Consider the following 54,326-nt stretch of genomic DNA (forward strand, 5'->3'; position numbering starts at 1 on the left):
CAGCTGTCCATTTTCTCCTTCCCATTGAAAACGACCCCTTTCTTCTTCCTTCATTATAACTTAAACTTTGTCTGGAAGATTATGGGGTCATTATACTCCTCATCATTCTCGATATCGTACTTTTTGAGAATATCCTGTCTTGTACCTTCATCTCTATATTTCACTCTATTATCTTTCAATGTATAATCCTTACAAATGTATGTAAATTGAATGCAATCATTTGGACTGTCATCAAAATCATTAATGATCATTACATAAATTTCATCGTCAAAACAGCTGTAATTCTATCCCATGTATACCACCAAGGTTGAGTAAATAACAATATAATACTCCTTTCTTCAATTGTTTTAACTTTTTTATTAATCATCTTCTCCTTCTATATTATCTTTCTCTAATATCTCATTAAGATGCTTTATCATATCTAAATGCTTCATAATAATACCAAGTGCAGGGAATATAAAATATGAAGCAGACTTTACATTATCCCAATAATAACTTATCTTACCGCTTCCTTTTACTATACCAACTGTTTCAGTAAACAAAAATTTTCCACTGGATTCTTTAAAACTAATATCAATTGTAGTAACTTTTTCATCTACAGGATTCAAAAAGTTACTATTTACTTTTTTATACTTTTCGGCTATAGCTTTGAATAATGAACTTTCCTTGAAATCAGATGGCAATTCAGGTAATCCCGATTTATAAAAAATATCATCTTCAGGTAGAGATCGCCAAATTTCCTCAATTAACTCCATTTCAAAAGGTGCCAGATTAATTTCAACTGTAACTTCCTCACCTGGAAGTAACGAATTTGGGATATTACTTTTCATATTATTTTCCAGACAACGAGATCGGTCTCTACTACGAAAATATACTTCTACAGAATTATGTTTATTAATTTCGTTTCTAATACCTCTAAATTCTAAATATTCAACATAAATATTCCAATAAGGTGAACCCTTTTCCTCAATGTTGCATTCTGTAATATATACTGGCACATTTCCTATATTTGTTGCTGTTACGATCAAAATTCGTTTCTTTTCTTCCTCAACCTCTTTTTCTTTTATAGCTATATGTATTGATATTTTCGGTTCTCGTTCCTCCTCTGAAATCTTCCTCTGTTCCTCAATCTGTTTAAGAATCAACTGTTTATTCTCCTCTGCTAACCGCTTATTCTCATTGATCTGCTCTTGTAACATCTCACGTGATAGCTTCTCATTCCTACGAACTTGCCAATAAACTGCACCAATTGCTGCAATCGAACCTAATCCACCTACCCATTGCCCAACTGCTGCAATTCCATCCCATGTGTACCACCAAGGCTGACTAAAAAGAAACATAACATTCCCCCTTTTCTAAATCATAGAGAAAGAAAATACTAAGTACAAGATCAAACAGGGGTGTTATCATGTTAATGGAACAGGGGTTTCAAGAGTTCCAACAATTATTCAAAAGATATATTCACTTAAAAGTCTCCATTCTCGCTTTGCAACAGGATTTAGAAAGAATCTGCTACTAAAGATGGGGTCTATCTATGCAGAGTGGTTAGGATTGGTAATCGACCGAATCAATTAGGATTTAGTTAAGATGAGAAGACAAATGAAATCGATAAATGGAAAGATTGTTGAAGTCAGACAGAAAGAAAAACACGATTGGTTAAGTATGAGCATCGAGATTATCAAAATAAGGGAGAATACTTGAATTCGATGATCAAAGTAGAGTGTAAGAAGTTTTTGAAGTAGTATTTGAAATATTCCTGGTAGACCCGGAGGGAAGCATCTGTCGATTTTAGTATCACCTTCCTAATAAATGAAAAAATGACTTGAGATGCCAAAAGGACTCAAGTCATTTCGTGTTTATGATAAGGTTTAAGATACATTTGAATACACAGGAGAAGGAATCCTTGGATACACTCGGAATACATGCCGAAACACTGCTTCTGCTTTTTCTTTTACATCTTCTTCATCATAGTGATCAACTGGTAGTCCTGTTTCGTCATTCCAAAGGAAATCAAAGATCGCCGTCCTTACTGCATCTCGAGTAGCCTTTTTCTCACTCCAATGATCTACTTTTAGCTTCTCTGCCTTGAGGGTTTCAAGTAGTTCGATGGCTACTTTTTTGATGCGTTTGATCTCTTTTTTAGTAAGATTCGGTTTTATAAGGAGATCAAAAATGGCCAAGCTTTCTTCATCTAAACCTTCTCGAATGGCTCTTTTCTCTTCTGCATCTAGTTCTTCCACAAAACGTATTAAAGATTCAAAGGTAGCTTCAATCGTTTGTCGATCCTTTTCACGGTTATATTCCGATATGATCTCTTCGTAACGTTTTTGAAGGTCAATGCGCAGAGGGTTTTGATTTAGCAGACGTTTGACTCGTTGTTCAATTGCATGTCTTAGGTTTTGAACGGTAGTGTTTTTTGTCTTGCTTTTTTCAAATTCTTTACGCAAACGTTCGAAGTCAATAGCTGAGATGTCGAAGGGAGTTGTTTGTTTGTACTCTTTGGGAACAGTTGTGATGGATTCGTCAACGACTTTGCGAAGTTCTTGGAGAATGTCGCTAATGTCCACTTTTTCCCGATCTTTTTGTAAACTGCGATAAATAATATTGATTGCGTCTACCTCTTTCCGATACTGATTGACTTCTTCGATGTTAAGGCATGCTTTGAATTTCTTAAATACCTCTCGGCACATGACTTCAAAACGTTTACGTGTCTCATCATTTTCGTTTGCTGCTTCTTTGGCAGTGACAATGGCGGCATTTCTTTGAAATCCAGTTTTCTCAATGATGTCATCCAAAGATGCTCCTCGCTTTTGTAAAAACGTATGGATCATTGAGATAGATTCAGCTAGATCGCTTAACAGATCTTCTTCTGGTTTAGTGGGATCTTTTTCACCTTTTTCGAGTTTACGTCCATGATCCCCTTGTCCGGCATAGGTAGCAAGTGCTTTTCGTAAGTTCTTTAGAATGCCACAGTAATCGACGATGAGACCATTGTTCTTTCCTTCATGAACTCGGTTAGCTCGTGCGATGGTTTGCATCAGGGTATGGGCTTTCAGAGGTTTGTCAAGATAGAGATTGGAGAGGGAAGGAACATCAAATCCCGTTAGCCACATCGCACAAACAATGACGATACGGAAAGGATGCGTATGATCTTTAAATGCAGTTTCCAGATCAACACGACGGTCACCGCCAATATCAAAGCCTTCTTTCATCAGTTTTCGGTGTGGAGTAATATCTAACCCATGCTTGCGAAACTTCTCGACCTCTCCTTGCTCTTCACTCACTACTACTGCCATTAAAGTTTCCTTCATCCAGGCAATTTGCCGAATAAGATCATCTTTTTCTTGCCAATCAGAGATTTTCGATACTTTTAATTCCAGCTCTTTGATTCTCTTTTGCCAATATTTCTGGATCAGGTTATACATCCGAACACAGGTGATTTTGTCAATACAAACAAACATTGCTTTACCCGTTTCCCAAGCCTTGGAATAATGATCCACGAAATCGTTGGCGATTTGTTTGAGACGTTTCTCAGCTGTGAGAATGTGGTATTCCCGTTTTAGTTCTTTTTGTAATTGCTGTTCTACATCGGAACCTTCAATTTCTAATTCTTCTAGCTTTTTGGCGATTTTCTCGTTGAGATCATTGGTTGAAATCCCCAGTTTATCGCCACGTGCATCGTAATAGAGTGGAACAGTGGCTTTATCTTCAACAGCTCGCTGAAAGTCATATGTGGAAACGTAGTCACCAAAGACTTGACGGGTGATTTCATCATCGGTGAAAAGAGGAGTTCCCGTAAAGCCGATTACGCTCGCATTTGGGAGAGCATTTTTCATGTTCAGTGCAAGCCGTCCATACTGGCTACGATGTGCTTCATCACTTATGATTACAATATCGTCTCGAAGAGAGTATCCTTCACGTGGATCAACATCTTGATTGAATTTCTGGATGAGTGTGAAAATATAAGCTTTGTGTTGCCCCAGAAGATCTTTCAAATGTTCACCACTTGTTGCTCGGCAGGAATCACGATCATTATCTACTAGACCACATCCAGCGAAGGTTTTATAGATTTGAGAATCTAAATCTTCCCGATCTGTAACAATGAGGAAGGTAAAATTACCCCCAATTTTCCGACGAACTTTGCGAGTGAAGAAAACCATAGAATAACTTTTTCCAGATCCTTGTGTGTGCCAAAAAACGCCTAGTTTCCCTTGGCGTTTTTTTCTTTCTTTAAATGCTTGAATTGCTCGGTTTACTCCTAGGAACTGATGGTTTCGAGCCAAGATTTTAACCGGTGTCCCTGATGATTCATCGAAGAGCAAGAAGTTTTCAAAGAGATCCATGAAGTTTTGCTTATTGCAAACTCCTTTTAGCAGTGTTTCTAGTTTAACCTCTCCCGGATCCTCCTCGTCTAACCGTTTCCATTCATGAAAATGTTCAAAACGACTAGAAATTGTTCCTATTCTCGCATCCACTCCATTGGTCAGTATGATGAAAGCATTGTGGTGGAACAAATGTGGAACGGTATCTTTGTAATCGGAAAGATTTTGTTCATAAGCCAGTCGGATGTTTTTGCTGACGTTTTTTAGCTCCATAAAAAGAAGAGGAATACCATTAACAAATCCTACGATATCTGCTCGGCGACGGTAAATGTCTCCACGAACCCAAAGTTCTCGGACACAGAGGAAATGGTTTTCTACTGGATTGTCAAAATCAAAGACACGAAGGCGTTCTTTTTTCATTTCTCCTTTTGCATTTCGATAGGAAACCAATATACTATCACGGAGCAAAGCATCTTTTTCACGATTGATCGAAAGGAGACTCTGAGTAGCACTTGCTTCCACAATCTGTTTGATTGCTTGCTCATAAGCAGTTTCAGGCAATCCAGGATTGAATTTTTTTAGGGCAAGTTTTAGATAACGTGTCAACACTACCTCACGGTCCGAAGACCGGCCCAGAGTTCCGTCTGGGCCAAACGTCTCGGAATTGTAAGCATAAACACATTCCCAACCAAGATCATCACGTAGACAATCGGCAACGGTTTGTTGAACCAAGGTGTCTTCATTCAGCCGACTCATACGGTAATTTCTCCTTTCATGAGACGTGGGAGTAGAAGATCACGGGCTTGTTTGAGCTTAATTACTTGTAGTTGTAGTGTTTTCATTTGAGCATATAGTGGACTAACAATACTAATAAAAGCATTCATAATATCAGTTGACGGCATGATCATTGGTAAATTACGAATTGTTTGTTGACTAATATTCGTTTGAGCAGAACCTTGTGCAATGTTTATTAAAGTATTTCTTATTTCTCTAAAATACAATTGTGCATAAAAAGGATTAGCATCTTTATGAGTTGGTAATAAAGCTACACAAGCTTGGTTGCTTGCAGATGGATAGGCAAGTATCCCTGTTCTCCCAATATTAGTTCCAGCATATATAGAAACTAGTAACGTGTTTTCAGGATAAATTTTTGCAGACGATTTTTGAATAGCTTCTTCACTAATCTTTTCTTCCGTATCAAAAATATAATCATCGTTTAGTTCTTGAGTTTTCACCCAATTTATCGTACCAGAGAAGAATTCGGGATTTTTCCGACTAGGAGTTCCACCAGAAGTAGTATTAAAAAAGTCGGCGACTTTTCCCTTAATCCATCCCTCTGGTACACCATCAACAATTTTTACTCGTTCATGTCCAGGGAAACGCAAATGAACAAACCACTCTTTGTATAGAAGCCGTGCTGATTGCTCAAGTAGTTCAATACGGCGTAGGTTGTTTTCGATTAGGTCGTCGTAGGTGGAGAGGATGTCAGCTATACGTTTTTGAGTAGTTATATTTGGTACAGGAAATTTAATTGAAAGTAATTTTTCCATACTTAAGTTGTCTTGTGCTGCACCTTGTGAAAAAGATTGGAAACGTTTCTGTAGTAATGCGTCAAAAAGATACTTAATAAATCGTACATCTGCTTTATCAGGATCTGGTATAAAACCTATTACACTGTCTGGAAAGCAAGCATCAAAAGCAAGAATTGCTGTATCAGCAATGTTTGCGGCAATTGTAATACAAAGAGTTCCAGCAGGCCAAAGCTTACTTTGAGCCAATCCCTCTTCGCTGTATGTTTGTTCATATTCTCGAATGTACAAGTTGGCATGCTTTACAACGCTTGTTTGAATAAAAGGATAAGGACCTCCATATAAATGAGGGGCATTCCGTGGACGATGACGTGAAATCCCTCTACTAACGTATCCTAGTTCATCAAGTGATTTTTCAGTCCACTTCATAAACCCAACTCCTTAAAATTCCTACGAATTGTCTCGGCTAGTTCTGCCGCTTCTGCATTCAATTCTTCTAATTCATCGTGGATTTGCCGCAGTTCTTCTTCAAAATCAAAATCCTCGTCTTTTTCCTCTGGTGCCACTCCGACATATCGTCCTGGTGTAAGACTCCAGTCATTTGCTTCCAGTTCAGATTTGTCCACTAATTTAACTAGACCCTCAACATCACGTAGACATGCTTCGGGGAAACGTTCTGTTAGCCACACAGCATGTTTGTGGAAGTAGCGCACTTGCTTCAGTTGCTCGACTAAGGCTTTACGGGTTTTTTCTACTTCCTTAAGTTTTTTCCGGTTTGCTCCATTGTTCAGAATGTTAAAGAGTTTATAAATCTGATCTGCCTGCTTTACCAACTGCTGACTTAGTTCTACCAGACTAACTAAGCTTTTTGCAACTTCTTTCAATGCTTCGATAGAACGATCTTGCTGTTTCCATTGGGCTAGCTCGGTTTCTACTCGATCACGGAATAAGGCTACATCCCCATTAAAAGCATACATTAAGTTGTTTAGTTCATTTAATTCTTCTGAATAGGAATCTTTGGATTCTGAGAACAGCTCTTTACTTTCTTTTAGATTTGTTAGTGCTTCTATGTAAGCAGATAGTCTGTCTATGGTTTGCTCGTTCTCATCTTTTGCTTCATAACAGAGTTTGGCTTCTTCTAGAGTTCTCTCCAAATATTGAGCTACTAAATTAAGGAAACGTTCTTGCTGTCCTCGGTAGAGCCAAACGATGGCCAAGATGTTTTGAAGTTGTTCAGGACTAAAATCGTTGATTTTACGAGTAACTTTGCGATAGATATTCCGTGCATCGATCATTAGCACTTTGTCCCGCATTTCTTCCGGTTTGGCACGGTTCAGAAACCATAGTTCACAAGGGACACTCCGGGTATAGAAAAAGTTGGAGCGAATGGCGATCATAATATCCACGGATCCAGTTTCAATCAACTTTTTGCGAACCTTCGCCTCATCCCGTCCCGCGCTGGAAGCCTGCGAAGACATAACAAAACCGGCACGTCCTTTTTCATTTAAATAGCTATAGAAGTAGCTGATCCAGAGATAGTTTGCGTTCGAAACTTTTCCATTTTTTTCTCCTGGTAGACCAAATGGGAGCCGTTTATCATCTTTAATTTTTGCTGCATCCACTTCATCGACATTAAATGGGGGATTGGCCATGACAAAATCGCATTTCCCTACTAATTCATGAGGATCTTCGTAGTATGTAATCGCTTTTTGAATGTCTCCTTCCAACCCGTGTACCGCCAGATTCATTTTTGCTAGGCGGATGGTAGTGGGGTTTTTTTCTAAACCATAGAAGGTCAGTCGCTCGGTAGGATTCTCTTTCATTTTCTCTACGAAGTGAGCGCTTTGAACAAACATCCCTCCTGAACCACAGGCAGGATCGAGAACAATTCCATGATCAGGTTCTAGCACGTTAGCAATCAATGTAACTAGCGAAACAGGGGTGAAGAATTCCCCGTTATCATGTGCGTTTTGGTTTGCAAATTGAGTGAGGAAGTATTCATAAATCCGTCCGAAGATGTCACCAGATGCTTTCTTTAGCTCTTCAGGATTGAGAATACGAAGAAGCTGTCCCAGTACTTCATTATCCAATTCCCGATATTCTTCCTTTGGAAGGACACCACGGAGTGTTTCATAGTCATTCTCAATTGATTCCATTGCATCGATGATCGCTTTCGCACGATCATCACTGTCTGTGAGTTCTACAAGATTATCGAATTGCGCCTCTTCCCGCAAAAAAATAGCTCCCTTTTGTGAAAAGTCTTCCTTGGTCAATTCACGGGACTTTCCACCACGTTTAGGAAGAGATTCAATAATTTCATCCTTCACGGCTAAATAGCGGCTATATGCATGACGCAAAAAAATAAGTCCCATGACAGGTAAGAAATATTCGTTACTGGCATAGTTGGAGTTGGCTCGAAGTGTATCTGCTGCTTTCCATAGCTGCTTTTCTATGGCTTCGATATGTTCTAGTTGTGCCACGGTATAAGATCCCTCCAATAGTATTTTTCAGTTGTTTTAGACTTGCATAATATATAATACAAAAAATTTATCGAAATGTAATGCGATCTAATTGATTTAAAGGTAGTTCTTCATTACATACATAACATTTACTTGGTAAATTTTATGATTTTTACTCCTTCGCTGATAGACTCAACAGGGCTTTTCTTAATACTTTCTCATATGAAATAGTATACCGTCTGGTTGTTTCTATTGATTCATTCCCAGCCAGAGCTACTATGGTTTGGATCGGTATCCATTGCTGGTAAGCATTGAGTAAATCAGTAACACCCTTTTGTATGGTTATCCTTCATATTGTCTTCTGTCATCTTAACTGCACGTTCAGATAATTCATTTGCCTTTTTTGCTGTTTCCTGTGTAATCTTTGTTTCAATGCTACAAGAACAGCAAGAATGGTAGCAACGGCTTCGAAATCTATCCAAGCTGTTTTTTGATTTATGCTGTCCATGATGAAGAAGGAAACTTACTCAAGTTCGAACAAGTATTTAGAAAAGATCAAGATGGCATTCCTAAAGGTGTGATTAAATTAATCAAAGGGTGATTGGATGAAAATCCTTACCGATGAGCAGTACCAACGGGAAAAGGCTAAATTGGAGAAAATGACTGAAGAAAGAGAAAAGATCAGACATGAGATGGAAAAAGAGGGAGCAAGCGAAGAAGAAATTAAAGTCGCTTTGTTTATGTCTTCTGCTTTCTATGATGATGTCAAATTCAATGTAGAAGAGTATGAAAAAGCGATTGCTGGTAACTTTGATAAAGAAAATGTCACCACGGATAAACTAGGTTCCTTTCTGATCAAGATGAGAATCTGGAAAGGCATCACGCAAGAAGAGCTTGTAGAGAAGCTCCATATACCACTCCATCAACTAGAAAAACTCGAACGGGATGAATATCAAGCTCTTCCGCTTGCACAGCTTCATCATCTCTTGTTTGTGTTGGGTGTAGAGAAATTAAATGTGATTCCAACTGATCCATATCCTCCACAATTCTATGAATGGATGGAGAAACGAAAAACAGATATTGAAACTGCTGCTACAAAAGAGAAGAAAAAGCAAGCGGGTTAATCCTCTCAATTTGAGAGGTTCAGCTTTTGACAAAGTCTCCTTTTAGGAGTGGGGCTCCTTTTCCGTTTCGCTTTCGTTGCTTATATTCGACCAAAAGTCGCTCAACTGGAAAAGGAGAAACTTTATTTGTCAACATCCTTAAGACGCTAAAAACCAGCTTTTTCTCTTTACATAAATTATTCATTATGTATATAATAAAAGTGCAGGAACGACCTGAGGTAACCGTATGGATTACACTCAGCAATCGTTCTTGCTTGTTTTATTTATAAAAGCATTTAATCACATCTACCGACTACCCCATAAATTTTATCTTTTTTGCATGCTTCATATTCAATTATTTTTTTAAAGTGGTCAAATGCTTTGTTTATTTTTCCTTTAATTGCCCATTTTGGTGGAGTTGGATCTTCGAGTTTAAGTAATGAGAAAGCAATAAAATCTACAGCCTGAATAAAATAATCATGGGAAGAGTCATGAAAAAAAGGATCAGCGATAATTTTATCAAGAGTAATGTTTTTTGTTGCTCTACCGTCTTCCCACATACCATATTTTGATGGAATAGGATTGTAAATCCGTAGTTTCCTATACAGTTTACGATGAAATGTTTCTAATCCTTTATCAAAAACAACTAACATATGATCATTTTTTTCTTTGACAAACCTATTTAGTCTGTTAAGTACTGCCTCAATTGCTTTCTCTTCTGCATTTCCTAAGGACATTTTATAGCAAGCATTAATTGTTTTGACCCCGTATCTGTCTAATTTTCCTATAACCCCTCGAGTGAAAAGTTTAAAAATACGCGCTCTATCCCTTTTATGAACATCTAAATGTCGAGTTTTACTTCCCTTACCATATGGACGTAACCAACCTCTCCCAGCTGCTAATTCTCTAGCGTGCAATTCTCTTGATAAGGGAATTTTATATTTCTCTTTTAAGTATTTTCTAAATTCCTTAAGAGCATCAAATACTTGATTCCATTGACTTTCATGAATAATTAATGCAGAAACTACATAATGATTTTTATCATGTGATTCGTCTAAATAAGCAATATACAAATTTTACCCTCCTTTAGTACTGCAGTTGCCGTATTCTCTGTATACTCAGAGATATTTACTCCTAATGCCACTCAAGCTAACACTATATCAATTTTTTGTAAGCTTTCTCCTTCCCATTAAAAACAACCCCTTTCTTCCGCTATTACAACTTAAACTTTGTCTGGAAGATTATGGGGTCATTATAGAAGCACTAATTTTTGATCCATTATCTGCAATGTTAATCTGACTATCCTTCACATGGGCATGGGAAAAATGACTTTTTTTTACTTGTCATGTTGTCCCTAATAATTATTTTACCATTCTGTATATTCCCAGGAGAATTATTCTTTAATCAAAAAATATTGATTAACAATAAAATTAATCTTGTTTGTCTAGGTATTTATTCAATATTTGAAGTTATAGTTTGACAAAACTCTATAGGGAATAAACATACAAAAACTCAAATGAGTATTTTCAAACATGAGTTAATCGATTATCAATAGCAACTGATCAAACCCTTTTTGCCAAAAAGAAAAAAAAGAGGTCGACCAATTGTCGCCCAAGGAAAACATTAAATGGAATAGTGAAGTATTGAAAACTTGATGTGCTTGTGTAGCCTTATTCAAGGCTTACAGTTCCTATCTCAAAAAAATTAAGATTCCTCTACATTTGTTTTGGTGCCCTTATGTTCAATAATCGAAGCGACTCTTCTAAAACGATTGCAACGGCATAAACCATATTTAAACGTGGTTCTTGCTGCTTTTCATCAGAGAGAATACGGACATTGGCATAGTATTGGTTGAATGCACGGGCAAGATCAAGAGCATATCTGGCGATTCTTGATGGATCAAATTCTTTCCAGGCATTTCTTACCACATCGTTAAATTCTCCTAGAAGGACAATGATGGGCCAAGCTTCTGCTTCATCCAATGTTACATTTTCTGTTGGTGATGTGTAATTCGCTTTTCTCATCAGTGAATGGCAACGAACATGAGTATATTGCAAATATGGTCCTGTTTCACCATCAAAATTGAGCATGGATTCAAGCGAGAACTCTACATCGTTGGTACGGTAGTGTTTTAAGTCATGAAAAACAACAGCACCAATACCCACTTGCTTTGCTATCTCTTCTTTGTTTTCGAGGTAGGGGTTTTTATCCTCGATGATTTTTCTGGCCAAATCAATAGCTTCATTGAGTACCTCTTCAAGCAGGATGACACGCCCTTTTCGTGTGGACATTTTTTTCCCGTTTTTAAGCATCATTCCAAAGGGAGTGTGAATGATGTCATCGGCCCACTCAACACCAGCTTTTTTCAGGACCAGCTTGAGTTGTTTAAATTGTAGACTCTGCTCACTTCCCACGACATAAATGGCTTTATCAAAGTGATATTGATTTTTACGATAAAAAGCGGCTGCCAAATCCCGAGTGGCATATAAGGTGGCTCCATCCGATTTTTGTATCAGACACGGTGGAAGACCTTCTTCCTCAAGCATCACTACCTGGGCACCTTCGCTTTCTACCAGTAAATCCATCTCTTTTAACATCTGAATCACTGCATCCATCTTGTCGTTGTAAAAAGCCTCTCCATTAAAAGAATCGAAGGAGATCTCAAGTAAATCATATAGACGTGAAAACTCTTTTAAGGATTCTTCACGGAACCATTGCCATAAACGAACGGCTTCAGGATCACATCTTCGAGATTTTTAAATGCACGACTCCCTTCGTCCTCCAATGCTGGGTCTTATTCAGCTTCTTCATGGAAACGGACGTAGAGCTTTAACAGTTCTGAAATGAGATTTCTCTCGATTGTTTTTTTGTCACCCCATTTCTTATAGGCAACGATCAGTTTTCCAAATTGGGTGCCCCAGTCTCCTAAGTGGTTAATGCGCACGGTTCTATATCCATTTTTCTCAGCAATGTTGGCAATGGCAGTTCCAATTACAGTAGATCGGAGGTGACCCATTGAAAAAGGTTTCGCAATATTCGGTGAGGATAAATCAATGGTTACGGTTTTGTTCTTTCCATCTTCATTGGATCCGTATTTATTACCTTCTTGAATGATTTTGGATAGTACTTGCTGGCTAACGTAGGCCCGATTTAAAAACACATTTACATATGATCCAACTGCCTCAACTTTTGAAAAGAAAGGATCAGAAACGTTAGATGCAATTTCTTCAGCAATGATTTGAGGAGCTTTTTTGTAGATTTTGGCCAGAACGAAACAGGGAAAGGCTAAATCGCCTAACTCCTGTTTTTTCGGTTTTTCGATGGTCTTTAGAACATCCTCAAGTTTTAGACTGTCATCTAATAGTGTTTTACAAATTTCTTGGGCAAAAGCCTTTTTATAATCCATGTCCTTCCTCCTCATGATCTAAATAAAAAAGCGCTCATCTCCAAATATGGAGACGAGCGCTTTAAGCCCGTGGTACCACTCCGCTTGCACAAATCGGTGCCACTCATTTATGGATAACGGGAAATTTCCTGATTACGCCTACTTCTATCTCCAGAGTACGGTTCGGGAGAGACTTCATACCAGGCCACCGTCCCTGGCTCGCTAAAAATCCATCTGCTCCGTACTCTCTCCTTCATAGGTGTTTTCGATTTAAATTTGAGTAACATTGTAAAAAAGAAAAATTCAATTGTCAATTTATTTCAAAAGGAGGAGGAAAACGGAGCAGAATTGCTGTAACCTGCTTCATCAAGCGAATCTTATATCGCCTGGATTCTTGCGCTTCACTTTATCGCGGTTTCCTCTTCCTCGTTTACGATGGCGAGCACCAGATGATCTTCCCATCTCCCGTTTATCTTCACGCTTTTCTTTGCGATGCGCTCTTTATGAAACCCTGCTTTTTCCAATACTCTGATTGAACCGATGTTATGCTGCATGACTCCTGCTTCAATCCGATGAAGCTTCAGCTCATTGAATGCATAAGACACGGCTAGACGGACAGCCTCTGTCATATACCCTTTACCATTATGATCCTTGTCTAGATAATATCCGATCCAGCAACTTTGCAAATGTCCCCGTACTACTTCTGAAAGTGTAACATTCCCGATTAACTCCCTGGTTTCCATCAGATATATGCCAAATGAGTAAAGTTGATCGAGATTTTTTAATTCACTCTGCTTCCTGATTCGATTCAGTTGACCTTCCAAAGTGTAAAAAGCATCATCTCGTAAAGGTGTATACTTTTGAAAGAAGTCCCGATTTTTCAATTCCAGACGCAATAAAGCTTCTGCATCGGAACTTTCAAGGATTTTCAAAAAGATTTTATTGCCGTTCATTCTCATTTGGTTTTCCTCCTTTTCTGATGAAAATAAAAAAACACCACAGGCATCCCCTGTGATGTACACATAACTATATGTAAACCACAGGAAAGCGACCTGTGGCATTTTCCCATTTTTTCATTCTAACCAAAGGATGCCAAGCCGCTTGAATACCTGATTTTAGGCAGACTTCTCCCATGGTTAGAATTATTAAAGAAAACGGCAGTCGAGTACCCAATACCTTTGGACAAAGACACAAGTGATTTCTTCTTCATTTGGGTACCCTCCTTTCGTCGTTTTCTTATTTATTAGAATACCAATTTAAATTCTGATAAGCAACTGTTAGTTCGAAAAGTAAACTTTATAAAACGAGGTTGTTGCATAACCATCGAAGTCAACGTCTGGATTTGTGCTGCATTCAATACGAATATTCCTTTGACTGTACCATCTGATACACCATATGAGGACATTTTTAATATGAGGGAATGTATCGTATAAATAAGATTCTTCTCAAAATCATCCAGGAAACTATATAAAATATTGTTAATATTATATTTTCGATTTATAATTATCAATATAATAAATATAATTAATAAATCTATAAATAGGGAGGTTATCCTATGAAACGTTTTATCCTGTCCGTTTCGTTTTGTGTGCTAGCTGCTATCATTGCGTTTAGCCCAAGTAGCCTTGTATTTGCTGAAACAAAAGCAACTCAAGGTCAAGTTCAGAATCAGCTTCAGGTTTCCGAAAAGGATGCGATCAAAGCTGTCAAGAATTTTTTAAAGCACAGCAATGAGTGGGATAATCAACAGTTAAAAGTATTGGCAAATCTATATGATATTGAAGGCAATCTTACTGCTTACTATATAGTAGCTGAGAAGGATGGAAAAGAAGCAGGATATTTCATCAGTTCTTCTACCAGAGATAAATCTCCAGTGATTCAGGGTGGATTAGGAAAAAGCCCTCTTACACAGAAAGTGAAGAAGGAAATTAGTGCAGGAAATAAAGTGTATTTCTTAGGAGTTTCCGCGCTTGTTGGATATAAGAATGAGAATGAGTTAAGAAAAGGATTGGAGCTGAAAAGGCAAGAATTAGTCACGAAACTGAAAAAGAAAAAGAAGTTTAAAGATGCAGAAAAAATGGCGAAAGCCCAGCTTAAAAAACCTGAAACCTCTCCAGAAAATAACAGGAAATGGGATTTTCTCTTATCAGATGCATCATTCCAAACTCAATCGGTCATTGTGAACTATATCGACATGAATAAATTCGTTTTTTTGAATCAAAACCTGGTCAGCTTCAATCCAGAAACTGCTTGCGGTCCGACAGCAGGCGCAATGATGGCGGAGTACTACGAAAATCTGGGATTGGGTGTTCGAGGAATCAACTATTATGGTAAAGCAACCAACCTCGTTACACACTTAGAGGAAGAGATGAATACTGGAGTTACTGGAACCTGGCTAGACGATTTTAGAGATGGACTGGACCAGCATTTCCAGCATAATGGACAATCCTGGAGTACCTATAGTTTGGATGCTGAAGGAAATTACGCAAAGGTTCGGCAATGGATTGATGGAAATGCTCCTCTAGCAATCATGCATCAAATTCCATTTGTCGAGTGGCATTGGCAAGTCATCGTTGGATATCGGCTCATTGATGGTTATCCTTGGCTTAGTGTAGCCGATCCAGCTACTGGAAGCGGTGCGTGGGTTGACTATTATGAAGTAGATGGTTACTCAAGTCTTGTATATACCATTAAATAAGATGGTAGTCTGGGTATCTTATATGCCACCAGTCAGAGAATAGATATGGTCATGTAGCCGTTGGGATATCAAATTCCAACGGCTATTTTTTGATGCGCTCAGCACGGGTATGATCTATCATCTGCTAGTCAAAGGAAAGATTCTTTCACTAATCTTATTTCAAACTCCATTGTCAGATTTCCCCTCATAAGTGTTATATTTTCTGGGTCTGGTAAAGTTGAATTCCATTTTCTTTTTGATGGCTTCCTCAACATCAATGTCAAACATCAGACCAAAATTCATTGCTCTAATGATGATGTCTGCTATTTCTTCTGCAATCTTTTCCCTTGCATCATAGCCTTGTTTCTTGATCACATCTGCTAATTCACTGATTTCAGTGTGAGTGAGGGCTATCTTTTCCCAGAAGACGCCTTTGTCATACCTGAATCCTTTCTCATCAAGCAACTGCTTGACTTGCTCTTGCAATTCTTTGATTCTCAACATCCCAAACTCCTTACCCATAAAGTTTGTAAATAAAAAGATTGCCTATTGTAGCAGTCCCGTTCCACTAAACAAACAGGAAACTCAAAACTTGATGATCTGCGTTCCTGATGTCTTATTTTTCAGAAAATACACTCTCTTATTGTAGTTTTAACTTCCTCTCCACTCTCCTTCTAAAATCTCTTTTTGTATCTCTTTTAATTTAGTTGTATCTCCATAATTTACAAAATGAAAATCTGACTTGCTCCAAACTTCCAATGGATACTGCATCAATTCAGGAAAGTCGTACCGTTCCCAAAACCAATGCGCATTCTCGACTAAATCTTCGACATGACAAACACAGGTTATTCCTGCAAAACTGATGCCGATTCTTTTTTTAATTAGCTCTTCCATTTTTTCGAACTTGCCTGCCACTCCCAATGCCTTCACTCGAATATATAAATCAACGGCTTTTGGTGGCATCCCTAGGCATAGTCCCAATATTCTTTCAAATTCAAGGCTATTCCATGGAATTCCCTTCGTTTTTTTGAGAAACCCCCGCTTGTGTGCCTCTGAATGAAAAAACAGATAAAGATGCTTATGACGAATAAAGAACGGATGAAACAGAAGCTCGTCCAGCTCTGACTCAGTAGCGAGAAGCATGGGCTTATACCCCATCTTGAAGGCATCAATGGCTTGTAACACATAATATATTTTCCCATCTACTTCATTAGGTAAAAATTTCCCACACAAACTTTCTCCTCCAATGTCTTTTGGTTTCCCTACAACTTTTACCCTTTTCTCTATTTTTCACTCCTATTTAGTTAATAGCGATCAAACCCCCAAACCCTATTTCAAAAAGGTTGGGGGTTCGCCAATCATTCTATGGGTCGATGATACAAAATGTCATGTTCAAGAGCAAAAATAAACTGGCATGAATATACTGCTAATCATGAATAAACAAATCAATCATAGGATTTGGAGGTAAATGTACGATGAGGAGAAGACAAAGACACACGCATGAATTTTTAGGCAGTACAAAATTGGCAGAACAAGGGAATGACAGGCATAATCACCGATTTGCAGGAGTTACCAGTGAAGCCATCCCCATAAGAGGCGGGAATCACATCCATACGATAACGGTGAATACTGATTTTTTGGACCATCATCACAGACTCGTAATAAGAACGGGTCCAGCAATCCCTGTCGGTAATGGAAAACACATCCATCTGGTAAAGGGAGTTACGACAGTAGATGATGGTCATGTTCATCGATTTGTCTTTACTACACTGATTGATCGGCCTCTTGTATAGTTGAAAGAAAAGGAAATCCAATTATTTTCTAATCTGCAAACCTGCTATTCATATCCTTTTTATCATCTTCTCCTGGAAGATGGTTGGATACTCAAAGACCTTTGAGAAATCTCAAGGTCTCAGCTTGTTGACAAAGTTTCTGTTATATGCCGGTTTTCCTTTTCCGTTTCACTCCCGTTGCTTAAATACGAGCAAGAAGTCGTTTCAACTGGAAAAGGAAAACCGGGTTTATCAACAGTCTCAGACCTTTGAGGAATCTCAAGGTCTAATATTTTTTCCTTAAAAATACGAAAGCAACCACAGCCCAGTTCACAATATTGTCCGATGGACATCCAAGGACATTCCCCCTGAAACATCCATTTTCCCCGTCGTGTTCAAACTCCAAAACAATCGAACCCATCCCCAAGCTCCTCTAACACTCAAACCGATTCAAAATCCCCTGGAACCATCCCCGTAGCGATCGCAATCCGATTCCAGCAGTTGATCGTATTGATCGCCATAATGAGTGCAACGTATTGCTGTTCATCAAAGTACTCACGAACTTGCTTATACAGGCTTTCTGGTACTCCTTTCTCTGAAATCAAGGTTACAGCTTCTGTCAAGGATAGTACCGCTTTTTCCTCTTCCGTATAACAATGGGCTTCGCGCCAGGCATTCAGCAGGTAAATACGTTCTTCGGATTCTCCCATGGCTCGTGCCTCTTTCGTATGCATATGAAGACAAAAGGCACAGCCATTCAGTTGCGATGCCCGGATTTTTATCAGTTCCAGCAGTTTGGGATCAATTCCGCTGTTCTTGGTATAACTCTCCAATTTTAACATGGTTTGAAACGCCTCAGGGTTTGCTTTTCGGTAGTTGAGTCTCATCATACTCTCCTCCTTATATGTCTTTTCACCCTTAAGACAATTGAAGTTCTCATTTTGTGACAACAAAAAGAGAGAGTTACCAAAAACTCTCTCTTTTTTTGGATTCAAAGGTGGATATGTTTCAGTTTATCGGGGTTCAAGACAAAATAGATCTTCTGGAAACGCTCTGTTTTTGGATCCATGTCAAAACACATAACCGCAACGATTTCATTTTCGCGGATAAACAAGATACCCACTTGACCATTAATCATCTGCAGATGTGCTTCTATATGTACAAATCGCTTAGCAATACCTCCAAGCAGGGCCAGTACCCGCGACCTGCCCACAATCGGATTGATTGCCGCTTTGACTTTGCCGCCACCATCGGAGATGAATACAACGTCTTCTGTCAACAACTCCAGAATTTTTTCTATCTTTCCATCCACAAGAGCATTGATGAATTCTTTGACTCGTTTTCCCTCGTGTTTTATCTTTATGGAATCCGTAGCAGGATCCAGCTGCTGCATTCTTTGTTTCAAACGGCTATATATCTTTCGACAACTGGCTTCAGATCTCTCCAATATACTGGCAATCTCCCGGTAAGTATAGCCAAATACTTCCCGAAGGACAAAAACCGCCCTTTCTGGAGGCGAAAAATTCTCCAGTAAAATGAGGACTGCATAAGAAATCGTCTCTTCACATTCAACTTGATCCTGTGGTCCATGCTTTACATCCTGCACGAGGGGTTCGGGGAGCCATTCGCCAACATATACCTCTCTTTTTTTGCGTGCCGATTTTAAAAGATTGATACAGCGGTTCGTTACCATTTTGCTCAAGTAAGCTTTCATATCTCGAATGGTATCTTCATCCAACTGATACACAGCGAGGAAACATTCCTGTACGACATCTTCCGCGTCCGAAACCGAACCAAGCATATGATAGGCAATGGAAAAAAGAAGCGGTTTATATGTTTGGTAGAGAGACTCTATTTTCATATGCATATACCTTTCTTTTTCTGAGTTAAGTTTGGTCTGTCAAGATATGAAGAATTCTTTGTCCACTGGAATGATAGATATTTCACGGATCATGAGGACACAAATGCCTCATATTCCCATGGATTCAGCTGTGTGAAGTGTCATAACCATCGATTTATGAAGATTCGCATCCAAATCCTTTTTTCCTTTGTTTATAGCTTTATCCTATGGTAAGCTAGTCCTATTAGACTTGTTGGGTTTTAGATCATGACCAATAGTGGTAAATAAGTTTTACAGCCTAACTTTGGAAGGATCATGATCACTGAAGGAAATGGAAATCATCCCCATCAACAGGGTCTATTTGATCCGCATAAACCAGGAGGTTTTTTATTGAATGAAATGGTTAAAGATGAAAGAGCCCGTTAGCACTTGGACGCATTTTATTACTTTTTTGGCGGCGATTGTCGGGCTCGGCTTTTTGATCAAACTGAGTTATGAAAATGTTTCAACATTGATAACGATGACGATTTACGGTGTGAGTGTCATTCTCTTGTATGGGGCAAGTTCTCTGTACCACTGGGTAAAAGCAACCCCCAAAAAGGAATTGCTGTTGAAGAAATTGGATCATTGTGCCATTTATTTGCTGATCGCTGGTTCATATACGCCCGTTTTTTATTATGGATTGCATGGATTTTGGAAATGGCTGATGTTGGCTTCTGTATGGATTTTAGCCATAATTGGGATCTTTTTAAAGATCTACTTTATTGAAGCACCACGCATCGTCTCTACTTCCTTTTATGTCACGCTTGGGTGGATCGCCGTCATTCCATTCGTTCAGCTGATTCAACAATTACCGGTTGGTGCGATTGTTCTCATGTTTACAGGTGGTGTTTTCTACACAATCGGAGCGATTATTTACGCGACCAAGTGCTTTGACTTTTTCCCTGATCGGTTTGGTTTTCACGAGATTTTTCACCTGTTTGTGATGGCTGGAACGATCACTCACTTTGTAATGATGGTTTTGTATATTATCCCATTGGGACTGAAATCTTGAATTTTAAAAAACCGTCGACTTTACTCGACGGTTTTTGAATGCTTATGAAATATGATCCTTATTTGCTCATTTCCCCTGAGGCAGTGCATTTTCCCGATTGACACGAAAATTGAAGATGATAGTTGCCAGGCGGAACACCTAAATACACATTGGCATCGGCGTTCTTACCTGTTACGACAAATCCAGTGTCCCCTTTTATTTTCCAAGTAAAGTCCGGCCCTTTTACATAATCCACGATGAGGTGAAGGGTTTCACCCTGGTTCACCGCTATGATTCCAGTTGTAAGCTCTAACACTCCCGGTTTCATTTCTAAATGATGACTGTCGGCATAAGTTGATGTGGAAAATGCAAAAAGCGATAACATGGTCACAAGGGAAATCACCCATTTTTTCATCAAACCACCTCCTGATCTATAGATAATCAAACAATCACAAAAATAGAACATTACCTGTTTCGCTGCATTTTATATAATTCCTCAGTGTTAGCTCATCTCATAACAAATTTTCAAATTTGCATATATAGGTATTTATTATATAATAAAAGTATATTTATTCCTTAATTATCCATCTGATCAAATGGATACTCGCGTTTTACAACAAACCCATATGGGTAATGTATCTAACGAAATCACAATTACATAGAAGAGGTGATCCTTATGGCAAAAGTTCTCATCCTGACTGGAGATGCGGTAGAAGCGTTAGAGATCTTCTATCCTTATTACCGCTTGCTGGAAGAAGGACATGAAGCAGTTATTGCTGCACCGAAAAAGAAAAAATTGCAAACGGTTGTGCATGACTTCGAGCCAGCCATGGATACATTCACCGAGAAATGGGGCTATGGCTTGGATGCACATATCGCTTTTGCTGATGTTCGTCCTGAAGAATATGACGGCCTGATCATCCCGGGTGGACGCGCACCAGAATATATTCGAATGGAAAAAGAGGTTCCAGGTATTGTCAAACACTTTTTTGAAAACAACAAACCAGTTGGGGCCATTTGTCATGCCGCTTTAGTGTTCAGCGTTGTACCTGAAGTGGTCAAGGGACGCCAATTCACCGCATTCACTACTTGTCGCCCGGAAGTGGAGCAACTCGGTGCAACCTATGTTACTGAAACTCTCCATGTAGAAGGCAACCTCGTTTCTGGACATGCTTGGCCAGATCTGCCTGGCTTCATGAAAGAATTCTTGAAGCTGCTCAATCAACGCTAAATGGCAAGGTAAACCCTCTCGGTTTTCGAGGGGGTTTTATTTTTTCTCTCTTTTCATTATATTCCGCCCTGAATCAGTCTTGGAAGCGATTGATATGCTCAACGAACAGATCGCTTTTTCTATCAACCAATAAATAATAGGCTTCTTTCTATTAACTGATGGTTTGCTAAAGGATAGATACTTTTAAAAAAGCTTGAGATTGACAACAAACCCCATTCCTTTTCCGAAGAAAAGGTTGGGGTTTGCCAGCAATCTCGCGGCCATCCCAAGTCACAACAGTTCTACATACCCTTCTGTTCCGTTCACGCGGATCCGCTGTCCGTCTTTGATCAGTTTCGTGGCGTTATCCACCCCTACGACTGCCGGAAGACCGTATTCGCGCGCAATAACGGAACCATGGGTCATCAGCCCGCCTACTTCCGTCACCAGTCCCTTGACAGATACAAACAACGGCGTCCAGCTGGGATCAGTGAATGCCGTGACCAGGATATCGCCATCCTCTATGTTGTTGGCGTCCTCCATCTTTAAAATGACACGCGCGCGGCCCTCGACAATGCCGGATGAGACGGGGATACCCGCCAAAGCGCCTGCGGGGATATTGTCGGTGTTGTATTCGCCAACGATACACTCGCCCTCTGATGTTAAGATCCGAGGCGGGGTCAACTTCTCATAGACTTCGTACTCCTCTTTTCTCCTGGTTATGATGCTGTAATCCAGCCGGTTTGTACGAACGGCCTCCCGAAGTTCCTCAAACGACAGATAGTAGATATCCTCCTTCTCCCTGATGACGCCCTTTTCCACGAGCCGTTCGGCCTCCTTCAGCAACGCCTGTTTATAAATGTAGTACCGTTTGATAAAGGCATACTTTGGATATTCCCGATAGCCAATAAAATTGCGCAAAACGCTGATCATCTTCTTTGTTTTTTTGGCTTTTCGTTTGCCACCCGGCAACTGCTCCAAACGGCTTAAAAGCTCCTGCTCCTTCTGCTCGGCTTTCAGCCGTCCTTGCTCAAATTTGACGTTGCGCGCATTTGGTTCAAAATTCTTGATGTTGTTGAGAATCATGGGGATCAGTGCGGTTGGCTGTTCAATCCAACGGGGCTTGGTGATATCGATCTCCCCGGGACAACGCATGCCGTATTTTTTAAGGTATGCCCTCAAGGCTTTGATGACCGCATCGCCGCCTTCCAGTTGGGCCAGATCCTCAAAAAAGGTCTCATCCTTGGCATGATCAAAGTATTCCAACACCGCCGGATATTGCCGGACGACGTCCGATACATCCAAGAGCGCCAGCCCCATTTCAGATGTAACGTTATTGGATACCGATTGGGAAAGCGTGTCGGCTACATTCTTTTCCCCCAACCATTTTTCCATTTTCTGATTGAGCCAGTTCGCTGCATACAGCCCCACCATGATCGCTCCATAGCTTCGTGGATCATAGAGCATTTTCTTCAATTGATGTTGATCCTGTAAAATAAATGCAAACAGCTCATCTCCAGATACGTTTGCGATTCTTTGCTGAAAATCTCTTATCGATTTCTCGGACTCGGAAATAAGATTTTGAATGATCGATACGTCGTTTCTTCGGTAAATTTTAATCGCTTCAATAAGAAGAGCCCAAGATAGCCCCTCTGTGCGCATGCTGTAAACTCTTTTGCTGCACGGCAATGATTTCATAAAATCCTTCCGCTTCATTAAACTCAAGATTGCGTTATGCATTAGAGGTTCGTGCTTGCGCATCATACTGAGTACGATTCTCCGGCCGATGGGCGAAGCCAAATCGTGGGTGAGATCGATAAACAGCCTTCCACCGGCACAGACCAATGGAACATTATCCGATAAAAACCGAAGAAAGGATATACCCAATGGTTTGATGGCATCTGTCATCATCTGCTGATGGCCGAACGACATATAGACACGGTTCTTCCCATCATTCACGTCCGGGATCGGGTATAAAGTGGTGATCGGGCGGCTCTGCACAATATAGAACGCATCCTCAAAAAGGCACCATTCGATGTCCTGGGGGCAGGCAAAATGGGCTTCGATCTTTCGGCCTATACGTTCCAATTGCAAAATCTGCTCATCCGTCAGTGTCTGCCTATTCTGCCAGTCGGGCTCAATCTCCCGTTCCTCTGTACCCCCTTCTTTTAATGCATAAACAGCCAATTTCTTGGTGGAGACCGTCTTCTCGATAATTCTTCCCTCACGCACCTTGTAGTTATCTGCAGACACTAAGCCTGAGACGAGCGCCTCGCCAAGCCCAAAGCTGGCATCGATGGACAGCACCTTCCGGTTGGAGGTGACGGGATCGGCTGTAAATAAAATCCCCGAAGCCTGCGGGAAAACCATACGCTGGATAACGACAGACAAATAGACCTTGCGATGGTCGAATCCGTTTTGCATGCGGTAGATCACCGCCCGCTCGGTAAACAGGGATGCCCAGCACTTGCGGATATGCCGCAGGATCGCCTCTTTTCCCACGATGTTCAAATACGTATCATGCTGGCCTGCAAAAGAGGTTAGCGGAAGATCCTCGGCCGTGGCGCTGGAACGTACGGCATAGGCATGCTTCTCACCGAGTTTGGTGAGATAGCCAGCGACCTCTTCCGTTATGTCCGGGGGGATTTCCACCTCTTCGATGACCTTGCGGATCTTTCCGCTGATTTCACGGATTCGCTCCCTGTCTTCCAACTTTAGAGCCGAAAGTTGATCCAGCAATGCCTGAAACTCTTTGTTATATGTTATCGCTCTCTTATAGGCCTCGGTAGTGACACAAAAACCCTCCGGTACCCGTATTCCCTCTATCCTTGATAGTTCCCCCAAGTTGAAGCCTTTTCCCCCAACGAGCATGTGCCTGGTTTTGTCGATCTCCTGAAATCCAAGTACATATGAAGGCATACCGAATACCCCTCCATTGTATTTATTGTTCTATTCCATATCGGATCATGGCCAGAAAACGGTTCATCTCATCGATGATGCGTTCCACATATTTTTCATCCAATTTGGTTTTATCCGCTTCCTCCGTTAAGACCTTGTTTTCAATATGTTTCACTGTGATCCAGATCAGTTCAAATGCCTGCCTGCGATCCACACCTTCTTTAAGTGGGACTTTGTCAAACAATTGCTCCAAAACCTTATTCCTGGCGGCCATCATTGAACCCATTTTTTCTTCAATATCCGCCTTCAGTTCTTTTGGCGTCGCATAAAGGGCTTCCATCAACAATTTGTACTCATCGGGATTTTTTTTGAAGTAATCCAGTTCGATGCGGCTGAATTGGTCTATGGCTTCAAAAAAGTCCCAGTATTCCGGCAGATCATCAAAGTGAAGTTCAGCTTTCACTTTTTCAAGGCATCGATCCAATACACTGAGATACAATCCCTTCTTGCTCTTGAAGTGATGAAAAATCAGGGCTTTGGATATGCCAGCTGCCTCTGCCAACATCGCGGTCGAGGTCTTTTCATATCCGTGACGGGCAAATACAGCCAAACAGGCGTCCAAGATTTGTTCTTTTTCATAAAGTTGTAAAGGCAGGGGTTTCATCTCCTTTCATTATGCTGACCATACGGTTAGTATAATCATATTACATGCTGACTAATCGGTCAATATATTTTAAGCTCCTTTCAGAGCCTGCCCTACCCGACACCCCAAATTCAGCCAAGACGAAAAAACGCCATTCTTTCTTCGATCTCTGAATAGCGTTTTTTCGTCTTGGCTGTATCTTTTTTCCAAGCATGATGGCGATATACGGAGGCCCCAACAAACTACAATTGACAGTTTAAGTCCCAATTCACCCCGAATTGATCCGTAAGCTTCCCATATTTTGCTCCCCAAAATGTATCCTGAAGAGGCATAAGGACTTTCCCACCTTCAGATAATGCATGAAACACTTTTTCAATCGCGTCTACTTCCGTAAACTCCATAGTAAGACTTACTTGATTTCCAAATGTAATAGAATTGTTTTCCAGCCAATCTGAGAAATAAATCGATTGGTCTCCTATTTTTAGATGTCCGTGCAAAATTTTATCCTGATTATCTTCAGAGCCAGGGATATCTGGTACATCCCGATAGCGTTGGAGGGTGACGATCTCTCCTCCTAAAATATTCTTGTAGTAATTCATTGCTTTCTCACTATTCCCCGGCAAATAAAGATACGGATTGATCTTTACATTAATCATGAGTTATTAACTTCCTTCCATTTAGGATTTTTACTCTTTTTTTATTATGGATGGATTTCCTTGCGTGATTCATCACCGTTGGATATAAAAACGGATGTTCTGGGAAAGTGAAAGGAGTAAAAGCGGTAAAAAATGAAAATACCTCTGTGACTTTGCTTTTCCAATGGTACAATAGTAACTAAAACATTGGGGTTGGTTGTTCAATGTTCAGATTAAATTCAACGGACGGTTTATCTTATATTGAAATGACACTCGTTGAAATAGAAAAACGTTACCCAAGTATATGTGTATCCGTAGAAATTCAAAATAGGGGATTTTCTGCTTTCTTATCTGAAGTGTGGATTGAATGGGAGCACATAGCTTTGATAGTTGATTCCCACTATGACCATTTCTGATGGAGTCTCTCGGATGGATCGGGGATATTTGGCTCAGTTTGGCTAGAGCTTTTCTTTTTGGAGCCTGCGCCCTGACACGGGGGGGCGTGTGTCTATGTAATACGTGGTTCACCGCGGGCGGCTCATAGAAAACTTGATTTTGGTTACTTTTATTCCCTTTCTCTCATTCCTCTTTAGGGTAGAGGTTTGTGGAAAATCAGATACAGTTATTACGTTTTATAGTAGGAAATTCCATATAATCCAGAGAGTTTACAGGAACAAATTGGATGAATAGACGTAAAAAATTATGTTTTTTGAAAGATAGGGTGATGAATGTTATAATAAAAAAATAAATGATTTGGTTAGATGTTCCCGATTTTCCATGAACCCCCCATGATTTTGCCTGTTCCAGAGGTTTATGGAACACGAAAAATCAAGGGGTTTCAGGGACGAAAACTCTCAGAAACTAAGAATGGCGGAGGGTATCATTGAATCCTTTTTGGAATTAGAACTTTAACTTCTTAGCTCTTCTGCCGATACATGGTGTGGCAACAGTTGTATCATTGAATCCATTTTGGAATAAACAAAAGGCAACGACTTGATCTCGAAAATAAAAAGACTTGAGTACCTAAGCGGCTCAAGTCTTTTTCTATTTCTTGGGCAGATGGCGGTAAAATCAGTCGGATGCTCCTTCTACCCCTACTAGGGGTGGAGGTAGCGAAGGGCGATTTTGCCGCAAATAAACCAAGAAAAGGTGTACCGCCAACATTTCGGAAATTTTGTACGTTAAGTAAATTTCAACATTATCCTTTAGTGTCTTCGTCACTTTTGTATTCTAAAATATCTCCAGGCTGACATTCTAAAGCCTTACAAATCGCCTCTAAAGTTGAAAATCGAATCGCTTTTGCCTTTCCATTTTTCAATATAGAAAGATTAGCCATCGTTATTCCAACCCTCTCCGAAAGTTCGGAGAGGCTCATTTTTCTTTTAGCCAGCATCACATCAAGATTGATTATAATTGCCACGTTATTCACCTTAGACCGTTAAATCATTTTCTGATTTTATATCTATGGCATTTTTTAATAGTTTTTGAAGAATAGAAGCAAAGACTGCAATCACAATTGAAGCAAGAATAATGACCAATCCAAATAACATGACACCTGGGGCACCCGCTCCCTTCGCCCAGAGATAGAACATTGGCAAGGCTGACACATACAACATACTGAATGTGAATGCACAGTATTTTATATACTTTAAAGACCTAACAGATAATTCCGAGAAAGCAATGTTCTTATCAATATAGCTTAAAAGTCTTAAAGTATGATACAATGCAACGAAAAACGGTATTGCCGATGCATACAAATCTATTACAAACAAAACTAACAACCAATCCAACCCTTTTGCTAATTCATATGCTATAAAAGGTGACACAAATATAAACATAGCAAGTACCGTAATTCCAATAAGACAAACAACTATCTTTAAAAAGAGAGTTTCTGGTTTCATATAAAGCACCTCCGCTTATTTTTGTCAATCTGATTTTAATACACAATTTATCGTTTTACAATATATTTTTATCCTTTTACGATATTTTTTTATGTAAACGAATATACATAATCTGATTAAACCAGCCCAAAAAAGGGAATTAAATATATTATTAAGAATTTTATTTATTTTCAACATGCAAGGAGAATAAAATGAAACTCTTTTGCTTACCTTTGTGCTGGTAGTCTCTTCGATTTTGGTTATTCCGTCGATTAGGCGGCCTTTTCTGTTTATTTGACTACTCCATAAAAAAAAGCCTACCCACCGGGTAAGCATCGTCTCAAGTATTCCTTTAGGATCTCACCGCATTCAACACGAATGTACTCCTTTAAATACTTCACTTTGAATTGATATCCCTTGTATGTGTAACCGACTACGTAATTGCCATACTCCTTTTTGTCTCAATGATCCTTCCTGGAGATTGTCTGAGGTAACGGCGTAATTCGGCCATTTCTTTCATGATCTCATCCATGATCTTGTCAAGCATTTGCCTATAAACATCTGCAAACTTCAGATGCCCCATATGATTCCGATCATAAGTCAAAACTTTCAGCAACATTATCCTTGAGTGTCTTCGTCACTTTTGTATTCTAAAATATCTCCAGGCTGACATTCTAAAGCCTTACAAATCGCATCTAAAGTTGATAATCGAATCGCTTTTGCCTTTCCATTTTTCAATATAGAAAGATTAGCCATCGTTATTCCAACCCTCTCCGAAAGTTCGGAGAGGCTCATTTTTCTTTTAGCCAGCATCACATCAAGATTGATTATAATTGCCACGTTATTCACCTCAGACCGTTAAATCATTTTCTGATTTTATATTAATAGCTTCTTGTAAAAGTCTTTGGAGAACATTAGCAAAAACGGCGATCACCATAGAGGCGAAAATAATGACCAATCCGATTGGTATGAAACTTGGAGGGTCAACTCTTTCCGCCATGAGATAGTAGAGTGGCATACCTAGCAGGTACACGGTACTGATCGTAATGGCACAGTATTTTATATTCTTTAAAGCCTTTACCGATAATTCCGAGAACGCTTGCTTCTTATCAATATAGCTTAAAAGTTTAAAAGCTTGATACAGAGCAAAGTAAAAAGGTATCGCTGCCGCGTACATATCGATTAAAACGAGAGATTTCATATAATCAATATCTGGATACAATTCTCCAGCAAAATTCCCGATCTTAGGCACCAAAAATATGCACAATGCAAGAACTAGGATTCCTATAAAAATAACAGCTAGCTTTAAAAAGAGTGTTTCCTTCATATAAAAAGCACCTCACTTATAAATTGTTAATTTGATTATAAAACAGTCCTTATCGTTTTGTAATACATTTTTATCGATTTTTGATACAAACGAGAAGGAAAACAGAATACACGGTTTCACCAAGAGGGGTAGAGGGAGCATTGACCGATTTTAGTGCCATTTCGGAAATAAGTGGTAATCAAACTGAAAAAGGTAACACCATAGCTTTTTGAATGATTTCGTGTTTTGGTTTTTCTTTTTTGACTTGACTTCCCGAATCGTCTGGTTCACTACAGCAGACGGAAATTTTCCATGAGAAAACTCTTTGAAAATCTTACTGGTTGCCTTGTTCACCTCTGGGTGAACAAGTAGCCAGTTAGCAAATGCTGTGTTTATTACCGTCATTCGCTGATACATTTCCTGTTTGGTTTGAGTTAACCTGAGTGTGATCGTTGGCATCCATTCACCCCCTTTTCTTTTGAGATTCCAGATACTGCTTCAGCGTTTCACCGGACACATTTCGATCAGTACTGCCAAAGAAGGAACGAGTCCAAAGGCTTCGCAAATGGTTCAGATGCGAGAATTTCTTGCGATTTGGAAGTCACCTCTTTCAATTTCGCCATAATATTTTCCTTGCAGATTTGCTCTACAATCTCCTTAAATCGTTCTTCTACTTTGTTTACCAGTACCTAACGGCGATATCTAAGATAAAAAAACAAAATGATAGTTAATCAATGATACAGCGATACAGCCGTTTTTGTTCGTCTATACTCTTGACTTATACTATAATTTTATAGATTTAATATTCAAACTACAACAAAAAATAAAAAATGGTTGCTCTAAGCATCCCTATGAAGGGGATACCGAGCAACGCCACCTTTCATCCCATGGCTAAAGCCAGTGGGCTTTCAGGCGGCATTTCTGTAAATCCAGAAATTTGTTCTTTTAAATATGAATTAAATAAAATTTCACATGACGAGCTAATACAATTAAAAGGTTCCTTTGACTTAGGAATAGAAAAATTAATCGAGCTTAGAACAGCTTTTTCGGATTGGAGCACAGTTCGATTAATATGTCTTAATGGACATGGGATTCGATAGTTCAGTAAGTATATTGACTAAAAAGGGGCTGACTCTTAACCTTTTGAGTCAGCCCCTTCCATTATCTAAAACGATGGAATCTATCCTTATTCGCTCATCCATACCCAAATTGAAATACTTATCCAGCTAGCTCTTTTACCTAAAAGTTATGTTCATACTCAAAGTCATTCCAATCAACAGGCGTCGTCTTCTTTTCTTCCCAATCCTCTCTTAAAATCGCATAACCAACCGCATCATATATTCTTCCATCTTGTGATGGCCACGCTTTGCGATAATGGGATTCTTTGACAAAACCGCACTTATGGAAAACTTTCCGCATGGCCCAGTTATCCTGTCTCGTAGTTCCTTCTATTCTTGTTTTTTCTGGATAATGAGTAAATATATAATCAGTTAACCATTTAACTGCTACTTCTCCGATCTCCCTTCCTCTGTATGATTTCAAAATCCGTAAATCAAATAATGGGGTTGGATCGTGCAGATCAAAAATTCGAATAAGGCCTGCCTTTTTCTCCCCAAACAAAATCCAAAACGTCTGATTTCCATCTCCCGTGTATTTTTCATTTTGATAAGCAGTCATGATTTCCTGAGCAGATAAATTCGACTGACCATGATATTCCCATGTCTCTGAAGTTAAAAAATGAATCAGTTCATCCACTTCGGATGTGAATGCTTGAAATGAAATGTCCATTTCTTACTTCCTCTCTACATAATAAATTTCTTTAGTTCACATATAGTCTTAATTTTCTTATTTGTATAAATTTTATTGTTGAATCTATCATTTCCATAAGAAATCATATTTAATTTCATATGACTTCTTATACTACAAACGCAAATTTAAAAAAAGAGTCTTTAGACATATTGTAATAATCCATAAATAATATTATTATATATATGTAACAATTATTTCAATTAAAAATAAGTTATTAAAAGAAGGAGGATTTTAATTTATTATGAAATTTTTTCGAGTGATATCCGTTTCGATTGTCTCGCTGCTTGGTTTTGCTTCTCTTGCATTGGCTGCTCCACCTCCCGCAAAAAAAGATGCACCACCAAACAGTCAAAAACCAGCTCCCATGATTTATAAAGTCAAAGGTACCAAATATATGAGTAATCTAAAAAACAAAATGGATCAGGCAAGTGACTCTGAAAATATCCCCGTTATTGTCACATTTAAAACCAAGGATCAATCATCCAACCTGAAAAAAGCAAAATCTGCCGTTCCCAACTTTTCGCCCAAGCATGTTTACAAAAACATTCCAGCCATGTCAGCCAAACTTACCAAATCCCAAATTGAAAAATTGGCGAGTAACTCTGACGTAGTTCAAGTCGAATATGATGAGCCTGTCAAAGCTTTATCTCAAACCGCCAACACTTGGTACGGTACTGCCAAAGCCCGACAGGATTTTGGCGTGACAGGTGATCGTGATGGAAACCCAACGACCTATTCCAAAAATGACATAACCATTGCGATCATCGATACTGGTATTGACGCTTCGCACGTGGACCTCGATGGTGGAAAAGTCATTGGTTGGAAGGATTTTGTAAACAATCAAACAACGCCTTATGATGACCAAGGTCATGGAACTCACGTAGCCAGTATTGCCGCTGGATCAGGTGATGGAAACTCCGCTTATAAAGGAGTGGCACCCGAAGCGGCCCTCGTCGGAATCAAAGTACTCGACCGAAACGGAAGCGGTTCCATGAGTACTGTAACCGCAGGAATCGACTGGGCCATCAGTAACAAAGACACCTATGGAATTCGAGTCATTAATTTAAGCTTAGGAACAAGTGGCAGCTCAGATGGAAGCGACTCTACTTCGCAAGCAGTAAACCGGGCCAACGACGCTGGGATTGTGGTAGCAGTCGCAGCTGGTAATGCTGGTCCTGGAACCAAAACCATCGGTTCGCCAGGTGCTGCTGAAAAGGCGTTGACGGTTGGGGCAATGGCGGATCCGGGTGAAAAAGGATTTAATCTCGCTTCATTCTCCAGTCGTGGTACAACAGCAGACGGTCGCATCAAACCAGACATTGCCGCTCCAGGGTACAATATTACGGCAGCGAAAGCAAATTCTACCAATGGATACGTTACCTATAGCGGAACCAGTATGGCCACTCCATTTACAGCTGGAACCGCAGCATTGATACTGGATGCCAATCCGAACCTCACACCCGATCAAGTAAAATCCACGCTCACTTCAACGGCTACCGACTTTGGACCTATTGGAAAGGATGTTGACTACGGTTTCGGTAACCTAAAAGGTTATGATGCAATCAAGACAGCGGGTGGATTTAGCGGAACTGGACCAACCCTGCCTGCTCATCTCTTTGGTCAAGACAGCATCAATACATCCAAATACAAAGATGAATGGACTTTCCAAGTCAACTCGACCCAATATCCTATCGCCATTACCTTTATCATGCCAAACTGGTCCTTCTCGCAAGATCTGGACATCACTCTCTATGATCCAACCGGTGCACAAGTCGCTTCTTCTGCTGGAAGCAATCGCCAGGAAACCATTACATTCACACCGACAAAAACAGGACAGTATAAACTACGCGTCTACTCTTACAGCGGAACGGGATCTTACTTCTTCGACATCAGCGCAGGTGCATCTGGACTGACCAAAGTCGTGAATGATCAACCATAATGAATAATCAGAGGATAGACAGTTCATCATGAATCTGTCTATCCTGAAAATATGAATATGTTTTTGGGATGGGTTCCTTCTTACGTGACGACTTCTGTACCATCACAGTCGCTCCACAAGGAACCCATCCCTCCGCTTTATAGAAAACAGTGAGTCTATCCTCTCTTTTCTTTCCATTCCACAATCCTGTCTACCACATACTCTGCAAATGGCATCGAACACGTAAAAGCCGGAGAAACGGCATTGAGGATGTGGATAGAGTGTTTGTCTCCTTCCACTATGAAATCCTGCACCAATTCCAATGATTTTTTATTCAACAGTTGAGCCCGGATTCCAGGTGGGGAAAAGGAATCGGCAAAACCGTTCGGGTCCACATTTCTCACCATTTCCAGTGCTTCGCCAATAAAAAAAGAACGGCGATACTTCCTGATTTCCTCCCAAGCCAGGGAACGAAAATGAAAAGAGTTGGTTACAAACAGTTTCGCTTGATAATAGAGAATGGGAATCGCCTCACTTAGTCGAAAACGACTCCAGCCCTGATAGTTTTCACGCCAAAAAGCCGGAGTCGCTGTGGGGCCGATCTTGATCGTTCCATCAACCATTTTCGTAAAATGTACACCCAAAAACGGATTCTTCAAATTGGGAACCGGATAAATATTGGTCTGTATATCTTCTTTATTTTTCTCATACTTCATATAGTTTCCCTTGAAAGGGATAATCATATAATCTTTCCCAAAGCCAAAATCTTGCGCGATTTTATCCGCATATAGCCCCGCGGCATTAATGAAATAATCATAGGAAAATCGTTTATCGCCAGCAAAAATGATCTGTTCTTTTACCTTCCTGTATGGATGACAAAAATAAAAATCGACTCCGTTTTGGATATTTTCTTTTTTTATCGCCTGGCATACTTCAACAGGATTCACTGTTGATGTGGATGGTGAATAGAGAGCCTTTTGGTAAGTAACTGCATTGGGTTCAATTTCTTTTAACTCCTTTTCATCCACCCAGATGAGCTCGACTCCATTCTTTTCTGCCCGCCTTTTTAACTCTTCCAGTCCCTCCAGATCTTTTTCGTCCCGTGCAATCACTACTTTCCCGCATTGATGGACCGACAATCCCTTTTCCAGGCAATACTGTGTCAAGGCTTTATTGCCTCTTTTGGTGAATTTCGCTTTCAAACTATCTGCTGTATAGTAAAAACCTGCATGCAATACGCCGCTATTCCGTCCACTTGCATGCCTGGCCACATCCTCCTCCTTTTCGATCACAGCGATGGTTGCATCCGAAAATCGTTTTTTTAATTCCCGGGCAATGGTCAATCCAATAATCCCAGCTCCTGCGATCAGATACTGATAGTGCTTCATTTGGCCATTTCCCTCTCCATTCACTTTTGCTTTTTGTACCTATTTTATTGTTAATACAAAAAATTTTCTACGAAAATCACAGTCAAATGGCATAAAAAAAGACGAATATGAATACATTTCCCCCGTGCTTCGGGATGGGTCTATGTAAACAGACTGAAAAGCACTTAACTCGATCATGTAGGGCAAGCTTTCTGATAAAGTCCTTCTTTTGGACAACGGGGTTCCTTTTCCGTTTCGCTCTCGTCAACAAGTACGAACAAAAGTCACTGTCACTGAACTTGAAAAAAACCCCTGGTTTATCATCGTCTCACTCTGCCATGAAGAGCCAAGTGCTTAATCCTATTCATTTAATGGATTGATCATGGAGCTAGACTTAGGCAAACCATTTCCTGGATTTGCGAATGGCAATCACCGCGATCACTGCAAATATAACGAGTAAAACAAATACAACAAGTAAGGGTAATAGCTTCATTTGATACAACCCTGCAAAGATGTTCATAAAAGCATGAAGAAAGATGGCAAGAAACAAATAACCGATCTTTTTGTTTTTCACGCCATATAAAACAACGAGAGAGAGAGCAATCTGCAGAAAAACAGCTCCCATTCGTTCAAATCCAGCCAGCCAATACATATAAAAAGGAGTTTCAATCAGTGCTTTCTTCACATTTACCAGCATGGGCTGAGTGGCGATCAATGATTGGATGGACCCGGAATTGACCATCAAAGCCAGAGAAATGTTTGGTATGGCCTGCTTTACACCAATGAAAATCGCTTCAATCCCACCATGTCCAATTCCATAAGCGATCCCATCTTGCCGTTCACGAAATCCCTTGAGCAAAACAGAATAACTGATATATCGCCCGACTTCTTCAAAAATCCCAGCTGCAAGTGCTCCATACAAAGCCATAAGCCACGGAGTATTTTTTATCAGATTGGAAGTAAATCTATTGGTCTCCACCATATAAAAATTAAAAGCTCCTTCCAAACCAAGCGCAAATACAACAAAGGTAAGGACTCCAACCACCACTGCTTTCCAGGAGAGATGCATTCTTTTACGAAAATAAATAAGCAAGAAAATCGGAAAACCAATCGATAAAATCAGTTGAACAACCATGCTGACAATAGATAGTTGACTTACCAAATAGATAACTCCTCTCACCTTGAAGTATATATAATATTAGTTAGTTATCTATATGATATCATATGAATATAAAAGTATCAATATTTATACAATTAAATAGATAAGGAAATTATCTTGTCGACAAAGTTTCCGTTATATGCCGTCTTTTCCGTTTCACTCCCGTTGCTTAAAACCGAGCAAAAGTCGTTCAACTGGAAACGGAAAACAGGGTTTGTCAACGGTCTCATAAGGAATTCATTTCTTGTCCTACCTGGGGTTCCGTAAATATTTCAGTGCCTCTTGGAAGTTCTTTTGATTTCTTTTTTCATTCGTCACATCTGCCATTAGCTTTTCATGCTCTTTTCTTATTCGCTTCGTCACTTTCATTATACTGTCTCCATAATTGCCACGCCAGAAAAGCTTCACGGCTTTTGTCTATACTATCCCATGTATCTGCGGTAATCTTTTGTGGGGTGCCATCTTCATACAAAGCACCTAGCAGTCCCTTGGGCCATTTGTAAAGATTGTATATAAAATTTTTTACGTTCATGACTTCGTTGTGTTCATTGGCGATGATGACTTCATCTACAGCAGTTGCTCCGTCTAAAACAAATCTTTCGTGATGAATTTCCAAATCTTGTACCACGTCTTTTCCAATGCTGATTCAGAAGAAGCAACTTCTTTTTCTTTCCTTGATTTATATTCCTGATTCGTTTGTACAGGTTTTACCCTGGTTTTGGTTTCGACTTGAGCAGGTTCAACGGTAGGTACCTCGATCCGAATTTCCGACATGGCCAAAGATGGAAGCGGACACAAGAAAGTAAAGATAATAGATGAGAACAATATTCCCCTTATCAAAGACAACTGGATTCTGCCTCCCAGATCAATTCAAGTCATATCAATTACCTATTTGACAAAATCCAAAAAATCCCTATTCAAATTCCATAAGTCTCCTCTTTTAGCACGATTTTATTCCATTAACCCCAAACGAAGATACTCGATCTTTTGAACTTGACCGGTAACCTCCAATTTTTCTTCCTTTTGATACCTTTTCACTGCTCTTTCTAATCCTTGACCAAATATGCCATCTAGTGGTCCCTTGTATATTCCCGCAGCCCGCAAACGATTTTGAACCAACATGACTAAAGTACCCGCATCGCCACGAACTAACTTTTTCAGTTTCCATTCATCTCGTCCTAAAATAGGCCCTTCAATATAAACAGTAGTCCCTATTGGCACTTTTGGATATAACTTTTCAATATCCGTATTTAACATGCGAATACAACCATGACTAACATCACGGCCAATAGAGCTCGGGCGATTTGTACCATGAATTCCGTAAGTGCCCCAAGGTACATTTAGACCAAGCCAATGCGTTCCAAATCCGCCTCCCCATCCTCTGGATTTTTCAATTACCTTCCATCTTCCTATAGGACTAGGAGTTTGTTCCTTCCCTACACCAATGATAAAACTATCTACAATGGTCTGACGTTCCATCAGATAAAGTCTACGTTTCCATAAATCAATTTTTATCCACACTTCCAACGGGGCAGCATCAGCCTGAATGACAGAAAGAGGATGAATAAACATCACAATAAACACAAATATACATGATATCCTTTTCCTATACACAGTCATATCACCTTGAAACATACAGGATATTGTTAGTTTGGCACATTCAACCAAGAACATTCCTTTATGAACCCACAAAAAAATTCAGACCTCTCTACGATGAGATCTGAGTCAGAGAAGATGAGATCTGAATCAGAGAAAGTGAATCCAATCACCATTCCTTTCCTCGGATGAAAAGGCGAAATTTTTCACAATCACAGGGAAGTCGAAAATCTCTCAATACCTCTGCCATATTCACATTAAACTCCCAGGCAACGTGATTCTCTGCGATGCATTGCAATGTTTTCTGTTGTTCTTCGGTTAGCTCATGAAACCGAATTCCCTGTAGAACACGCTTTTTATTAAATGCAATCATGAGCATGGCGCGTGTCAATTCAACAGCCACCAAGGCATTATTTGTTCGATTAAAGACATCTTGCAGTAGCGGCAGAGACTGAATCGCTTGCTCGTGCGACAGCTGACTGAATAACCAGGTCGTATCATGAATGACATCAATCGAAGCAAATAACAGATTGTCATATGCACTTACCCGATCAGGATCTCGAATCGCATCGATGAGTACCTGGATTGTTCGATCATGCACTTTTCCCTCCTGAATATGTACCAATGCCATTGCTGCAGCCAACTGGATAAGGGGCTCTTCATTCTTTTCTATGCAATCATTTAAAAAGTTTACGGTTTGCTCATGTTTATCCCGTTGTGTACCAAGTGCAAAAATAAGATTTGTAAGGATGAGAGGGTTGGTTTCGATTAGCATTTTCTCTCTCAATTGATGGAGCATATCCTCTTTTAACCACTTTACAGATGCCAATGTATAAATCGCAGCTTCCCTAACAGCCAGATCAGGATCATGGACTAACTGATAGTATACAGAAATCCCCTTAGCGACAGCTTCTTTGGCTCTTTCCACCCATTCCAGTTCTTTATGTACCTCTTGCAAGTAGATTTCTGAATAATTTTCCTGCATCGATGACAGTCGTTGATGAGTTAATTGATAGGAAGTGCCATTCGAAATTCCGGCTAAAAGCTCCAATAAATGTTCCCGATTAAGCGTTTGTTCCTTTTTTACCAATTCAATCAGGAAAGGAACGGTATAGGAAGTAGCCTCAAAGATATATTTGTCACGATATAAAATATAATTTGAAAGTTTCCCAAAAGACGACCACCAAATTTTTTCATCTTTGGATGTTAATTTAAAAATCTGCTGGGGTATATCCTTTGCTGATCCATATGCGTGGGTTAAGCGCTCCCAGTCTATTTGATTTAAATTTTCCAACATTTATAACCCTCCCAAAAATTTTTGTTTTATTTTACATTATAACCGACTTTAATTACAGAACAAAAAATTTTTATATACATTTTTAACCATTTCATGTGTTATAATATTAAAAAAAGGATGAAAGGAGTTCGATCTATGGTCTTAACCGCCTCCAATATGTTTCCTCTAGGCAAAAAAGCACCTGACTTCACCTTGCCTGACGTCGTTTCAGGAAAAACCGTTTCTCTTGACGAATTGAAATCGGATGTGGCAACGGTCATCATGTTTATCTGCAACCATTGTCCTTACGTCAAACATGTTCAGACACAACTTGTTAAACTGGCGAATGATTACATACCTAAAGGCATTTCATTTATCGCTATCAATTCAAACGATATCACCGTAAAACCAGAAGACTCTCCAGAAAAAATGAAAGAAGTGGCAGAGCAGCTAGGCTATCCTTTCCCCTATCTATTTGACGAAACCCAAGAAGTGGCAAAAGCTTACCAGGCAGCTTGCACTCCTGATTTCTATATTTTTGACAAAAACCTCCAATGTGTATATCGTGGGCAACTTGACGACTCCCGTCCCGGTAATGACATTCCCGTTACTGGCGATTCCATTCGTTCAGCACTTGATAGCATTCTACGCAATGAGCCGGTTACAGTCGAACAAAAACCGAGTATGGGTTGCAACATTAAATGGAAAGAATAACCAGAGAGAACAAAAGACCGTGGATGAAACGCACGGTCTTTTTTCTCAACCTTTCTCTACGCTGTTTCATAAACTCTACCATTCTATTTTTGCTTGATGATCCCACAAGCAATTCGTTTACCTGCATTACCAGCCGGGTCTGTTCGATAGTCATCGGCTTTTTCGTGAATGACCAAAGCCGTCCCTCCCGCTTTCAATAAGGAACTCTCTTTTCCTTTTTCAAGCGTAACATTAGGAATCACTTGTGTATTGGTTACCTTACCTTCATGATTCACAGTCAGATTCTCCAAATCACCAGCATGCGTTCCCTGTTCATTATGCTTTCCGTGCTTCTTCTGATTTGGGTTAAAATGGCCTCCTGACGATTTAAAGTCGGGTACTTCACATTTCCCTGTTTCATGAATATGAAAACCATGTTCTCCAGGTGGAAGCCCTTCTGCTTTTACGGTTATCTCCACTCCATTGCCCGTTTGCTGAAATGAAGCAGTTCCGATCTTTTTTCCCTGATTGTCTACCAATTCAGCTGTTGCAGATAATGAATGGCTACTACAGGCTGTTATAGAAATCCCAAATATAATACTGCCAACCACAGATCCTATTTTTTTCATTCTTTACCCCCTTTTTTGTAATTCATATTATACCAAATATTATATAAATTTAACAAACAATCACTTTCCCAAACAGTCCTTTCGCAATTTCTTTGTCAGTATATCTGCCTGGCAAATGATTTCCGGGATTCTACTGTCATTGGGTCATATTGGGAAAGAAGAAAACGACTGAATACGAATGGAGGAAAAATCATTCGGGAAAAACTAAGGTTGCTGCTATTAGAGATCATCGATTTTTGCAAGGAAAGGAAAGCATATGATGAAGGAGCAACCGACAACAGTATCCTATTTCGCCTTTGGAGATTCCTTGACCCAAGGAGTGGGTGCGGCAAGACCGGATCAACATTGGGTATCTCAATATTTTTCACATCTTCGTTGTTCAGATCAATGTACTTTACGTAATTTTGGTGTGTCGGGAATGACCTCCTCTGAACTGTTTACCTTAATCAATATCCCAAGCATAGCACGATTAATTCCTAACGCTACTCATATATCCATTTCAACAGGTGGTTGTGATTTTATTCAGCTATATGAGAGTGGATCTATAACGCTAAAAATATTATTTCAAACCATTCGAAAAGTGCATAGCCAGGTTGATCAAATTCTTGCCTTTATTCGTTCACATGCTCCCCAAGCCATTGTTCACCTTTTAGGCTTTTATATTCCTGTACCCGCTTATGAACTGGGTGAAAAGCAAGCTTCCTGGTTTGTTCAGTCCCTGAACAAAAACTATGAAAAAGTATGCCGTCAGTATCAAGCCCGTTTGGTCAATCCCTTTGATCGTTTTTACAGGCGTTTTGATTATTTCTATGATGAAGTTCATCCCAATCAGGCAGGGCACGATGAAATTGCCAAACTCTTTATCCATTGAACCCCAGGCCATTACTCAACCGGAAATAAAATGAACCAACCCCCACTGTACACAGTGAGGGTTGGTGACTCTGTTCCATGCAAACGGGTTCAATATCGATTCACCTTATATTTGGCCAATCAATCTCTCAACACGATTCAAGCACCGGTTTTATTACTTACATGAGCCAGTGCATGTTTTGCTTTCTCTTCATCAAACTCATTTTCACTCTTCGCCACAACAATGGTAGCGATTCCATTTCCGATCAAGTTAACAATTGCTCTTGCTTCAGACATAAAACGGTCTACACCTAAAAGCAGGGCCAATCCTTCCGGAGGAATCCCGATGTGTAACGCCGAAATCGTCGACGCCAGCACAATAAATCCTCCACCTGTCACTGCAGCAGCACCTTTTGATGTTATCATCAACACACCGAGAATCATGATTTGTTGCGTGATAGATAAATTCACGCCATATACCTGAGCCAAAAAGAGTACAGCCATGGATAAATAAATACTCGTACCATCCAGATTAAACGAATACTTTGTTGGAATCACCATTCCCACAACCGACTTCGAACAGCCATACTTCTCCATTTTGTCCAACATCCGTGGCAATACCGATTCCGATGATGATGTTCCCAAAACGATAATGAGCTCTTCCTTGATGTAGCGCAAGTAGTTCCACAAACTGAATTTATATATGCGACAGATGATTCCCAATACAATAAAAACAAATAAGAACATGGTCATATAAACAGATAACATCAACTTGCCCAAAGTATACAAATATTGCGGTCCAAACTTGCCAATCGTGACCGCCATGGCTCCAAAAGCACCTATGGGCGCCACTCGAATCACATAACTGACAATCTTGAAAAAGACAGTCGACAAACGTTCAAAGAAGTCAATAATCGGTTCTCCATATTTTCCAAGAGCAGCCAAAGCAAAACCAAACAAAATCGAAAAAAAGACGACTTGCAGAATATCTCCCTTCGCAAAAGCATCAACCATACTGGATGGGATGATGTGAACAAAAAAATCAACCCAGTCCATCTTTTCCCCACTGGAGATATATTGGGAAACACTTTCTTTGGTCAGATGAAATTGAGATGTATTTAAACCGGCTCCAGGCTTGATAAAATGAGCGACCAACAGACCGATCAATAAGGCAAAAGTGGTTACGATTTCAAAATAAAGAATCGCTTTTCCACCAACGCGCCCTACCTTCTTCATGTTTCCAATTTTCGAAATCCCCAATACGATCGTTAAAAAGATAATGGGCGGAATCACCATCTTAATTAGGTTGATAAACATTTTACTGAGCGGTTCCATGGACTTCGCCGTTTCTGGCCAAAGAATCCCTAAAATAACTGCCAAAATGATAGCGGTGATCACTTGGAACGTCAAGTTTTTCCAAAGTTTCTTCATCGAATTTGATAACTCCTTTCATAAAAGTTTCTATATAATACATAATCATATATTATTTATCATATAAATTCTATTCTTTCTTTTTCCATTAAAAAGCAAAACCTCTCACTGCCCCTGCCCCATAAGCAGGACATTGGCAAACATGAGAGGTTCCGTGCTAGAATATAATTAGGGTTATTTGACGAAACAGGATTTGAAAGTCTTGACAAACCCGGTTTTCCTTTAAATGCTTCCACTATATCAACCCATATTTCTTCATTTTATTGTATAATGTGCCCCGTGAGATCCCCAGTAATTTTGCTGCAGCTGTCTTATTTCCATAAGTAGTACGCAAGGCCTGTTGAATCCGCTGTCGTTCAGGCAGACGTTCTTCTTCACTGGTACCTGGATCTGCCATCGTTGGAGGTGGTTCCAATTCCAGCCGCTGAACCTGAATGGAGGATGGCAGATGTTGACGCTGGATTTGCTCACCATCCGTCAATATGACCAATCGCTCAATAACATTGCGTAATTCACGAACATTTCCAGGCCATGAATGATTCATCAAAGCGACAACCACTTCGGGTTCAAATTGCGGTACCGGTTTATCATACTGTAAAGCAATTTCCCGCGCGAATACTTGAATGAGTTCAGGTATATCTTCGACCCGTTCACGAAGCGGTGGAATTTCTATGGATACCACATTCAAACGGTAAAACAGATCCTCACGAAAAGCTCCCTGTTTGATTCGTTCTTCCAGTTTGCGATTGGTTGCAGCGATGATGCGCACATCCACTTCGATCGGTTTTGTTCCTCCCACCCGGTAAAATTGCCGTTCTTGCAAGACACGCAGCAATTTTACTTGCATCTCCAACGGTAATTCCCCTACTTCATCCAGAAAAATTGTTCCTTTATGGGCCAATTCCAACTTGCCTGGTCTCCCTTGGCGATCTGCTCCTGTAAACGCCCCGCCCTGATAGCCAAACAGCTCACTTTCAAATAAAGCGCTGGGAATGGCCCCGCAGTTGATGGCAATAAATGGCTGGCTGGCCCGTTTACTCGCCTGATGAATGGCATGGGCAAACAATTCCTTCCCTACTCCCGATTCACCTGAAATCAAGACAGTTGCATCCGTTTGAGCCACACGTCTGGCGATTTGAATCGCTTGGGAAATGGCAGATCCATGTCCTTTGATGCGTTGAAATGGATCATCCGAAAAAGACGATTGGGTTATTTTTTCCTCCAACCGCTGTAATTGTGATGTTTTGGTAAACAGTTCATTTCCCAAACGTACCAGCTTGGTCACATCCTGTTCCGAAGATATCGCTCCGATTATTTCTCCATCCGCCAGGATCGGGGATGTATTGACCAGAACGTACATGCCCGGCTTCGGCTCATGATAAGCTTGGCGAATGGGACGCCCTTCATTTAGAATTTGTGCAATTTTAAGCGAATTCCAATCAAACTCGGCAATATTTTTGCCGATAATTTCTGAAGCAGGGATTTGGTACAGTTTTTCCGCTGCATGGTTCCAATAAAGAACGGTTCCCTTTGCATCTACAATGGTAATGGCATCATTAATGGTAGAAAGTAATGCCTGGAGGATATATTCTGCCGTGGAATGCTTCATCTTCTCACCTTCATTTCCAAATGCACCTTACTCATTGTACAACGAGCGACCAATTTGATCAAATATGTTCAATTTATACATGTATGTTCAATAGAATGAACAAAAATGTATAACCGATCTCCTCTCATCATTTAAATCGCTTTCATTTTAAGTTGGCATGTATTTTGCATTAGAATCTAACGAAGCCATTTTTCTAATGAAAGAAAGGAGCGAGAATCATGGAACAACTCATGCGGAATGCATTACTCTTTCTATCAAAAAACCGGCTCGCCAACCAAGCGGCCAAAAAATGGGGATTGCGTTTCGGAGCCAGTCGCTTTGTGGCTGGGGAAACCATTGAATCTGCGATCCAGGTGGTACGTGAATTGAATCGTCAAGGCATTGCAGCGACCCTGGACCATTTGGGAGAATTCGTTTTTAGTGAAGAAGAGGCCATTGAATCCGCTGATTACTGTATTCGTACACTGGATGCGATTCATGAGTCAGGAGTGAACTCAAACCTTTCTCTGAAATTAACACAGTTAGGTTTAGATATCTCCAAAGACCTATGTATGAAAAATATGCGCCGCATCCTGGATCGGGCAAAGGAACACGGAAACTTCGTCCGGATTGATATGGAAGATTACGCCCATAACGAAGTGACAATGGAGATTTTTAAAGAGTTGCGCCGGGAATACGGGGAAACGATCGGGTTGGTATTACAGGCTTATCTATATAAAGTAGAAAAAGACCTGGATGAACTTAACTCATTCAAACCGAATCTACGTCTCGTGAAAGGAGCTTATAAAGAGTCTCCGGAAGTGGCTTTCCCAAATAAAGAAGATGTCGATAAAAACTTCATTAAAATCATTGAAAAACATCTTCTATATGGAAATTATGCAGCTGTTGCTACTCACGATGAAAAAGTCATTGAGCACGTAAAGAAATTTGTTAAAGAGCACAATATACCAAACTCTCAATTTGAATTCCAGATGTTGTATGGCATTCGGACTCAAATGCAACAACAACTGGCCAAAGAAGGATATACGATGCGGGTTTATGTTCCATATGGAAATGACTGGTATGGCTACTTTATGCGCCGTTTGGCTGAACGTCCTGCTAACGTTGGATTCGTTTTGAAATCGATGTTTAAAAAATGAACTTAGGATGGCCATCATCTACTGCAATTATCCTCTTTTTTCTTTATCTTCATCATTTACAGGCCGTTGATCAACAAAATAGGTCAACGGCCTTCATTTATGGATTCGACACCGATGAACCCGTTTTATTCAAATATTCATTTTAATATTGTAACAAAGAAAGAGATATGCTATATTTTATTCAAATATATTTTTGAATAAGGAGCGAAATTATGTCTGAGCGTCAGATATCTTCCACTCCAGATGTTTGCGAAGTTTTTTGTTATGACGAAGAAAAAGTGCAACATTTACAAAACAGAGTTCATGAAGTCAATGGATTAAGTGCTCTGTTCAAGGCACTTGGTGATGAAACCCGTCTGAAAATCGCCTATGCTCTTACATTGGAAAAAGAACTTTGCGTTTGTGATATTGCCAACATTCTCGGTTCGACGGTAGCTACAGCTTCACACCATCTGCGTCTTCTCAAACATTTGGGTGTAGCCAAAAGCCGCAAGGAAGGCAAATTGGTCTTTTATTCACTGGATGATGATCATGTGAAGGACATCATTCAGATCGCTTTGGAGCACTGGAAAGAAATAGAAGCAAAATGAGGGTTGGGAAATATGGCTCAAATAAACCATCAAACAGACACCTGCTGTCATGGCCCATACAGCGAAAACAAACCTTCCTGTCAGCATTCCAGCATTGGCCATGCACATGTATCTGCCTTAAAAACAACCATCATTCAAGTGGATGGGATGGATTGTCCATCGTGCGCACAAACCATTGAAAAAAATATCCGCAATCTGCCTGGTGTTGAACAGGTTCAGGTACATTACAGTACCGGAAAAATGAAACTGGTCGGTGAAAAAATCGATCTCCAGCAAGTTTTGGATCAGTTAAACCATTTGGGTTATACCGGGCATATCGTTGACAGCAAACAACAGACTCAAGTCTTTCACGTGGAAGGAATGGACTGTACTTCATGTGCCAAAAGCATTGAAAAACATTTCGCTTCCCTTTCATGGGTTGATTCGGTCGAAGTTCACTTTGCTTCAAGCAAAATGAGAATCTCCCATCAAAAAACAGCGGAAGCGGTACTGAATGAAATCAAACGAATTGGTTATCGAGCCGCTTTATCAACTGAAATCAAGCCAACTTCTTCCGCTTTGTCGACTTTGAAAAACAACTGGCCCCTTTGGGTAGCGGGAATTTCATTGGTACTCGGTTTATCGGTGAATGCGATCGGTTTGAATGATTATTTTTCGATCTTTTTTTATGCTCTCTCTATCGTAATTGGCGGATACAAACCGGCGAAAAGCGCTTTTTACGCCCTGAAAAACAGATCTCTGGACATGAATGTTTTAATGGTTGCCGCTACCATAGGAGCTACATGGATCGGGGAATGGCTGGAAGGGGCAACCGTTGTCTGGTTATTTGCGCTAGGCAACTGGCTGCAAGTACGAACCCTCGAAAAAACACGCCATTCGATTCGTGAACTGATGGATCTGGCTCCTTCTGAAGCATGGGTAAAAACCGGGCAAGGTTTAAAGCGACTGCCTGTCGAAACAGTCCAGGTCGGCCAGATCATCGTGGTCAAACCCGGTGAAAAAATTCCACTTGACGGGATCATTGTCACTGGCTCCACATCGGTAAACCAGGCTCCCATTACAGGTGAATCCATGCCAGCAGACAAACATCCAGGAAATGAAGTATATGCTGGTTCAATCAATGAAACAGGATCCATTGAAGTAAAAGTCACTCATCAGGCAGATGATACCACCCTGGCCAAAATCATTCACCTGGTCGAAGAAGCACAGGAAAAACAAGCCCCAACACAGAATTTCGTTGATCGGTTTGCACAAATTTATACACCCATTGTCTTTTCTTTAGCGATGCTGGTTATTCTGCTGCCTCCTCTCTTCGGCTTGGGAGAGCATGATGAATGGCTATACCGCGGCCTGGAATTATTGGTAATTGCCTGTCCTTGTGCTTTGGTCATCTCTACGCCTGTAGCCATTGTTTCCGCAATTGGGAACGCCGCCAAAAAGGGGGTTCTCATCAAAGGCGGAGCCTTTTTGGAGCTGGCAGGTCAACTCCAGGCGATCGCCTTCGACAAAACCGGTACTCTGACTCAAGGAAATCCACGGGTCATTGAAGTACAGGCAATCAATAAAAGTGAAGAGTGGCTTCTGGCTATTGCCCAAACCATTGAAGAACATTCCCGTCATCCGATCGCCAGAGCGATTTTGCAGGAAGCACAAGAGCGTAACATTTCCATGTTGGAAGGATCGGATCATAAAACCATCGTAGGACATGGCGCACAGGCCACCATTGACGGAACCGTCTATTTTGCCGGAAATCAACAGTTGTTTGAAGAATTGCATGTTTCTCTTGACCCTGTTCGTGACTCCATTCAAAAATATCAAAAGATGGGGCACACACTGGTACTGATTGGAACAGAAAAAGAAATACTTGGTTTGATTGCCATCGCTGATCCAATTCGTCCAACCAGTAAACAGACCATATACCAGCTAAAGCAATCCGGCATCCAGTCGGTCATGATGTTGACAGGTGATCAGGAAGAGACAGCCAGGAAAGTTGCCAGGGAAGTCGGAGTAGATGAACATCAGGCTCAGCTGTTGCCTGAACACAAAGTGGAAGCAATCAAACAATTACAGCAACGTGGCTGGAAAGTTGGAATGGTCGGCGATGGCATGAATGATGCACCTGCGTTGGCCACAGCTGACTTGGGGATCGCAATGGGCGGGATTGGGACAGATACGGCGATGGAAACCGCTGGTATTGTCCTGATGGCAGATCACCTGGAACAACTGCCTTTTACGATTCGTCTCAGTCGCAAGGCATTAAAGATCATCAAGCAAAACATTACCTTTTCCATCATGGTTAAACTGGTTGCCTTACTCCTGATCTTTCCTGACTGGCTCACACTATGGATTGCAGTACTGAGTGATACAGGTGCTGCTCTTCTCGTTATCTTAAACAGTATGCGGCTTCTTCGGTTCAAGGAATCGAGCAAATGAGGGGGAACGAATGTGAAAAGCAAACGGAAACACAAAACATGGGCTTTTTTGGCCACGATGGTTTTAGCCATTTCTGGACTCATGGGATGCAGTACCCAAACAGAACCGATGGATCATGCAGAGGAAAAACACCAGCAAACCAATCACATATCTGGCGATCTAAGGGAAACGACCGCAAATGCCAAGACCATGCCATCATTTCTTAAAGACTTGGATCCCAAAGTCACGCAAGTCTATCAAATAGCTGCCCAATATGCGGATACGCTCGACTGGATTCCGTGCTACTGCGGATGCGGACAAAGCGCCAATCACAAAAGCAATCGCGAATGTTTTATTCACGAAATCAAGAAAGATGGAAAAGTGGTGTGGGACTCACACGGAACCCAATGTGGAACCTGTATGGACATTGCTCTCGAATCCGCCATGTTGAAAAAGCAGGGCAAGTCAAATAAGGAAATCCGCCAGTTCATTGATTCCAAATATAAAAAAGGATTTGCTCCTCCTACCCCCACACCCATGCCTCATTCATGACATCCCAGCCTGTTTGGGATGTTATTTTTATCGATGTTTCTTTTTATTAAATAATCACTCCTGTTCCAGGATTATGTTTTCTTGAACGATCCTAAATTTTCCGCTTGACTTTTCTTCACGGTTGACCTTCTTGGAGAAATCTATAAAATTATGTATACTAGAAGGCAGGACTTTTTATTGTAGGAAGTGAGTGGATCAACAATGATCACCAAAAAAAATAACGACTATCGCATTCTATTGTATTACAAATTTGTCCATATAGAGGATCCGGTTGCTTTTGCTGACGAGCATCGTGCTTTTTGTCAAGAGCTTGGAGTTAAGGGACGGATTTTGGTTGCCAAGGAAGGATTGAATGGAACGATCTCAGGTACGGTAGAGCAAGCGAACAAATATATGGAGCATATGCATAACCATCCACTATTCCACGACATGGTATTTAAAATCGATGAATACCATAAACATGCTTTTAAAAAGTTAATCGTTCGGCCGAAAAAAGAGATCGTGACCTTCCGTGTGGATGAGTATGAGATTGATCCAAGCAAAGAAACGGGTAAGTATATCAAGCCAAAAGAGTTTTATGAGCTGCTGCAACGCGATGATGTCATCGTTATCGATGGACGGAACGACTATGAATATGATATTGGGCATTTCCGCAATGCCATTCGTCCAGATGTAAAATCCTTCCGCGAATTCCCGGAATGGATTCGCAAAAATCTCAGCCAGTATAAAGACAAAAAAATCATCACCTACTGCACGGGTGGTATCCGCTGTGAAAAATTAACCGCCTTTATGCTCAAGGAAGGATTTAAGGATGTCGGCCAACTCGAAGGTGGTATCATTACCTATGCCAAAGACCCAGAGTTAAAGGGGAAATTGTTTGACGGAAAAATGTACGTCTTTGATGAACGGATCTCTGTTCGGGTCAATCAAGTAGAGGATGTCGTCGTAGGTAAATGCTATCACTGTGGCAAACCGGAAGACCGTTACATCAACTGTGCATATGATATGTGCCACAAACAGCATATTTGCTGCAAAGAATGTGAAGAGAAATACAAAGGTTTCTGCTCCAAAGAATGTGAAGAAGCGGAAATGCATGCAGTAAAAGCATAAACAATCAACCCTGGGAGAAGATTCCTCCCAGGGTTGATTGTTTTTATCAAGCTGATTCATCATTGTAGGGATGTTTCCAGGAAAAACCCTCTCCAGCCATAGAAAAGGGTTATGCAGTTATGGATCTTATTTAAATTGTTCTACCCATTTTTTCAATTCTTCAAGCGGTTGGATACCAACAACGGTTCCGACTTCGTTTCCATTTTTGAACAGTTTGAGCGTTGGAATCCCACGAATGCCAAATCGTTGCGCAGTTGCTGGACTTTCATCGACATTGAGTTTGGCAATGGTTAAATAAGAATCCGTCTGTCCAGCCAACTCTTCCAGAATCGGTGCAAGCGTGCGACAAGGCCCACACCAGGGTGCCCAGAAATCAACCAATACCAAACCGTTTTTTACCGTTTGATCAAATGTTTGATCTGTAATTTCTTTTATCGCCATTTTGATCACCTTTTCACTTAAAATCTCATTGTAACCAACTTTGTTACACTTTTGGAAAAAGAAAAAGTTAGGTGGTGACTGCTTATTTATATGATGTTTTAGGTGATTTCATTGGGGTCACTTCGCCATCTGTACCATTTTTCAGTATATGCCCAACTGCTTTTTTGTGCGTTCATAAACTTGTGAAAACGAACAGGATTGGTTCAAACATGAATCGCTAACGGCTCACTAGAAACCAAATGTAACGGCGCCGCAGTCACTATACCGCTATATCCCATTCACTGTTCAATCCATCACCCCTAACTTAATTGTAATTATAATGGTTACATATCGTTTTGTCAAGCGAGACGCCGTTTTAGTGGAAAGTTATCGCAAAAAATAAGGGCAGGCTTCTTTAAACCAAAGCCTGCCGAAGTTTTAAGCCATAACAGCCAAACGGGAAATTTTCGACTATCTTTTTGAGAAAATTAAACTGATTTTCACACGGAATAGAGCTTTTCGCAAAACGCAGCAATTGTTTTATAAGCTTTTGGTTCGGCCAGCAACATGATGTGGTTCGAAGATTCCACATCCATCAAGTGGAAATTCGGCAGATGCTTTTCCCATTCCTGCCAATACTTCGCATGATCGAATGGATTGGTTCCTTCTTTCAGTGTAAAGTAGGGTTCCAATTCGCCGTAAAACTCCCCGCTCTTGTTGCGGAAATAGTAACAACTTACTGTTAAGGGATCAGGTAATGGAGAAAGAGAATAACGCTCCACTTCATAGGCATATTGTACCTTTACTTCTTTTCGAATCTGGTCGTACATTTCCTTTTCTGATTTCTTCAGACCCCGTTCCTTGGCAAGCGTGATCAGTTGCTGCAAGAATGTTTCATCATCTGCCTCAATATTCACTTCCTCACGATGGATAAGAGCTTGAGGCAATTTTTCCTGTTCCAGCAAAGCTTTCGCAAGCAACTCCCTGTTCACAGCCTGGAGCATCAATGTTTTGGGGTCGGCGTATTCTTTTTTGGCTTCCGCACTCTGTGGTGCTTCCATATAGATGGAGTCCACCATAACAATGGTATTGACGGTTTCACCCATTTCCTGCAATAGACGGGTAACTTCATACGCCAATCGGCCAGCAAAGGAAAAGCCCCCCAGATCATAAGGCCCCTCCGGTTGAACACTTCTAATGATGTTCAGATAATAGGTCGCCATCGCATAAACCCCATGAATCGGGGAATGATCCGTGGTCAGGCCTCGTGGTTGTATTCCATAAAAAGGCCTGTTGATCTTCCGGGCTATCGGTCGATATCCTCCTATTTCTCCTGCCCCTCCGTGGAACCAAAAAACAGGTCGGCCCTCAACACACTCATTCAGGCGAACCAACTCTGGAAACTCAGGAGAATTGGTTAATTGAGACAAGTCAGATGAATGGAGTACTGATGATTCTTCTGGTAAGGCCGGGACTGATTCTACAGGTACAGAAACGTCTTCTCCCTCTTGTTTCGTCAGCTCTTTTTGCAGGAAATGCGCAAATTCGCGAATGCTTGGATAGTCATACACCTTGGATGCCGGAATCGACGTACCGTATTCTCTGTTAATGGCCTGAATCCACTCCACACCTGTAATGGAGTCAAGTCCCAGGTCAATAAATTTGCTATCTGCATCAATATCGCTTGGATTCATGCTTAAAGTATCAGCCAGTCCTCTCATCAGCTCCATCTGTAAGCGTTCCAGTGAAATCACCGGACGAAGTGGATGAGACTGACTTTGAGCTTCAGCCTGTGAAAGGGAGATTCCCTCTGAACCGTCTGGCAATTCTACGGATGGCAATGTTTCGACGGACGACGTCTTTTGTGATACAGCGTGGCTTGGATCAACGTTCCCCAATTCTCCCTGCAGGAATTGAGCGAATTTTCGTATGCTTGAATAATCATAAACCTTGGTCGCCGTGATGGAAGTCCCATACTTCTTATTGATGGCCTGTATCCATTCTACGCCGGTAATCGAATCCAGGCCCATGTCAATGAACGTTTCATCCGGGTCGATATCGCTTGGATTCATATGCAAGATGGCTGCCAACATTGCCTGCAGCTCTTCCTGTAACGAATCCTCCTGAATCAGTGGCACAGATTTCCATTCAGATTCGCTTTCAGGCGTTAATAAAGAAACGGTTGCCGATGCCCCAGCATCTTTTGACTCTTTCTGTTTATCTGAGGGGATTGGCCTGTCTACCAAAGGCTGAAGGGCGATTCCACGAGGTTTCTCTGCAATCTTTGGATATTTTACTGGTTGCCCTGCCTGCGAGACCTTAATTCCCTTGACAATCAGCGGAGTTGATGCATAGGAAACTTCCGGCTTATCAGGCTGCGATGATTGAGCCGTTTCTCCAATTGCTGGCGCAGATTTCTGATACTGACCTGGAGATTTCGGCTCCATCGTGGGCACCCAGTAGCGTTCACGGGCAAATGGGTATGTGGGCAAACTAATCCGGCGTGGCCTGTTCTCTCCATAGATGAGATTCCAGTCCACCTTGAGTCCTTTCACCCACAGGTCCGCAAGTTTCGTGTATTTTCTGTTTCGAATCCATTTTTCAATAACTTCCTGAAACTCTTCATCTGCCGCAAATATCGCCAGCGCCTCTTTATTTTGTTTTACCTGTCCCCGGAACAGATCCTCTATGCCGTCTTCCCCTTCCAGAAACCTTTTCAGTTTTTCCGTAAGTTCCTGGACAGATGCTACGATGACAGCCAGGCGCTCTTCCATGGCTTCCCGCCCTACCTGAAGAGTATAGGCTATATCTGCCAATTGACTGTCCGTAAATGACTGTTCCCTGATCTCGGCCAACAATCGCTGGGCCTGCTCCTGAAGCTGATTTTCCGTCTTTGCGGACAATACAATGACAGCCGGGTTCTGTGGGGTTATGGAAATCGGTTGGGTTCCCTGTTCTTCAGGAATATACTCTTCAATGATGATGTGGGCATTTGATCCTCCCGCACCAAAGCTGGAGATACCCGCAATCCTTGGATATTCCTTGGCTTTTCCATTATGTTGAATCACCGGCCGTTTCCATTCCGTCAATTCCTGCTGTACATAGAATGGCGAGTTGGCAAAATCAATGTTTGGATTAAGAACGCGCGAATGCAAAGATTGTACAAGTTGGCGATTTTTGAGCTGCAGCAATACCTTGGTAACCCCTGCGATGCCTGCTGCCCCTTCACAATGCCCAATGTTTGACTTGACTGATCCGATCGCGCAAAACTGTTTGTCAGTTGTGTATTCCTGGAAGCTTTTTATTAAGCCTGCGATTTCAATTGGGTCTCCTAAAGATGTCCCTGTCCCGTGAGCCTCGATATAACTGATTGTTCTGGGATCAATGCCGGTTTTCTTCAATACCTGTCCGATGACACTGGCCTGGGCATTGGGGTTGGGAACAGAGTACCCGTTCGTTTTTCCACCGTGATTCAGTGCCGACCCTTTGATGACTCCATAAATCTGGTCACCGTCAGCGATGGCTTTCGAAAGCGGTTTCAGCAAGACGGCACCAACTCCTTCTCCAGGCACGTATCCATCCCCGCCTTGACCGAAGCTTTCACATTGTCCTTTGCTCGACAAAAATCTGCCTTGGGAAAGCAACAAATATTTGTTCGGATGGATGGAAATGTTGACGCCTCCTGCAATTGCCGCATCACATTCCCCTTGTTTAATACTTTGACAGGCAAGGTGAATAGCAGTCAAAGAAGAGGAACACATGGTGTCTACAGCCATGCTGGGTCCATGGAAATTACAGAAATAGGACACTCGATTGGCGATGGACGATGATGTCCCCACAAGGGCTACCGGCCTGCCCTGCAAAGTCTCTTGAGCTCCATAAAGCTGATACTCATCGTACATGACTCCTACAAAAACCCCTACATTGGAGCCGAGAGATTCACGGGTATAGCCTGCATCTTCCAGTGTTTCGTACACACATTGTAAAAACAGGCGTTCTTGAGGGTCCAAAATTTTTGCCTCTCGGGGTGAAATATTGAAGAATCGCGGGTCAAATTCGTCCACGCCGTCAATGAAGCCTCCCCACTTGCTGTAAACTTTCCCGCGTTTCCCTTTCTCCTCATCAAAATAGAGACTGTGGTCCCAGCGGTCTTTGGGAATTTCGGTTATGCAGTCCTTCCCATCCCGCAGGTTTTTCCAAAACTCTTTTATGTTTCTCGCTTGCGGGTAACGTCCGGCAACCCCCACAATGGCAATGTCCAAAGAGTCCGTTTCTTTTCTGTCCTCCTTATGCTCTCGGAAAGATGCAAGATAGATGCGCTTACGGCTGTTTGGCAATGGTTGTTCCCGTTGCGGTGCGACTGCCCTGTTCGGAACGATTCTTTCCGCTTTTTCCTCCATACCCAGTACGTCTAATAATTTTTCCCGATACGCTTCCAGGAAGTATCCGGTTAATTCCCTGATATTTTTGTATTCAAACAACAATGTTTTGGACAAGGGGCCGAATTGTTTCTCCAATTCATTTGTTAACTGCAGGACCATAATCGAATCCAGTCCGTATGTTTCCATAGGAGCATCCGCTTCAATCCGGTTCATCGGAAGTTTGACGACTGTGGAGACCAGCTTTCTAAAATAATTCGTGGCCTTCTCTTCAAGATGGTGCCCTGCCATTGGCTTCCCTGCCCTGTTTTCTGGTGGAACAAAAGGTATGGAAGTAACTTCTGATTTCGGTCGTTGCCCCAGGAATGATATCCGGATGCGTTGAAGATCCCCTTCCGCCACCAGCACCTGCTCCCTGCCGGAGGCCATCACCTGATACAACGCCTGGATGCCTGTGGAGGTCTCCATCGCTTTCATGCCCGTGGTTTGCTGCATCATCTTCTCTGTTTCCCCGTCGACGCGCATTCCTCCCTCTTTCCACAACGGCCAGTTAATGGATACGGTTTGCCCCTGCCGTTCTCCGGACTCTGCCAGACGGCTACGGTATCTCGCATACCCATCCAGGAAGGCATTGGCGGCAGCATAGTCTGCCTGACCCAGATTGCCCCTCACTCCCGCTCCGGAAGAGAAGAGCAC

The 54,326-nt window shown here is 40.9% G+C and carries 45 protein-coding genes and 4 pseudogenes; 13 read left to right on the plus strand and 36 right to left on the minus strand.

Annotated features, from left to right (window positions below; translation table 11 throughout):
* Positions 1-359 precede the first annotated feature (359 nt).
* The 4 genes from BMZ78_RS15840 to BMZ78_RS15855 form a co-directional block, all read right to left on the minus strand.
* Positions 360-1,340, minus strand: coding sequence for a hypothetical protein (locus BMZ78_RS15840; RefSeq protein WP_093231389.1), 981 nt, complete (start codon positions 1,338-1,340; stop codon positions 360-362).
* A gap of 528 nt (positions 1,341-1,868) precedes the next feature.
* Positions 1,869-5,078: a type I restriction endonuclease subunit R gene (locus BMZ78_RS15845; RefSeq protein WP_093231390.1), complete on the minus strand. Its 3,210-nt coding sequence runs from the start codon at positions 5,076-5,078 to the stop codon at positions 1,869-1,871.
* Positions 5,075-6,280, minus strand: a complete 1,206-nt coding sequence (locus BMZ78_RS15850) for a restriction endonuclease subunit S (RefSeq protein ID WP_093231391.1) — start codon at positions 6,278-6,280, stop codon at positions 5,075-5,077. The genes BMZ78_RS15845 and BMZ78_RS15850 overlap by 4 nt, the downstream gene beginning before the upstream one ends.
* Positions 6,277-8,331 carry a type I restriction-modification system subunit M gene (locus tag BMZ78_RS15855; RefSeq protein ID WP_093231392.1) on the minus strand — a complete coding sequence of 685 codons (2,055 nt, stop codon included), beginning with the start codon at positions 8,329-8,331 and terminating at the stop codon, positions 6,277-6,279. Before BMZ78_RS15855 ends, BMZ78_RS15850 begins: the two co-directional genes overlap by 4 nt.
* 584 nt (positions 8,332-8,915) lie before the next feature.
* Between BMZ78_RS15855 and BMZ78_RS15860 the strand changes: the two genes are divergently transcribed.
* Complete coding sequence (locus tag BMZ78_RS15860) at positions 8,916-9,434, plus strand: helix-turn-helix domain-containing protein (RefSeq protein ID WP_093231393.1); 519 nt, start codon at positions 8,916-8,918, stop codon at positions 9,432-9,434.
* 275 nt (positions 9,435-9,709) lie between these two features.
* Here BMZ78_RS15860 and BMZ78_RS15865 read toward each other — a convergent pair whose 3' ends face one another.
* From BMZ78_RS15865 to BMZ78_RS15875, 3 genes and pseudogenes are all read right to left on the minus strand, one after another.
* Complete coding sequence (locus tag BMZ78_RS15865; protein WP_093231394.1) at positions 9,710-10,486, minus strand: DUF3800 domain-containing protein; 777 nt, start codon at positions 10,484-10,486, stop codon at positions 9,710-9,712.
* Between the two features lie 642 nt (positions 10,487-11,128).
* Positions 11,129-12,819 (minus strand): annotated as a pseudogene (gene argS / locus BMZ78_RS15870) (arginine--tRNA ligase).
* A gap of 380 nt (positions 12,820-13,199) precedes the next feature.
* Positions 13,200-13,757, minus strand: a complete 558-nt coding sequence (locus tag BMZ78_RS15875) for a GNAT family N-acetyltransferase (protein ID WP_093231395.1) — start codon at positions 13,755-13,757, stop codon at positions 13,200-13,202.
* Positions 13,758-14,353: 596 nt separating this feature from the next.
* Between BMZ78_RS15875 and BMZ78_RS15880 the strand changes: the two genes are divergently transcribed.
* Positions 14,354-15,496, plus strand: coding sequence for a cysteine peptidase family C39 domain-containing protein (locus BMZ78_RS15880; protein WP_093231396.1), 1,143 nt, complete (start codon positions 14,354-14,356; stop codon positions 15,494-15,496).
* Positions 15,497-15,655: 159 nt separating this feature from the next.
* Here the strand turns inward: BMZ78_RS15880 and BMZ78_RS15885 are convergent, their stop codons facing one another.
* Together BMZ78_RS15885 and BMZ78_RS15890 are read right to left on the minus strand one after the other, a co-directional pair.
* Complete coding sequence (locus BMZ78_RS15885) at positions 15,656-15,979, minus strand: MazG nucleotide pyrophosphohydrolase domain-containing protein (protein ID WP_093231397.1); 324 nt, start codon at positions 15,977-15,979, stop codon at positions 15,656-15,658.
* Between the two features lie 147 nt (positions 15,980-16,126).
* Positions 16,127-16,708 (minus strand): hypothetical protein, encoded by a 582-nt coding sequence (locus BMZ78_RS15890; protein ID WP_093231398.1) that lies wholly within the window; start codon positions 16,706-16,708, stop codon positions 16,127-16,129.
* A gap of 242 nt (positions 16,709-16,950) precedes the next feature.
* Between BMZ78_RS15890 and BMZ78_RS15895 the strand changes: the two genes are divergently transcribed.
* A complete protein-coding gene (locus BMZ78_RS15895; RefSeq protein WP_093231399.1) occupies positions 16,951-17,268 on the plus strand; it encodes a YmaF family protein in 318 nt (105 codons plus the stop codon).
* Between the two features lie 119 nt (positions 17,269-17,387).
* On the opposite strand, the gene BMZ78_RS18610 is transcribed toward BMZ78_RS15895, so the two are convergent.
* From BMZ78_RS18610 to BMZ78_RS15905, 3 genes are all read right to left on the minus strand, one after another.
* Positions 17,388-17,600 (minus strand): hypothetical protein, encoded by a 213-nt coding sequence (locus BMZ78_RS18610; protein WP_139203348.1) that lies wholly within the window; start codon positions 17,598-17,600, stop codon positions 17,388-17,390.
* An 87-nt stretch (positions 17,601-17,687) separates the two neighbouring features.
* Entirely contained in the window at positions 17,688-18,137 is a 450-nt protein-coding gene (locus tag BMZ78_RS15900; RefSeq protein ID WP_093231400.1) for a carboxymuconolactone decarboxylase family protein, read from the minus strand.
* A 101-nt stretch (positions 18,138-18,238) separates the two neighbouring features.
* Positions 18,239-19,108, minus strand: coding sequence for an RNA polymerase sigma-70 factor (locus BMZ78_RS15905; RefSeq protein ID WP_093231401.1), 870 nt, complete (start codon positions 19,106-19,108; stop codon positions 18,239-18,241).
* A 373-nt stretch (positions 19,109-19,481) separates the two neighbouring features.
* On the opposite strand from BMZ78_RS15905, the gene trhA reads away from it, so the two are divergent.
* The gene (gene trhA / locus BMZ78_RS15910; RefSeq protein WP_093231402.1) at positions 19,482-20,141 is read left to right on the plus strand and encodes a PAQR family membrane homeostasis protein TrhA; all 660 of its coding nucleotides are present in this window, start codon (positions 19,482-19,484) and stop codon (positions 20,139-20,141) included.
* A 58-nt stretch (positions 20,142-20,199) separates the two neighbouring features.
* Here trhA and BMZ78_RS15915 read toward each other — a convergent pair whose 3' ends face one another.
* Positions 20,200-20,535 (minus strand): hypothetical protein, encoded by a 336-nt coding sequence (locus BMZ78_RS15915; protein ID WP_093231403.1) that lies wholly within the window; start codon positions 20,533-20,535, stop codon positions 20,200-20,202.
* Between the two features lie 261 nt (positions 20,536-20,796).
* On the opposite strand from BMZ78_RS15915, the gene BMZ78_RS15920 reads away from it, so the two are divergent.
* A complete protein-coding gene (locus tag BMZ78_RS15920; RefSeq protein WP_093231404.1) occupies positions 20,797-21,351 on the plus strand; it encodes a DJ-1/PfpI family protein in 555 nt (184 codons plus the stop codon).
* Positions 21,352-21,621: 270 nt separating this feature from the next.
* Here BMZ78_RS15920 and ppsA read toward each other — a convergent pair whose 3' ends face one another.
* From ppsA to BMZ78_RS15970, 11 genes and pseudogenes are all read right to left on the minus strand, one after another.
* Positions 21,622-24,249, minus strand: a complete 2,628-nt coding sequence (ppsA, locus tag BMZ78_RS15925) for a phosphoenolpyruvate synthase (protein WP_093231405.1) — start codon at positions 24,247-24,249, stop codon at positions 21,622-21,624.
* A gap of 22 nt (positions 24,250-24,271) precedes the next feature.
* Positions 24,272-24,892, minus strand: coding sequence for a TetR/AcrR family transcriptional regulator (locus tag BMZ78_RS15930; RefSeq protein WP_245739878.1), 621 nt, complete (start codon positions 24,890-24,892; stop codon positions 24,272-24,274).
* A 221-nt stretch (positions 24,893-25,113) separates the two neighbouring features.
* Entirely contained in the window at positions 25,114-25,527 is a 414-nt protein-coding gene (locus tag BMZ78_RS15935) for a VOC family protein (RefSeq protein ID WP_093231406.1), read from the minus strand.
* Between the two features lie 1,177 nt (positions 25,528-26,704).
* Complete coding sequence (locus BMZ78_RS15940) at positions 26,705-26,926, minus strand: helix-turn-helix domain-containing protein (RefSeq protein WP_093231407.1); 222 nt, start codon at positions 26,924-26,926, stop codon at positions 26,705-26,707.
* A 10-nt stretch (positions 26,927-26,936) separates the two neighbouring features.
* A complete protein-coding gene (locus tag BMZ78_RS15945) occupies positions 26,937-27,407 on the minus strand; it encodes a DUF2975 domain-containing protein (protein WP_093231408.1) in 471 nt (156 codons plus the stop codon).
* Between the two features lie 412 nt (positions 27,408-27,819).
* Positions 27,820-28,005: a YhjD family protein gene (locus BMZ78_RS19725; RefSeq protein ID WP_093231409.1), complete on the minus strand. Its 186-nt coding sequence runs from the start codon at positions 28,003-28,005 to the stop codon at positions 27,820-27,822.
* Positions 28,005-28,226, minus strand: coding sequence for a helix-turn-helix domain-containing protein (locus tag BMZ78_RS15955; RefSeq protein WP_033102008.1), 222 nt, complete (start codon positions 28,224-28,226; stop codon positions 28,005-28,007). Before BMZ78_RS15955 ends, BMZ78_RS19725 begins: the two co-directional genes overlap by 1 nt.
* 10 nt (positions 28,227-28,236) lie before the next feature.
* Positions 28,237-28,713, minus strand: coding sequence for a DUF2975 domain-containing protein (locus BMZ78_RS15960; protein WP_093231410.1), 477 nt, complete (start codon positions 28,711-28,713; stop codon positions 28,237-28,239).
* A 195-nt stretch (positions 28,714-28,908) separates the two neighbouring features.
* A pseudogene (locus tag BMZ78_RS15965) lies at positions 28,909-29,151 on the minus strand (RNA-guided endonuclease TnpB family protein); the annotation flags it as partial.
* Positions 29,152-29,155: 4 nt separating this feature from the next.
* Positions 29,156-29,474, minus strand: a pseudogene (locus BMZ78_RS18615) (transposase).
* Between the two features lie 457 nt (positions 29,475-29,931).
* Positions 29,932-30,480, minus strand: a complete 549-nt coding sequence (locus BMZ78_RS15970; protein WP_093231411.1) for a GNAT family N-acetyltransferase — start codon at positions 30,478-30,480, stop codon at positions 29,932-29,934.
* A gap of 262 nt (positions 30,481-30,742) precedes the next feature.
* On the opposite strand from BMZ78_RS15970, the gene BMZ78_RS15975 reads away from it, so the two are divergent.
* Entirely contained in the window at positions 30,743-32,440 is a 1,698-nt protein-coding gene (locus tag BMZ78_RS15975; protein WP_093231412.1) for a S8 family serine peptidase, read from the plus strand.
* A 155-nt stretch (positions 32,441-32,595) separates the two neighbouring features.
* Here BMZ78_RS15975 and lhgO read toward each other — a convergent pair whose 3' ends face one another.
* The 6 genes from lhgO to BMZ78_RS16005 form a co-directional block, all read right to left on the minus strand.
* A complete protein-coding gene (gene lhgO, locus BMZ78_RS15980) occupies positions 32,596-33,807 on the minus strand; it encodes an L-2-hydroxyglutarate oxidase (protein WP_093231413.1) in 1,212 nt (403 codons plus the stop codon).
* Between the two features lie 373 nt (positions 33,808-34,180).
* Complete coding sequence (locus BMZ78_RS15985; RefSeq protein WP_093231414.1) at positions 34,181-34,948, minus strand: YhfC family intramembrane metalloprotease; 768 nt, start codon at positions 34,946-34,948, stop codon at positions 34,181-34,183.
* A 331-nt stretch (positions 34,949-35,279) separates the two neighbouring features.
* Positions 35,280-35,561 (minus strand): hypothetical protein, encoded by a 282-nt coding sequence (locus tag BMZ78_RS15990; RefSeq protein WP_093231415.1) that lies wholly within the window; start codon positions 35,559-35,561, stop codon positions 35,280-35,282.
* Positions 35,531-35,791: a hypothetical protein gene (locus BMZ78_RS15995; RefSeq protein WP_093231416.1), complete on the minus strand. Its 261-nt coding sequence runs from the start codon at positions 35,789-35,791 to the stop codon at positions 35,531-35,533. The genes BMZ78_RS15990 and BMZ78_RS15995 overlap by 31 nt, the downstream gene beginning before the upstream one ends.
* A gap of 105 nt (positions 35,792-35,896) precedes the next feature.
* Entirely contained in the window at positions 35,897-36,637 is a 741-nt protein-coding gene (locus tag BMZ78_RS16000) for a L,D-transpeptidase family protein (RefSeq protein ID WP_245739879.1), read from the minus strand.
* A gap of 73 nt (positions 36,638-36,710) precedes the next feature.
* Positions 36,711-37,838 (minus strand): HEAT repeat domain-containing protein, encoded by a 1,128-nt coding sequence (locus BMZ78_RS16005; RefSeq protein ID WP_093231417.1) that lies wholly within the window; start codon positions 37,836-37,838, stop codon positions 36,711-36,713.
* A gap of 135 nt (positions 37,839-37,973) precedes the next feature.
* Between BMZ78_RS16005 and BMZ78_RS16010 the strand changes: the two genes are divergently transcribed.
* Entirely contained in the window at positions 37,974-38,531 is a 558-nt protein-coding gene (locus tag BMZ78_RS16010; protein WP_093231418.1) for a thioredoxin family protein, read from the plus strand.
* A gap of 83 nt (positions 38,532-38,614) precedes the next feature.
* Here BMZ78_RS16010 and BMZ78_RS16015 read toward each other — a convergent pair whose 3' ends face one another.
* Positions 38,615-39,139 (minus strand): superoxide dismutase family protein, encoded by a 525-nt coding sequence (locus tag BMZ78_RS16015; protein WP_093231419.1) that lies wholly within the window; start codon positions 39,137-39,139, stop codon positions 38,615-38,617.
* Positions 39,140-39,395: 256 nt separating this feature from the next.
* On the opposite strand from BMZ78_RS16015, the gene BMZ78_RS16020 reads away from it, so the two are divergent.
* On the plus strand, positions 39,396-40,010 hold the full coding sequence (locus BMZ78_RS16020; RefSeq protein WP_093231420.1) for an SGNH/GDSL hydrolase family protein: 615 nt from the start codon (positions 39,396-39,398) through the stop codon (positions 40,008-40,010).
* A gap of 137 nt (positions 40,011-40,147) precedes the next feature.
* Here the strand turns inward: BMZ78_RS16020 and BMZ78_RS16025 are convergent, their stop codons facing one another.
* Positions 40,148-41,419 carry a dicarboxylate/amino acid:cation symporter gene (locus BMZ78_RS16025; protein ID WP_093231421.1) on the minus strand — a complete coding sequence of 424 codons (1,272 nt, stop codon included), beginning with the start codon at positions 41,417-41,419 and terminating at the stop codon, positions 40,148-40,150.
* 235 nt (positions 41,420-41,654) lie between these two features.
* Positions 41,655-43,028, minus strand: coding sequence for a sigma-54 interaction domain-containing protein (locus tag BMZ78_RS16030; RefSeq protein ID WP_093231422.1), 1,374 nt, complete (start codon positions 43,026-43,028; stop codon positions 41,655-41,657).
* A gap of 218 nt (positions 43,029-43,246) precedes the next feature.
* Here BMZ78_RS16030 and BMZ78_RS16035 point away from each other — a divergent pair, with 218 nt between their 5' ends.
* The 5 genes from BMZ78_RS16035 to trhO all read left to right on the plus strand — a co-directional run bounded on the left by BMZ78_RS16035 (position 43,247) and on the right by trhO (position 48,831).
* The gene (locus BMZ78_RS16035; RefSeq protein WP_093231423.1) at positions 43,247-44,167 is read left to right on the plus strand and encodes a proline dehydrogenase family protein; all 921 of its coding nucleotides are present in this window, start codon (positions 43,247-43,249) and stop codon (positions 44,165-44,167) included.
* 212 nt (positions 44,168-44,379) lie between these two features.
* A complete protein-coding gene (locus tag BMZ78_RS16040; protein WP_093231424.1) occupies positions 44,380-44,757 on the plus strand; it encodes an ArsR/SmtB family transcription factor in 378 nt (125 codons plus the stop codon).
* A gap of 12 nt (positions 44,758-44,769) precedes the next feature.
* Positions 44,770-47,190: a heavy metal translocating P-type ATPase gene (locus BMZ78_RS16045; protein WP_093231425.1), complete on the plus strand. Its 2,421-nt coding sequence runs from the start codon at positions 44,770-44,772 to the stop codon at positions 47,188-47,190.
* 57 nt (positions 47,191-47,247) lie between these two features.
* Positions 47,248-47,721 (plus strand): PCYCGC motif-containing (lipo)protein, encoded by a 474-nt coding sequence (locus tag BMZ78_RS16050; RefSeq protein WP_093231431.1) that lies wholly within the window; start codon positions 47,248-47,250, stop codon positions 47,719-47,721.
* A 201-nt stretch (positions 47,722-47,922) separates the two neighbouring features.
* Complete coding sequence (gene trhO / locus BMZ78_RS16055) at positions 47,923-48,831, plus strand: oxygen-dependent tRNA uridine(34) hydroxylase TrhO (RefSeq protein WP_093231426.1); 909 nt, start codon at positions 47,923-47,925, stop codon at positions 48,829-48,831.
* A 126-nt stretch (positions 48,832-48,957) separates the two neighbouring features.
* On the opposite strand, the gene trxA is transcribed toward trhO, so the two are convergent.
* From trxA to BMZ78_RS19415, 3 genes and pseudogenes are all read right to left on the minus strand, one after another.
* The gene (gene trxA, locus BMZ78_RS16060; protein WP_093231427.1) at positions 48,958-49,272 is read right to left on the minus strand and encodes a thioredoxin; all 315 of its coding nucleotides are present in this window, start codon (positions 49,270-49,272) and stop codon (positions 48,958-48,960) included.
* A gap of 479 nt (positions 49,273-49,751) precedes the next feature.
* Positions 49,752-51,344, minus strand: a complete 1,593-nt coding sequence (locus tag BMZ78_RS19635) for a phosphopantetheine-binding protein (RefSeq protein ID WP_482255531.1) — start codon at positions 51,342-51,344, stop codon at positions 49,752-49,754.
* Between the two features lie 294 nt (positions 51,345-51,638).
* Positions 51,639-54,326 (minus strand): annotated as a pseudogene (locus tag BMZ78_RS19415) (beta-ketoacyl synthase N-terminal-like domain-containing protein); the annotation flags it as partial.

The organism is Thermoflavimicrobium dichotomicum (genome assembly GCF_900114055.1).
GTDB classification, from domain to species: domain Bacteria; phylum Bacillota; class Bacilli; order Thermoactinomycetales; family Thermoactinomycetaceae; genus Thermoflavimicrobium; species Thermoflavimicrobium dichotomicum.

Coding starts and splice junctions, on each gene's coding strand:
- trhA (WP_093231402.1), top strand. CDS start 19,482: ATGAAATGGTTAAAGATGAAAGAGCCCGTTAGCACTTGGACGCATTTT.
- BMZ78_RS16050 (WP_093231431.1), top strand. CDS start 47,248: ATGGTTTTAGCCATTTCTGGACTCATGGGATGCAGTACCCAAACAGAA.
- trxA (WP_093231427.1), bottom strand. CDS start 49,272: ATGGCGATAAAAGAAATTACAGATCAAACATTTGATCAAACGGTAAAA.
- BMZ78_RS19725 (WP_093231409.1), bottom strand. CDS start 28,005: ATGTTGCTGAAAGTTTTGACTTATGATCGGAATCATATGGGGCATCTG.
- BMZ78_RS15930 (WP_245739878.1), bottom strand. CDS start 24,892: ATGAAACCCCTGCCTTTACAACTTTATGAAAAAGAACAAATCTTGGAC.
- BMZ78_RS18610 (WP_139203348.1), bottom strand. CDS start 17,600: ATGTCCATCGGACAATATTGTGAACTGGGCTGTGGTTGCTTTCGTATT.
- BMZ78_RS16005 (WP_093231417.1), bottom strand. CDS start 37,838: ATGTTGGAAAATTTAAATCAAATAGACTGGGAGCGCTTAACCCACGCA.
- BMZ78_RS15905 (WP_093231401.1), bottom strand. CDS start 19,108: ATGAAAATAGAGTCTCTCTACCAAACATATAAACCGCTTCTTTTTTCC.
- BMZ78_RS15915 (WP_093231403.1), bottom strand. CDS start 20,535: ATGAAAAAATGGGTGATTTCCCTTGTGACCATGTTATCGCTTTTTGCA.
- BMZ78_RS16025 (WP_093231421.1), bottom strand. CDS start 41,419: ATGAAGAAACTTTGGAAAAACTTGACGTTCCAAGTGATCACCGCTATC.
- BMZ78_RS16015 (WP_093231419.1), bottom strand. CDS start 39,139: ATGAAAAAAATAGGATCTGTGGTTGGCAGTATTATATTTGGGATTTCT.
- BMZ78_RS15960 (WP_093231410.1), bottom strand. CDS start 28,713: ATGAAGGAAACACTCTTTTTAAAGCTAGCTGTTATTTTTATAGGAATC.
- BMZ78_RS15895 (WP_093231399.1), top strand. CDS start 16,951: ATGAGGAGAAGACAAAGACACACGCATGAATTTTTAGGCAGTACAAAA.
- BMZ78_RS15875 (WP_093231395.1), bottom strand. CDS start 13,757: ATGAGAATGAACGGCAATAAAATCTTTTTGAAAATCCTTGAAAGTTCC.
- BMZ78_RS15900 (WP_093231400.1), bottom strand. CDS start 18,137: ATGATGAGACTCAACTACCGAAAAGCAAACCCTGAGGCGTTTCAAACC.
- BMZ78_RS15945 (WP_093231408.1), bottom strand. CDS start 27,407: ATGAAACCAGAAACTCTCTTTTTAAAGATAGTTGTTTGTCTTATTGGA.
- BMZ78_RS15935 (WP_093231406.1), bottom strand. CDS start 25,527: ATGATTAATGTAAAGATCAATCCGTATCTTTATTTGCCGGGGAATAGT.
- trhO (WP_093231426.1), top strand. CDS start 47,923: ATGATCACCAAAAAAAATAACGACTATCGCATTCTATTGTATTACAAA.
- BMZ78_RS15860 (WP_093231393.1), top strand. CDS start 8,916: ATGAAAATCCTTACCGATGAGCAGTACCAACGGGAAAAGGCTAAATTG.
- BMZ78_RS16020 (WP_093231420.1), top strand. CDS start 39,396: ATGATGAAGGAGCAACCGACAACAGTATCCTATTTCGCCTTTGGAGAT.
- BMZ78_RS15920 (WP_093231404.1), top strand. CDS start 20,797: ATGGCAAAAGTTCTCATCCTGACTGGAGATGCGGTAGAAGCGTTAGAG.
- BMZ78_RS16040 (WP_093231424.1), top strand. CDS start 44,380: ATGTCTGAGCGTCAGATATCTTCCACTCCAGATGTTTGCGAAGTTTTT.
- BMZ78_RS16035 (WP_093231423.1), top strand. CDS start 43,247: ATGGAACAACTCATGCGGAATGCATTACTCTTTCTATCAAAAAACCGG.
- BMZ78_RS15840 (WP_093231389.1), bottom strand. CDS start 1,340: ATGTTTCTTTTTAGTCAGCCTTGGTGGTACACATGGGATGGAATTGCA.
- BMZ78_RS15885 (WP_093231397.1), bottom strand. CDS start 15,979: ATGTTGAGAATCAAAGAATTGCAAGAGCAAGTCAAGCAGTTGCTTGAT.
- BMZ78_RS15880 (WP_093231396.1), top strand. CDS start 14,354: ATGAAACGTTTTATCCTGTCCGTTTCGTTTTGTGTGCTAGCTGCTATC.
- ppsA (WP_093231405.1), bottom strand. CDS start 24,249: ATGCCTTCATATGTACTTGGATTTCAGGAGATCGACAAAACCAGGCAC.
- BMZ78_RS15845 (WP_093231390.1), bottom strand. CDS start 5,078: ATGAGTCGGCTGAATGAAGACACCTTGGTTCAACAAACCGTTGCCGAT.
- BMZ78_RS15970 (WP_093231411.1), bottom strand. CDS start 30,480: ATGGACATTTCATTTCAAGCATTCACATCCGAAGTGGATGAACTGATT.
- BMZ78_RS16045 (WP_093231425.1), top strand. CDS start 44,770: ATGGCTCAAATAAACCATCAAACAGACACCTGCTGTCATGGCCCATAC.
- BMZ78_RS16010 (WP_093231418.1), top strand. CDS start 37,974: ATGGTCTTAACCGCCTCCAATATGTTTCCTCTAGGCAAAAAAGCACCT.
- BMZ78_RS15850 (WP_093231391.1), bottom strand. CDS start 6,280: ATGAAGTGGACTGAAAAATCACTTGATGAACTAGGATACGTTAGTAGA.
- BMZ78_RS19635 (WP_482255531.1), bottom strand. CDS start 51,344: ATGTTGGCAGCCATCTTGCATATGAATCCAAGCGATATCGACCCGGAT.
- lhgO (WP_093231413.1), bottom strand. CDS start 33,807: ATGAAGCACTATCAGTATCTGATCGCAGGAGCTGGGATTATTGGATTG.
- BMZ78_RS15975 (WP_093231412.1), top strand. CDS start 30,743: ATGAAATTTTTTCGAGTGATATCCGTTTCGATTGTCTCGCTGCTTGGT.
- BMZ78_RS16030 (WP_093231422.1), bottom strand. CDS start 43,028: ATGAAGCATTCCACGGCAGAATATATCCTCCAGGCATTACTTTCTACC.